Annotated in this window: 66 protein-coding genes (2 of these 66 only partly in view); 43 read left to right on the top strand and 23 right to left on the bottom strand. The window is 59.0% G+C overall.

Annotated features, from left to right (window positions below):
• Window positions 1-402, bottom strand: the 5' end (the start) of a protein-coding gene (locus tag QYQ99_RS27375; protein ID WP_302090852.1) for a hypothetical protein. Its footprint begins 861 nt before the window's first position; only the first 402 of its 1263 coding nucleotides appear in the window; its start codon is at window positions 400-402; its stop codon lies beyond the left edge, outside the window.
• 123 nt (window positions 403-525) lie between these two features.
• Here QYQ99_RS27375 and msrA point away from each other — a divergent pair, with 123 nt between their 5' ends.
• The 3 genes from msrA (at window position 526) to QYQ99_RS27360 (ending at window position 3982) form a co-directional block, all read left to right on the top strand.
• Complete coding sequence (gene msrA / locus QYQ99_RS27370) at window positions 526-1089, top strand: peptide-methionine (S)-S-oxide reductase MsrA (protein WP_302090851.1); 564 nt, start codon at window positions 526-528, stop codon at window positions 1087-1089.
• Window positions 1090-1180: 91 nt separating this feature from the next.
• Window positions 1181-1687, top strand: a complete 507-nt coding sequence (locus tag QYQ99_RS27365; protein WP_302090850.1) for a hypothetical protein — start codon at window positions 1181-1183, stop codon at window positions 1685-1687.
• Between the two features lie 159 nt (window positions 1688-1846).
• The gene (locus QYQ99_RS27360; protein ID WP_302090849.1) at window positions 1847-3982 is read left to right on the top strand and encodes a TonB-dependent receptor domain-containing protein; all 2136 of its coding nucleotides are present in this window, start codon (window positions 1847-1849) and stop codon (window positions 3980-3982) included.
• Between the two features lie 64 nt (window positions 3983-4046).
• Here the strand turns inward: QYQ99_RS27360 and QYQ99_RS27355 are convergent, their stop codons facing one another.
• Entirely contained in the window at window positions 4047-5126 is a 1080-nt protein-coding gene (locus tag QYQ99_RS27355) for a tyrosine-type recombinase/integrase (RefSeq protein WP_302090848.1), read from the bottom strand.
• A 144-nt stretch (window positions 5127-5270) separates the two neighbouring features.
• Complete coding sequence (gene pdxH, locus QYQ99_RS27350; RefSeq protein ID WP_302090847.1) at window positions 5271-5918, bottom strand: pyridoxamine 5'-phosphate oxidase; 648 nt, start codon at window positions 5916-5918, stop codon at window positions 5271-5273.
• Window positions 5919-5952: 34 nt separating this feature from the next.
• On the opposite strand from pdxH, the gene QYQ99_RS27345 reads away from it, so the two are divergent.
• Window positions 5953-6567: a nucleotidyltransferase family protein gene (locus tag QYQ99_RS27345; protein ID WP_302093289.1), complete on the top strand. Its 615-nt coding sequence runs from the start codon at window positions 5953-5955 to the stop codon at window positions 6565-6567.
• 134 nt (window positions 6568-6701) lie between these two features.
• Here the strand turns inward: QYQ99_RS27345 and QYQ99_RS27340 are convergent, their stop codons facing one another.
• Together QYQ99_RS27340 and QYQ99_RS27335 are read right to left on the bottom strand one after the other, a co-directional pair.
• A complete protein-coding gene (locus QYQ99_RS27340; RefSeq protein WP_302090846.1) occupies window positions 6702-7313 on the bottom strand; it encodes a superoxide dismutase family protein in 612 nt (203 codons plus the stop codon).
• Window positions 7314-7415: 102 nt separating this feature from the next.
• Window positions 7416-8045 (bottom strand): gamma-glutamylcyclotransferase, encoded by a 630-nt coding sequence (locus tag QYQ99_RS27335; RefSeq protein ID WP_302090845.1) that lies wholly within the window; start codon window positions 8043-8045, stop codon window positions 7416-7418.
• Window positions 8046-8346: 301 nt separating this feature from the next.
• Between QYQ99_RS27335 and QYQ99_RS27330 the strand changes: the two genes are divergently transcribed.
• Window positions 8347-8871, top strand: coding sequence for an OmpA family protein (locus tag QYQ99_RS27330; protein ID WP_302090844.1), 525 nt, complete (start codon window positions 8347-8349; stop codon window positions 8869-8871).
• A 78-nt stretch (window positions 8872-8949) separates the two neighbouring features.
• On the opposite strand, the gene QYQ99_RS27325 is transcribed toward QYQ99_RS27330, so the two are convergent.
• Window positions 8950-9477: a nuclear transport factor 2 family protein gene (locus QYQ99_RS27325; protein WP_302090843.1), complete on the bottom strand. Its 528-nt coding sequence runs from the start codon at window positions 9475-9477 to the stop codon at window positions 8950-8952.
• 390 nt (window positions 9478-9867) lie between these two features.
• Between QYQ99_RS27325 and QYQ99_RS27320 the strand changes: the two genes are divergently transcribed.
• Window positions 9868-11079: a tyrosine-type recombinase/integrase gene (locus tag QYQ99_RS27320; protein WP_302090842.1), complete on the top strand. Its 1212-nt coding sequence runs from the start codon at window positions 9868-9870 to the stop codon at window positions 11077-11079.
• Here QYQ99_RS27320 and QYQ99_RS28445 read toward each other — a convergent pair.
• The 4 genes from QYQ99_RS28445 to QYQ99_RS27305 all read right to left on the bottom strand — a co-directional run bounded on the left by QYQ99_RS28445 (window position 11027) and on the right by QYQ99_RS27305 (window position 13700).
• On the bottom strand, window positions 11027-11242 hold the full coding sequence (locus QYQ99_RS28445) for a helix-turn-helix domain-containing protein (protein ID WP_367882863.1): 216 nt from the start codon (window positions 11240-11242) through the stop codon (window positions 11027-11029). The two genes, QYQ99_RS27320 and QYQ99_RS28445, sit on opposite strands and share 53 nt — an antisense overlap.
• Window positions 11243-11410: 168 nt before the next feature.
• Window positions 11411-11695: an ASCH domain-containing protein gene (locus tag QYQ99_RS27315; RefSeq protein ID WP_302093288.1), complete on the bottom strand. Its 285-nt coding sequence runs from the start codon at window positions 11693-11695 to the stop codon at window positions 11411-11413.
• Window positions 11692-11916 (bottom strand): hypothetical protein, encoded by a 225-nt coding sequence (locus QYQ99_RS27310; protein ID WP_302090841.1) that lies wholly within the window; start codon window positions 11914-11916, stop codon window positions 11692-11694. The genes QYQ99_RS27315 and QYQ99_RS27310 overlap by 4 nt, the downstream gene beginning before the upstream one ends.
• The gene (locus QYQ99_RS27305) at window positions 11913-13700 is read right to left on the bottom strand and encodes a DNA cytosine methyltransferase (protein ID WP_302090840.1); all 1788 of its coding nucleotides are present in this window, start codon (window positions 13698-13700) and stop codon (window positions 11913-11915) included. Before QYQ99_RS27305 ends, QYQ99_RS27310 begins: the two co-directional genes overlap by 4 nt.
• 75 nt (window positions 13701-13775) lie before the next feature.
• Here QYQ99_RS27305 and QYQ99_RS27300 point away from each other — a divergent pair, with 75 nt between their 5' ends.
• Window positions 13776-14033: a hypothetical protein gene (locus QYQ99_RS27300; RefSeq protein ID WP_302090839.1), complete on the top strand. Its 258-nt coding sequence runs from the start codon at window positions 13776-13778 to the stop codon at window positions 14031-14033.
• Window positions 14034-14094: 61 nt separating this feature from the next.
• On the opposite strand, the gene QYQ99_RS27295 is transcribed toward QYQ99_RS27300, so the two are convergent.
• The 8 genes from QYQ99_RS27295 to QYQ99_RS27260 all read right to left on the bottom strand — a co-directional run bounded on the left by QYQ99_RS27295 (window position 14095) and on the right by QYQ99_RS27260 (window position 19482).
• A complete protein-coding gene (locus QYQ99_RS27295) occupies window positions 14095-14778 on the bottom strand; it encodes a hypothetical protein (RefSeq protein WP_302090838.1) in 684 nt (227 codons plus the stop codon).
• Window positions 14779-14840: 62 nt separating this feature from the next.
• Window positions 14841-15137, bottom strand: a complete 297-nt coding sequence (locus QYQ99_RS27290; protein ID WP_302090837.1) for a KTSC domain-containing protein — start codon at window positions 15135-15137, stop codon at window positions 14841-14843.
• An 87-nt stretch (window positions 15138-15224) separates the two neighbouring features.
• Complete coding sequence (locus tag QYQ99_RS27285; protein ID WP_302090836.1) at window positions 15225-15497, bottom strand: HU family DNA-binding protein; 273 nt, start codon at window positions 15495-15497, stop codon at window positions 15225-15227.
• Between the two features lie 47 nt (window positions 15498-15544).
• Complete coding sequence (locus tag QYQ99_RS27280; protein ID WP_302090835.1) at window positions 15545-17446, bottom strand: YqaJ viral recombinase family protein; 1902 nt, start codon at window positions 17444-17446, stop codon at window positions 15545-15547.
• Entirely contained in the window at window positions 17443-18510 is a 1068-nt protein-coding gene (locus QYQ99_RS27275) for a RecT family recombinase (RefSeq protein ID WP_302090834.1), read from the bottom strand. Before QYQ99_RS27275 ends, QYQ99_RS27280 begins: the two co-directional genes overlap by 4 nt.
• A 7-nt stretch (window positions 18511-18517) precedes the next feature.
• On the bottom strand, window positions 18518-18709 hold the full coding sequence (locus tag QYQ99_RS27270) for a hypothetical protein (protein WP_302090833.1): 192 nt from the start codon (window positions 18707-18709) through the stop codon (window positions 18518-18520).
• A gap of 162 nt (window positions 18710-18871) precedes the next feature.
• A complete protein-coding gene (locus tag QYQ99_RS27265) occupies window positions 18872-19129 on the bottom strand; it encodes a hypothetical protein (protein WP_302090832.1) in 258 nt (85 codons plus the stop codon).
• Window positions 19126-19482 carry a hypothetical protein gene (locus QYQ99_RS27260; protein WP_302090831.1) on the bottom strand — a complete coding sequence of 119 codons (357 nt, stop codon included), beginning with the start codon at window positions 19480-19482 and terminating at the stop codon, window positions 19126-19128. Before QYQ99_RS27260 ends, QYQ99_RS27265 begins: the two co-directional genes overlap by 4 nt.
• A gap of 237 nt (window positions 19483-19719) precedes the next feature.
• Between QYQ99_RS27260 and QYQ99_RS27255 the strand changes: the two genes are divergently transcribed.
• The 3 genes from QYQ99_RS27255 (at window position 19720) to QYQ99_RS27245 (ending at window position 21064) form a co-directional block, all read left to right on the top strand.
• Window positions 19720-20004 carry a type II toxin-antitoxin system HicB family antitoxin gene (locus QYQ99_RS27255; RefSeq protein WP_302090830.1) on the top strand — a complete coding sequence of 95 codons (285 nt, stop codon included), beginning with the start codon at window positions 19720-19722 and terminating at the stop codon, window positions 20002-20004.
• Window positions 20001-20189, top strand: coding sequence for a type II toxin-antitoxin system HicA family toxin (locus QYQ99_RS27250; protein ID WP_302090829.1), 189 nt, complete (start codon window positions 20001-20003; stop codon window positions 20187-20189). Before QYQ99_RS27255 ends, QYQ99_RS27250 begins: the two co-directional genes overlap by 4 nt.
• A 458-nt stretch (window positions 20190-20647) precedes the next feature.
• Complete coding sequence (locus QYQ99_RS27245; RefSeq protein WP_302090828.1) at window positions 20648-21064, top strand: hypothetical protein; 417 nt, start codon at window positions 20648-20650, stop codon at window positions 21062-21064.
• Between the two features lie 514 nt (window positions 21065-21578).
• Here the strand turns inward: QYQ99_RS27245 and QYQ99_RS27240 are convergent.
• Entirely contained in the window at window positions 21579-22190 is a 612-nt protein-coding gene (locus QYQ99_RS27240) for a hypothetical protein (RefSeq protein WP_302090827.1), read from the bottom strand.
• 44 nt (window positions 22191-22234) lie between these two features.
• Complete coding sequence (locus tag QYQ99_RS27235; RefSeq protein WP_302090826.1) at window positions 22235-22963, bottom strand: S24 family peptidase; 729 nt, start codon at window positions 22961-22963, stop codon at window positions 22235-22237.
• A gap of 83 nt (window positions 22964-23046) precedes the next feature.
• On the opposite strand from QYQ99_RS27235, the gene QYQ99_RS27230 reads away from it, so the two are divergent.
• Window positions 23047-23319 (top strand): transcriptional regulator, encoded by a 273-nt coding sequence (locus QYQ99_RS27230; protein WP_302090825.1) that lies wholly within the window; start codon window positions 23047-23049, stop codon window positions 23317-23319.
• Window positions 23320-23429: 110 nt separating this feature from the next.
• Here QYQ99_RS27230 and QYQ99_RS27225 read toward each other — a convergent pair whose 3' ends face one another.
• Window positions 23430-23615: a hypothetical protein gene (locus QYQ99_RS27225; RefSeq protein WP_302090824.1), complete on the bottom strand. Its 186-nt coding sequence runs from the start codon at window positions 23613-23615 to the stop codon at window positions 23430-23432.
• Between the two features lie 156 nt (window positions 23616-23771).
• Between QYQ99_RS27225 and QYQ99_RS27220 the strand changes: the two genes are divergently transcribed.
• The 13 genes from QYQ99_RS27220 to QYQ99_RS27160 all read left to right on the top strand — a co-directional run bounded on the left by QYQ99_RS27220 (window position 23772) and on the right by QYQ99_RS27160 (window position 34152).
• Entirely contained in the window at window positions 23772-24281 is a 510-nt protein-coding gene (locus QYQ99_RS27220) for a phage regulatory CII family protein (RefSeq protein ID WP_302090823.1), read from the top strand.
• A complete protein-coding gene (locus QYQ99_RS27215; protein ID WP_302090822.1) occupies window positions 24274-25212 on the top strand; it encodes a hypothetical protein in 939 nt (312 codons plus the stop codon). Before QYQ99_RS27220 ends, QYQ99_RS27215 begins: the two co-directional genes overlap by 8 nt.
• A complete protein-coding gene (locus QYQ99_RS27210; RefSeq protein WP_302090821.1) occupies window positions 25199-26581 on the top strand; it encodes a replicative DNA helicase in 1383 nt (460 codons plus the stop codon). The genes QYQ99_RS27215 and QYQ99_RS27210 overlap by 14 nt, the downstream gene beginning before the upstream one ends.
• Before the next feature lie 17 nt (window positions 26582-26598).
• Window positions 26599-27192: a hypothetical protein gene (locus tag QYQ99_RS27205; protein WP_302090820.1), complete on the top strand. Its 594-nt coding sequence runs from the start codon at window positions 26599-26601 to the stop codon at window positions 27190-27192.
• Entirely contained in the window at window positions 27189-27668 is a 480-nt protein-coding gene (locus QYQ99_RS27200; RefSeq protein ID WP_302090819.1) for a RusA family crossover junction endodeoxyribonuclease, read from the top strand. The genes QYQ99_RS27205 and QYQ99_RS27200 overlap by 4 nt, the downstream gene beginning before the upstream one ends.
• Complete coding sequence (locus tag QYQ99_RS27195) at window positions 27665-28138, top strand: DUF1367 family protein (RefSeq protein WP_302090818.1); 474 nt, start codon at window positions 27665-27667, stop codon at window positions 28136-28138. Before QYQ99_RS27200 ends, QYQ99_RS27195 begins: the two co-directional genes overlap by 4 nt.
• Before the next feature lie 45 nt (window positions 28139-28183).
• On the top strand, window positions 28184-28588 hold the full coding sequence (locus QYQ99_RS27190) for a hypothetical protein (RefSeq protein WP_302090817.1): 405 nt from the start codon (window positions 28184-28186) through the stop codon (window positions 28586-28588).
• A complete protein-coding gene (locus QYQ99_RS27185) occupies window positions 28567-29220 on the top strand; it encodes a putative metallopeptidase (protein WP_437439055.1) in 654 nt (217 codons plus the stop codon). The genes QYQ99_RS27190 and QYQ99_RS27185 overlap by 22 nt, the downstream gene beginning before the upstream one ends.
• 20 nt (window positions 29221-29240) lie before the next feature.
• The gene (locus tag QYQ99_RS27180; RefSeq protein WP_302090816.1) at window positions 29241-29699 is read left to right on the top strand and encodes a DUF2280 domain-containing protein; all 459 of its coding nucleotides are present in this window, start codon (window positions 29241-29243) and stop codon (window positions 29697-29699) included.
• A gap of 94 nt (window positions 29700-29793) precedes the next feature.
• Complete coding sequence (locus tag QYQ99_RS27175) at window positions 29794-30918, top strand: PBSX family phage terminase large subunit (protein WP_302090815.1); 1125 nt, start codon at window positions 29794-29796, stop codon at window positions 30916-30918.
• 9 nt (window positions 30919-30927) lie between these two features.
• Entirely contained in the window at window positions 30928-31845 is a 918-nt protein-coding gene (locus tag QYQ99_RS27170; protein ID WP_302090814.1) for a hypothetical protein, read from the top strand.
• A 17-nt stretch (window positions 31846-31862) separates the two neighbouring features.
• Window positions 31863-33245, top strand: coding sequence for an anti-CBASS protein Acb1 family protein (locus tag QYQ99_RS27165; protein WP_302090813.1), 1383 nt, complete (start codon window positions 31863-31865; stop codon window positions 33243-33245).
• Entirely contained in the window at window positions 33211-34152 is a 942-nt protein-coding gene (locus tag QYQ99_RS27160; RefSeq protein ID WP_302090812.1) for a phage minor head protein, read from the top strand. The genes QYQ99_RS27165 and QYQ99_RS27160 overlap by 35 nt, the downstream gene beginning before the upstream one ends.
• On the opposite strand, the gene QYQ99_RS27155 is transcribed toward QYQ99_RS27160, so the two are convergent.
• The gene (locus tag QYQ99_RS27155) at window positions 34132-34806 is read right to left on the bottom strand and encodes a hypothetical protein (protein ID WP_302090811.1); all 675 of its coding nucleotides are present in this window, start codon (window positions 34804-34806) and stop codon (window positions 34132-34134) included. The two genes, QYQ99_RS27160 and QYQ99_RS27155, sit on opposite strands and share 21 nt — an antisense overlap.
• A 77-nt stretch (window positions 34807-34883) precedes the next feature.
• On the opposite strand from QYQ99_RS27155, the gene QYQ99_RS27150 reads away from it, so the two are divergent.
• From QYQ99_RS27150 to QYQ99_RS27085, 14 genes are all read left to right on the top strand, one after another.
• Window positions 34884-36179 (top strand): hypothetical protein, encoded by a 1296-nt coding sequence (locus tag QYQ99_RS27150; protein ID WP_302090810.1) that lies wholly within the window; start codon window positions 34884-34886, stop codon window positions 36177-36179.
• Between the two features lie 3 nt (window positions 36180-36182).
• Window positions 36183-36647, top strand: a complete 465-nt coding sequence (locus QYQ99_RS27145) for a hypothetical protein (RefSeq protein WP_302090809.1) — start codon at window positions 36183-36185, stop codon at window positions 36645-36647.
• Between the two features lie 28 nt (window positions 36648-36675).
• Window positions 36676-37692 carry a major capsid protein gene (locus tag QYQ99_RS27140; protein ID WP_302090808.1) on the top strand — a complete coding sequence of 339 codons (1017 nt, stop codon included), beginning with the start codon at window positions 36676-36678 and terminating at the stop codon, window positions 37690-37692.
• Between the two features lie 6 nt (window positions 37693-37698).
• Complete coding sequence (locus QYQ99_RS27135) at window positions 37699-38172, top strand: hypothetical protein (protein WP_302090807.1); 474 nt, start codon at window positions 37699-37701, stop codon at window positions 38170-38172.
• Window positions 38169-38540, top strand: coding sequence for a DUF7370 family protein (locus QYQ99_RS27130; protein WP_302090806.1), 372 nt, complete (start codon window positions 38169-38171; stop codon window positions 38538-38540). The genes QYQ99_RS27135 and QYQ99_RS27130 overlap by 4 nt, the downstream gene beginning before the upstream one ends.
• A gap of 39 nt (window positions 38541-38579) precedes the next feature.
• Window positions 38580-38939, top strand: a complete 360-nt coding sequence (locus tag QYQ99_RS27125; RefSeq protein WP_302090805.1) for a hypothetical protein — start codon at window positions 38580-38582, stop codon at window positions 38937-38939.
• Window positions 38890-39447, top strand: coding sequence for an HNH endonuclease signature motif containing protein (locus QYQ99_RS27120; RefSeq protein WP_367882834.1), 558 nt, complete (start codon window positions 38890-38892; stop codon window positions 39445-39447). Before QYQ99_RS27125 ends, QYQ99_RS27120 begins: the two co-directional genes overlap by 50 nt.
• Window positions 39444-39794 (top strand): hypothetical protein, encoded by a 351-nt coding sequence (locus tag QYQ99_RS27115; RefSeq protein ID WP_302090804.1) that lies wholly within the window; start codon window positions 39444-39446, stop codon window positions 39792-39794. The genes QYQ99_RS27120 and QYQ99_RS27115 overlap by 4 nt, the downstream gene beginning before the upstream one ends.
• Window positions 39791-40141, top strand: a complete 351-nt coding sequence (locus tag QYQ99_RS27110) for a phage tail termination protein (RefSeq protein ID WP_302090803.1) — start codon at window positions 39791-39793, stop codon at window positions 40139-40141. Before QYQ99_RS27115 ends, QYQ99_RS27110 begins: the two co-directional genes overlap by 4 nt.
• A 12-nt stretch (window positions 40142-40153) precedes the next feature.
• Window positions 40154-40621, top strand: a complete 468-nt coding sequence (locus QYQ99_RS27105; RefSeq protein WP_302090802.1) for a phage tail tube protein — start codon at window positions 40154-40156, stop codon at window positions 40619-40621.
• Complete coding sequence (locus tag QYQ99_RS27100; RefSeq protein ID WP_302090801.1) at window positions 40621-41154, top strand: DUF6246 family protein; 534 nt, start codon at window positions 40621-40623, stop codon at window positions 41152-41154. The genes QYQ99_RS27105 and QYQ99_RS27100 overlap by 1 nt, the downstream gene beginning before the upstream one ends.
• Before the next feature lie 73 nt (window positions 41155-41227).
• Window positions 41228-41782, top strand: coding sequence for a UDP-N-acetylglucosamine acyltransferase (locus QYQ99_RS27095; protein ID WP_302090800.1), 555 nt, complete (start codon window positions 41228-41230; stop codon window positions 41780-41782).
• Between the two features lie 140 nt (window positions 41783-41922).
• A complete protein-coding gene (locus QYQ99_RS27090) occupies window positions 41923-42234 on the top strand; it encodes a hypothetical protein (protein WP_302090799.1) in 312 nt (103 codons plus the stop codon).
• Window positions 42235-42314: 80 nt separating this feature from the next.
• On the top strand, window positions 42315-45200 hold the full coding sequence (locus QYQ99_RS27085; RefSeq protein WP_302090798.1) for a tape measure protein: 2886 nt from the start codon (window positions 42315-42317) through the stop codon (window positions 45198-45200).
• Here the strand turns inward: QYQ99_RS27085 and QYQ99_RS27080 are convergent.
• Window positions 45197-45493, bottom strand: coding sequence for a hypothetical protein (locus QYQ99_RS27080; RefSeq protein WP_302090797.1), 297 nt, complete (start codon window positions 45491-45493; stop codon window positions 45197-45199). The genes QYQ99_RS27085 and QYQ99_RS27080 overlap by 4 nt on opposite strands.
• Window positions 45494-45555: 62 nt before the next feature.
• Between QYQ99_RS27080 and QYQ99_RS27075 the strand changes: the two genes are divergently transcribed.
• The 5 genes in view from QYQ99_RS27075 to QYQ99_RS27055 are tightly spaced (at most 17 nt apart) and all read left to right on the top strand, a layout consistent with a single transcriptional unit that may run on beyond the window.
• Window positions 45556-45909 carry a hypothetical protein gene (locus QYQ99_RS27075; protein ID WP_302090796.1) on the top strand — a complete coding sequence of 118 codons (354 nt, stop codon included), beginning with the start codon at window positions 45556-45558 and terminating at the stop codon, window positions 45907-45909.
• The gene (locus tag QYQ99_RS27070) at window positions 45906-46367 is read left to right on the top strand and encodes a DUF1833 family protein (RefSeq protein ID WP_302090795.1); all 462 of its coding nucleotides are present in this window, start codon (window positions 45906-45908) and stop codon (window positions 46365-46367) included. The genes QYQ99_RS27075 and QYQ99_RS27070 overlap by 4 nt, the downstream gene beginning before the upstream one ends.
• Window positions 46367-46771, top strand: coding sequence for a hypothetical protein (locus tag QYQ99_RS27065; RefSeq protein WP_302090794.1), 405 nt, complete (start codon window positions 46367-46369; stop codon window positions 46769-46771). Before QYQ99_RS27070 ends, QYQ99_RS27065 begins: the two co-directional genes overlap by 1 nt.
• A complete protein-coding gene (locus QYQ99_RS27060; protein WP_302090793.1) occupies window positions 46762-52446 on the top strand; it encodes a host specificity factor TipJ family phage tail protein in 5685 nt (1894 codons plus the stop codon). The genes QYQ99_RS27065 and QYQ99_RS27060 overlap by 10 nt, the downstream gene beginning before the upstream one ends.
• A 17-nt stretch (window positions 52447-52463) precedes the next feature.
• Window positions 52464-53633, top strand: partial view of a hypothetical protein gene (locus QYQ99_RS27055; protein ID WP_302090792.1) — the 5' portion only. It continues 162 nt past the right edge of the window; 1170 of the gene's 1332 nt are visible here — the first part of the coding sequence; it begins with the start codon at window positions 52464-52466; the stop codon falls past the right edge of the window.

Below are 53633 nucleotides of genomic sequence, written 5' to 3'. Positions count from 1 at the left end.
TTTATGTTTAAATTTTGTATTGATACAGTTTGTCAAAATTGAGATATGGCTTTTTTTCTGTCTCAATTTATAACGGTCTTTTGCTATTCTTTCATCTAATTTTTCGTATTTGTTGTCTATGTAAAGTTCTACATATCTTTTTAAATACTCGCTTATAGGTGGGTTTTTGATGTAGTTGGAAATAATTTGTTTTACATTGTCTTCTACTTCCAAAAAGGTTTTTACTTGCTTTTTACCTATCTTGTTTTTACAAGCATTTAAAAACTCTACTGCCTCTTCGTATTCGGTAAAAGTCTTGTCAATTTTTAAGCCCTGTTTGGCTTTGTTCATCTTCACCCGAAAGTAAGTTTTACCGTCTTGCTCTACTATGTATAGGTTCTTGGTCGGGGGGTAAGTGTTCATAGGGTTCTCCGTCCGTTTGGTCTGGGAAAAATTAGGAAAATTTCTGGTCAAATTTTACCCGTTTTCAGGCTGTTTTCATAGAAACAGTATTGCTTAAAATTTCAGCAAAAGGAGAAAAAGACAATGGAAAACAACAACTTACAAGACAAGAAAAATTTAGAAACCATCGTGCTGGCTGGTGGATGTTTTTGGTGCACTGAAGCCGTATTCGACCGTGTGCGCGGCATTGTCGATGTGCAGAGCGGCTATGCCAATGGCCACCTGGATCATCCCGGCTACGACGATATCTGTACCGGACAAACCGGCCATGCCGAGGTGGTGAAGCTTGAGTTCGACCCTGCGGTCATCAGCCTGCGCGATGTGCTGCTGATCTTCTTCGGCACGCATGATCCGACCACGCTGAACCGCCAGGGCAATGACGTGGGCACGCAGTACCGCAGCGCGATCTTCACCACCAATGCGCAGCAAACGGCCGAGGCTCAGGCATTGCTGCAGGAAATGCAGAACGAAAAAGCGTTCGATGCGCCCATGGTCACCCAGATCGAGCCCCTGACCAACTACTGGCCCGCCGAAGACTATCACCAGGACTATTTCCTGCAGCACCCGGGCCAGGGGTATTGCGCTTTTGTGGTGGGCCCCAAGGTGCAGAAATTCCAGAAAGCGTTCTCGCGCTGGCTCAAGGATTAAGCTGCGCTTTCAGCGTATGGCCTGGAGTGCAGATACACTCTGCAACCCTTGGCTGCTTTCGTGCCGCCCGAGATCGTTTTAGTCCCTTAACGTGTCACTTCACTCCCATCTGCGCCGACCCAGTCGTTCAGCCCCTGCTGACGGCCGCCTGTGCCTGCGCGAAATCTGGGTGATGCGCTGGTTGATGGGCCTGCTCGCCCTGGCCATGGTTCTGGGGCCGATGCTGGGCCAGATGCACCGTGCCGTTCACCAGGGCAGCGCCCCCGGGGGCAAGGTCTATGCGGTGCACAGCCATGCGGCACCGGCCCTATCGGCAGCCTCTGCTGAAGCGGCGGGAGACTGCCTGGTCGACCGCAGCAGCTGCGCCCCGGACCTGTCCTGGGTGCATGCGCTGTTTGCCGGTCACGGACCGGCAGAATGCCAGCTGCTGGACCAGGCCAATCATGGCTATGCCGGGCCTGTGGCCGTACTCGCTTTCAGTGCGCCGCCACCTGACAGCTTCATCCCCCGGCCTTTTGCTCCTGCGCCCAGAGCCGTCTTTATTGCAGCGCCGCTGGCTGCACGCGCCCCCCCTCTGTCTCTCAGCTCCCTGGCCTAGGTTGAAGCCATGCTGCGGCATGATTTGTTACCTACACCAGAAACTTCAGAATTGATAGCTGTAACCGCTTTATACATAAGCGATTAAGGCTGTTTTATTGAATTTCCGTGCGTACTTTCTTTGATGGTCTGCGTGCGCACGGTTGTTTGTGGAACTGAGATGTCTCATCGTTTTTCGAATTCTTCTGCCCATTCCTTGCGCCGCTCTCCCAAGTCGGCGCTGGCCCGCGCCATCGAGGCGCTGCAGCCAGCAAGGCGCGGGCTGGCCCTGGGCACAGGCCTGGGCCTGCTGGCCTGTTCACCCCTGGCCTTTGCGCAGTCCGATGCGGCCAAGCAGGAGTCCAGCCTGGCCGAGGTGACCGTGTCGGCGACCGGCATGGCCGCCGGCGATATGGCCACGCCCGTCCAGGTGCTCGGCGAAGAGGAACTGCGCCTGCGCCGCGCGGCAACCCTGGGCGAGACCCTGGCGGCCGAGCCTGGCATCAATGCCAGCCATTTCGGCGCGGGAGCCAGCCGCCCGGTGATTCGCGGCATGGATGGTGCGCGGGTCTCCGTGCTCAGCGATGGCTCGGAGTTGCTCGATGCATCGACCGTCAGCCCCGACCATGCGGTGACCACCGAGCCTTTGCTGGCCAGGCAGATCGAAGTGCTGCGCGGCCCTTCGGCCTTGCTCTACAGCCCCGGCGCCATGGGGGGCGTGGTGAATGTGCTGGATGGCAAAGTGCCCACCAGCGTTCCTGAAAAAGGGATTGAAGGCTCCGCAGAGGTGCAGGCCGGCACGGCTGCAGGCATGTCGGCAGGCGCGTTCTCCCTGACCACGGCCACACCGCTGAAGAACGATAACGGCCAACTGGTGCTGCATGCCGAAGGCGTGGCACGCAACGCGGGAGACTATCGCGTGGGCAGCGGCTGGGGCCAGAGCAAGGTTCCAGGCAGCTTCAGCCGCGGCAACACGGGCAGCGTGGGTCTGTCCTGGGTTGGCAATCAGGGCTATCTGGGCCTGGCCTACACGCGCCAGCAGGCCAGATACGGCTTGCCCGGCCATCAGCACAGCTTCGAAGGCTGCCACGCACATGGCGATCATCTGCACTGCGGCTCCCATGACGGGCACGACCATGACCATGATCATGAGGAAAGTGGCAGCGTGCCCGTGGTCGATCTGACCAGCGAGCGCTGGGATCTGCGTGGCGAATGGCGCAAGCCCACCGCCGGCATTGCCGCGCTGCGTCTGCGCGGTGGCCTGACCAATTACCGTCACGACGAGATCGAGGACGGCAGCGTGGCCACCCAGTTCAGAAACAAGGCCCATGATCTGCGTCTGGAAATGGAGCATGAGCCCATCGCGGGATGGCGTGGCACGCTGGGTCTTCAGACCCTCAAGCGCCGCTTCAGCGCCACGGGCCAGGAGGCTTATGTGCAGCCCACGGATACCCAGCGCCACAGCCTGTATCTGCTTGAGGAATACCGTTGGCAGGACTGGAGTTTCCAGGGCGCTTTGCGCCACGACCGCCAGCGTGTGGAGGCCGAACTGAGCAACGAGCGGCGCAGCCATAGTGCCACTTCGGCGTCGCTGGGCACGGTCTGGAAGTTCCAGCCCGGCTATAGCGCATCGGCCTCATTCACCAGCGGCAGCCGCATGCCCACGGCCGAAGAGCTGTTTGCCAACGGCTTGCACATGGCCACGGCAACCTACGAGATCGGCAATCCCAATCTGTCGCGTGAGCGCTCGCAGGCGCTGGATCTGGGGCTGGCCAAGACGGCCGGTGATACGACCTGGAAGTTCAATGCCTATCACTACCGCATCAAGGGCTATATCTACGGGGCCACGCTGGATGCCCATGAAGGGCTGCAACTGCTGCAATACACCCAGGGCAATGCGCGCTTTACGGGCTGGGAGGCTCAGCTGAGCCAGCGCCTGAGTCGCGAGTTGAGCCTGAGTGTGTTTGGCGACGGCGTGCGTGCGCGTCTGGAAGACGGCTCTGCGCTGCCACGCATTCCGGCATTGCGTGCCGGCTTGCGTGTGAATGCGCGTCTGGCCGGCTGGGACACCATGGCTGAATGGACCCAGGTGCTGCGCCAGAATCGCACGGCCCAGTACGAAACCCAGACGCCGGGCTACGGCATGCTGAACCTGGGCGCCAGCTACCTCTGGAAGAGTGGTGGCAACCAGTGGCAGTTCTATGTCAAGGGCCAGAACTTGACCAACCGTCTGGCCTACGCTGCAACCTCGTTCATCAAGAGTGCTGCACCTTTGACGGGTCGTAATCTGGTGGTCGGTCTGAGAATGGACTTCTGATCCGGCTCTAGGTGAGCCAAGCCACACCCGACCCAGGTTTGGGCCTGGGCCGGGTGTGGCTCGGCTATAGATAGTGCTGCAGATGGCGCAGGGAACGAGTGCTGTCCACGCCGATCCTGGAAACAACTTCCGATTCGGGTACGCCGGCGCGCAGCCATTGCACGATGGCCGTGTTGCGCAAGACCTGCGGCCCCACGCGCTGCAGCGGAAATTTCTGGCTGTCCTCGGGCTGGGCATTGTGAGCGCGCTGAATGATCTGCGAGGCCACATGGAACAGCATGCGTACCGAGAGTTCGCCGCCACGGCGCGAATAGAAGACGATGTGGTTGCCGTCAATCACCGACGGCCCGCGCTGTGCGGCGCTGAATCTTCTCCAGCTTTGCAGGGCCTGGGCCACGGAGTCGGGCAGCTCAAGCATGCGTTGCTGTGCATTTCTGCCGCCTTCTATCTGCAGATAGCGGGGCAGGGGAGACTCTCCGCTCGCAATGCTTTCCGAGCTGCCAATCCAGACCTGGTCGGCGCCTGAAAGCAGATTCTTCCACAGCAGGCAGCGAACCTCTTCGGGGGCCAGAGCCATCTCGTAAAGCAGCAGCACGATGGCGCGATCGCGTGCGTCCTGATAACCGTCGGCGCTGGGGAAGTGTCTTGGCAGTGACTGCCAGAGCAGGGGAGGCAGGCAGTGGCCTTTACCGTCTTCGGAGGGCGGGCGTTCGGCTGGCTCAAGACCGGTTGCCGGGTTGGCGCGGATCCAGCCGTGCTCCATCGCATGGTCGTAGATGCGCTCCAGCAGCCGCCAGTAGCGGCGGCGGGTGACCGGACTGATCTTGCGCTCCGGGTGGTGGTGCGCACGTTGGCCATCGCGTATCTGCAAGAAGCTCTGCACATCCAGCTCGGTTGCCTGATGCCAGGACTTTGAAGAACGCGGCCTGTGCGCAGGGCGCTCCTTGTCGGCGATAGCGGCCTGTCCGGACAGATGCATCAACCAGGCCTGCCAGACCTTTTCATAATTGCCGTCTGGAGAGGTGTCCAGCGCATCCCAGCTCTTGCTGCCCTCATGCTCGAGCCAGTCGCGAAACAGCTGGCTTCCAGTTGGCAGTTTGGATGGATCTGGAGACTGGTGATCCGGAATGTTTTTGTCTTGCATATGAGGAGTTTAATGTAACTTACATGAATTAGTTGTCACTACCCACAAAAATATATTCACTTAACCACTAAGCCTGAAGTAAACAACGAAGAGGGCGCTTTCTGTCGCAGCGCCCTCGCATTTTCATGACAGATCCATCAAAACTCAGGGCGCCAGTCGCTCACGAATCCAGTGTGGACCTTCCTGGCGGTAGCTCAGGCGGTCATGCAGCCGGCTCTTGCGCCCCTGCCAGAACTCCCAACGCTCGGGCACAAGACGGAAACCGCCCCAATGAGGAGGCCGGGGAGGATTGAGTAGAAACTGCGCGCTGTATTTGGCGGCATTGGCTACCAGCACGCTGCGGCCACTGATGACTTGGCTTTGCGGACTGGCCCAGGCCCCGATTCTTGAATCAAGCGGGCGGCTTGCAAAGTAGGCATCGCTTTCCTCGGCGCTGACTTTTTCCACACAGCCTTCGATGCGCACCACGCGCTCCAGCTCCACCCAGTGAAATTGCAGGGCAGCGAATGGATTACCCGCCAGTTGCTGGCCCTTTCGGCTGTCGTAATTGGTGTACCAGACAATGCCACGCTCGTCATAGCCTTTGATAAGCACGATGCGCGTGCTGGGTCGCAGGTCGCCGCTCACGGTCGCCACAGTCATGGCATTGGGCTCGGGTACCTGGGCTCTCACGGCTTCCTGCAGCCATTGGTCGAACTGCTGCAGGGGATTATGGTTGGAAGCGGATTCGCTCAGCTCTGCGCGTTCATAGCTTTTGCGCAGATCGGCAATGGATGAAGATAGGCTGCTCATGTTCACATTGTGCCGCGCAGCCAAAGCCGGCGTTATGCTCGACAGCAATATGAATCAAGAAGTTTTGCCCGCTCCCATGGTTGATCCGGATCGGCCTTGTGTGCTGGTTCTCGCTGCGGGCAGGGGAGAGCGCTTTCTCGCATCGGGCGGCTCCAGCCACAAGCTCCAGGCCATGCTGGGCCTGCAAACCGTTCTGCAAACTACTCTGGCTGCAGTGCAGGCCTCTGGCCTTCCCTGGCATCTGGAATGCGGGCCGCATCCCGGCATGGGCGACAGCATTGCGGCGGCCGTCAAGGCCACAGCAGGTGCCAAAGGCTGGCTGATCCTGCCAGCAGATTTGCCTTTGGTTCAGGCCGCTACGCTACACGAGTTGGCCTTGCAGCTAACGCGGCTGGATAGCCGTGAGCTGCATGTGATTCAACCCTTCTACCAGGGACGGAAGGGTCATCCCGTGGCTTTTAGCCGAGCAGCAGCTCCGGCACTCGCCCTGCTGAGCGGCGATCAGGGCGCGGCCTCCATCGTGCGCAATGCGGCGGAGAATCAGCGTCTGCAACGCTGGGACTGCGATGACATAGGCTGCGTGCTTGATGTGGACACAGTGCAGGCCTTGGAGGAAGCGCGCAGGATCTGGCGAGAACGCAATTCTTGATCGTCAACAAGCCCTGAGAGAGGGCCTGACTCGATTTGTCGAGGTGTATCAGCCAAGGCACGGTTCCGACAGTCAGGCCTTGCCCTTCAAATGCGCGTCGGTGCTCTTTCCAGTTCAGGCGAGAGCGGCAAGCTTCAGGCGCCGCGCTCAATCACGGCACAAGCCAGGCGCGCGCCTGAATTGCCGGTGGGCTGGGTTGTGTAGTCATCCGGATCATTGTGCACGATCAGCGATCGTCCCAGAATGCCGTTGCCGCCCCTGTCCAGTTTGAACTCCTTGCTCACAAAATCGATAGTTGCTACGCCCTGGGTATCAGCGTCCAGGCTGGGCAGGTCACCGATGTGATGGGCCTTGCTGTCGCCGAATTTGCCATGCGCCTGCTGTCCAGGGTTGAAGTGGCCACCCGCGCTCAAGCCGTCGCCGCTGGAGCAGTCGCCTTTTTCGTGGACGTGAAAGCCGTGCTCGGTATTCGGCGCCAGCCCTTCCACGCGGCCTTGTACTCGAACGCTGCCATCGGGCTGCGGGAAGAACTGTACCGTACCCGTTACCTGGCTGCCCTTGGTGGCTTCCAGGCGTGCAATCGACTGCACGCCTTTGCCAGGAGTTGCTGCAGGAGCCGTTTCAGACGATGAAGGCCCTGCCGTGTTGCTGGTCGTGGAGCATGCCGCCATGGTCAAGCCTGCGACAAGCGCCAGACCTGTCCAAGCAGGGCGCGAAAAGAGGGGGGCAACACGGTTTTTGGACATGGCATTCTTTCCGAATTCAAAAGGGCATTGTGCCCCGGATCGCCGAAATTTCAAGTGCTTTTGCCCTGTAACCCAATACAGCAAAGCGCTGTTAGCTATGTTTCAAATAGCAGCAAAAGACGCGCAATCGGCTTGCTCGAAGTCTGCATAGGCCAACAGGCGCTTGAGCGCCTTGTCGTCGATGCCCAGCCGCTGCAGCTCCTCAAAAGTGGCCTGGGCATAGTCCAGCGTTGTGCCATATATGCCCTGAGCCTGAGAGAAAATGCGCCGGTATTCATCCGGCGCCAGCTCGCCGGTGTGGTGAGGGCTTTGGCGTGAGAGCGTGAATGCCAGGGCCTTCACCGCACCATGTGGCGTGCGGCAAGGCAGCCAGCGCGGGTCATAGACGGCATTGGGCATCTCACGCAACCAGAGCTTGCGCATCACGGTGTCGCCTTGGTTTCGCGGAATACGGAAGGCCATGCCCTGGCAACTGCCGCCCGAGAGCATGCCAAACACCAGGCCTGGCATCTGGGGCGTGCCACGGTTGATGGTGCTCCACATTTTCAGAGCACGATGCCAGCCATGTACATGGGCCGAACGGCGTTCGCTGAATTCAAATTCGGGGCGCCAGATCAGTGAGCCATAACCAAAAATCCACAGATCCTCGTCACCTCCCCACTGCACCAGAGCCCGCTCCAGCATCTGGTCAGCATCACGCATGGAATGATTCAACAAAGGCAGGGCGGACATGGAAACTCCTCAAACCGGATTCAGAGCTGAATTGACTTTGATATATAACGCGCGAGGGCGCCGTCGGTGCACCTGAGCGCGCACGAAGGCGTAAAAGCAACGCTTTCCCGGTGTGAAGCGGCTGAAATTTGGATCTTTTTTGCGATTGCCGTGAAGGAAGTCGTTAGGGCGTTTCACGGCAAACCCCTAGAATGCGTGGTTTTGTCGCTTTGTCAGCCTGAAGCATGTAGCCGGGCCGCAAAGTGTCATGAATACAGGTTTCGTACTTTCATAATCACCCGCAAATACGGAGATTTCATTCATGTCCTTCAACAGCTCTGACGACGATAGCCAACAACGCTTTGCCTTGGGTTTTCTGTTTGCCCTGATCGCTCTGGTTGTCTCCACCGTCGTCGGCACCGTCGTCTACAAGCGCGGCATTTCCCATGCTCCCAAGGCTGAAGCCGCCGTGTCCGCACCCAGCGCGACCAACGTGCCTGTGGTGGTGGTTGAAGAGGCTGCCCGCGTGATCGTGGAAAACGGTGTGGTCAAGTTCTACTTTGTCTCGGGCAAGGCGGAAGTGGCCGCTGGCGCCAACGAAGCGTTGAGCAACGTGGTCAAGGGCGTGGCTGAAGGCAAGCGCGCCGTGATTTCCGGCTTCCATGATGCAACTGGTAGTGCTGAAATCAACGCGGAGCTGGCCAAGCAACGTGCGCAAGCCGTCCAGGCCGCTCTGGTGGCACTGGGCGTGGCAGAAGACAAGGTCGAGCTGAAGAAGCCCGAGCAATCTCAGGCCGACGGCTCCAATGCCGAAGCTCGCCGTGTGGAAGTGATTCTGGCCGACTGATAAACCCAGTTCTCTTGCCCAAAGCCCGATATGGCATTCGCTGTATCGGGCTTTTTGCTGTTTGCAGCAGAGCCAGGATCAGTTGTGTTCAATGAATCCAGCTGCCGGAGGCTCGCCCAGGGCAATGACTCTTTCAATACCTGCCGCATCGACCTGGCGCATGACAAACGATCCCCGCGCAAAGCGCATGGAACGGATCTGCCACCACCCGTTGATGCGCTCGTACTCATCGCTGTACTGACCTGAGAGATTGACGATGGTGCGTTCCTTGACATTGATCTGGCAGAACTCCAGATCCCACAAGCCTTTTGCACTATCAGCTCCCGTAAAGCTGATCTGAGGGTTGTGGCCGTGGTGCATGTCCTGGATGGACGGGTTGGCAACTGCCAGTCTGGTGAAGGTTTCAACCCATTCTTCGCGATCCGTAAAAGACGGAAAGCCATCGGCTTCGATGACTGCACCATGCTCCACAAAGCACTCACGCATGGCGTTCGGCTGCTTCTGATCACAGGCTCGCAAGTACCGGGCCTTCAAAGCCTGTATCGACTGAATATCCTCAAGATGCTGCAAACGCTGCTGGAGTTGCTCCAGAACCGAGTCACTCATTGCCTGTCTCCTGATTGGTGTTGGAGTACCGAGTCTGGAATGCCGGCCAATGCCTGCAAACCCATGTTTGGACGATAGGTAGGCCGTTCAGGCAAAAAAAAGCGGCACTCATGTGCCGCTCGGTCCAGGAATCTGAAGAAAAAGAATCACCGCAGACCGGTGCCGGTGCCCAGGTCGTCTTTGCGTTGAATCAGTTCAATCTTGTAGCCACTGTGCTTTTGGGTGTGATTTATTTAAATCCATATAAATCAGTGAGTTGCGTAGCCGTCAAAAGGCTTAAGTCTGCTCAGATACGTTGAAAACCTGCTCCAGCCGCCACAAAATGGCGGCCAAGACTCCATCTGACGCACGCAGATATTAGATGGAACGAGAACTTAGGAGCAGGGGTTTATGGCCAAGCCAAGACAGAAAGCATCAGGGAAGTGGGAGATAGGTTTGCGGCATCCGTCGCTTCCCCACGGCCGTAAATATTTCACCTTCGACACCGAGGCTGAGGCTATTGCCTATTCACAGCAGTGGAAGCTCATGAAGGACGCAGGCCTCCCGCCACCCCGCGAGCTGCTGGATGCCGACAACGGCTACGGAAACATCAGGCTGTCTCGTGTGCTCGGGGAGTGGGAGCAAAGCGGCTATGCGGCCCCAACCCAGATCCTCACCATCTCGACGGTGAACCGAGAGGTAGGCACGATTAAGCTGACAGAGGCGTCATACAAATGGCTGCAGGGCTATATCCAGTGGCTGAAAGTCGAGAAACAGCTCACCCCACAATCTATTCGTCACCGGGTCCAGTGCTTGGGCCGGGCCATTGATGAATACCTACGCAACCATCCGGCCATGGTCATGCAGAACCCGACGCGGCTATTGCCTAAGGGCTACTCCACTTATAGCGACATCGACACAAAGCTGTCCGTTGCCAAGGGCGGAGAGGCAAAGACCAATGTGCAGCGCGATCGACGTCTCCGTCCCGGGGAGGAAGAGAAGATCATCCAGGTGCTGTCCGGCTACGAGCGGCCAGATAAGCCACGCGGCCTGCAGCTCCAAGGCGGCAATGCGCTGTTGACCCTGTTTAAGCTGATCTTGGGCACCGGCTTACGCCTGAAGGAAGCATCCACGCTCAAGCGCTCTCAGGTGGACATGGATACGAAGGTCATCCGGGCCCAGAGCTCCAAGCAATGGCGGGGCAAGGTGACGTTTCGGGAAGTTCCCATATCACCTGCCGTGCACAAGGCGCTGGCTGACTACCTGGAAACCCGTGCCATGCTGCCAGGGGCATGGCTATTCCCATTTATGGAAGAAGAGGGGGTAAAGGAATACAAGACCGTCAGCAGCAGGCTGTCGGCTCGATTCCGTTTGGCGTTCGAGTACATGGAGATCATGGACCTCCACGAACACGACTTGAGACACGAAGCCACCTGTCGATGGCTTGAGATGAGAGACGCAAGCGGAAGTTTCCTGTTCCGCCTGGAGGAAGTGAACCGGATCATGGGCTGGGCGCCAGGCTCAGCCATGGCCCACCGGTATGCAAGCTTCAGAGCTGAAGACATGGCCGCTAAGCTGTGGCCGACCTCGGCAGGGCCGGCGGCGGCTGCCGGCGGGGCTTAATAGGGCGAACATTGGGGGCGGCATGGTCACTCTTGCCCCGTTCCATTCGCCGCTTATCTGCTTCGTTGCGTGCGCGCTCTGAAAGATAGGCCAAGAGATCGGCACGGATGAAAACCCAGCCTCTCCCGATTTTGAGGCCTGGCAGCTCTCCATTGCGAGCCATTTCCTCAACCTTGGCGGCCGTGCAATCCAGCATCTTGGCGCAGTCTTCGGCATTGATGGTGTCTGTCATAGTCAGTCCAAAAAAAGAACCCCGCTCAATGGCGGGGCTCGGGAGAATCAAAATCAGGGATAGGCGCGCGCTTGTCGCGGCGTTGGCGGGCTCGGCGGCTCATGCTTCCATTCCTCCGACATCAATCGCATAGACCTGCACAGGCTGAGGTCCGAAGTGCGGGTGCGTGATGGTCTTGATCGTGTAGCCGCGCCAAGGGCGGATCAGCCGGCGCGACTGGTCGCCGAGTGGTGGGTAGCCCTTTGCCAACTCGATACGGTCATAGTCACGTCCCTGCAGGCGCTTGCACCAGTAGGGTGTGACGAGGCGGTATTCCTCGGTCTTGGTGCCTGCGCGGATGGCGTCGAAGTACTCGCCTTTGAGTGAGAGGTGCAGGGTGGTCATTGCATGCTCCATGAAATGCAGGATCCGGATGTGCAGCGGCCGGAGGTCGCGCCGCTGGTCAGGACGGTGAAATTCAGCCGGCTTTTACAGCGCGGGCATTCGAGGTGCCCGGTCACTTTCTCTGCCGGAGCGAAGGAGGGCGGGGCGCAATAGGTGCGCTTCACTTGGGTCAGGGCGGCGCGGATGTGCGGCGCCTGGGCGCTGAATGCGGTGGTGGTCACTGGGCAGCCCCCGGCATAGTCAGTGCGATGGCCATGGGCCTGACCCAGATCGGCTGCGCCGAAAGCAGAAAGGTTTCCCCGGCCCAGGCCAGCAGCAGCGTCTCGCCCATGACGTGGGCAATGGCTTCACCGGCGGCGCTGGGCACAGCGTTGCCAATGCGCTCGCGCCAGGCCTGATCACTCAAGCCGTCGAGCTCCAGCATCTCTTCTGGGTCGACCAGACTCTGCAAGGCAGCAAGTTCCAGGGTGGTGAAGGGTCGGTGCCAGGTGCCGTCCTCGGCCACGATCCGGCATACAAGTTTTTCGGCGGGTGCTGGCATGGCCCGTGGGTCAGCCACCGTCCATCGGCCGTTGTCGTGGCAGGCAGCTGCGCTGACCGCCCCGGCAGAAGATTCCCAGGGCACAACCCCGTAATGGCCACCTGTCAGGTAGTGGTCGCCGGCCTCGCGGCGCATGCCTGGGCGTGGATCGGCCACTGCAAAGGCGCCCTGGCCAGTCGTGCTGCCACTGATCACCGTGCCGGCTGCCTTCTGGAAGTGCGTCACGGCGTACTTGCCGAAACTGGGCCCTTCGCGTCGAGGATCCGCTACCGCCTGGCCCGTGCCGTGGGCGCTGGTGACAGCCATGGATGCGCGGTCCCAGCGCACGATGCGGAATTCGTTGCTGTGCTTGGCGGGGCCGTGATGGCGCGGATCCGCCACGCTGTAAGCACCTTGGCCAGGACCTTGCTGCCCGGCCACTGTGCCGGTGCTGCCATCCCAGCGGCGCACCCCGTAGGCCTGGCCATCTTTCCAAAGTGCTGACTGCTCAAAGCGAGGGTCCGCCACGGCGAAGTTGCCGCAGGCGGGGCGCCCTTTGCCGGTGATGGTGGTGCTGGTTCGCCCCCAATCCTGAACTCCCAGGACACCTGCATGCATCTCGGGAACGATCAGATAGTCCCGCAGCTGGCCGTCCTCGATCGCCAGACGGTTTAGGCTACGCCAATCAGAGCCAGCCTCCACGAATGCCAGTCGAACCCAGGTCTTCCACTGCAGGCTCGGCACACGGTGCATGGGCCCGGCGCGCAGGTCGCCCGGCAGCAGCATGCGGCCCAGCACGTCGCCAACAGCGCGCAGCGGCTTCGCATCAGGCTGGTACAAGAACGGCGGGACCTTCTCGATATGGCGGGCAACCAGCAGGAAGCGCTTGCGGCTCTGCGCTAGGCCGCCGATCTCGCCGCAGTCGTGGGTGGTTTCGGCCACCGCGTAACCGTAGGAGCGCAGTAAGCCCACGATCTGGTCCAGCAGGTGCCGGCCGCGCGTGGCGATCCTGGGCACGTTCTCGAAGATTATCAGCTCGGGCGGGTCGTCGTGCCAGGCCTCCAGCATCAGGAACACCCCGCGCAGAGTCAGGCGGTTCAGTGCCTGGTACTTGTCGGTCTTGCTCTTGCCCTCAGACAGCAGGCCGCTGAAGCCCTTGCAGGGCGCCGAGAGGAACACGATGTGCGGCCGCTCGCCGCCGGCCGCGCGCTGGATGTCGGCGGCCGTGGCCTCCTGCCAGTCCGCCGGCGGCTCACTGCCGTGGAAGGTGCGGTACTGCTCGCGGTCGAACAGGTCAAGAACGGTGCCGGGCACACCGGTCAGGCGCCCGAAGTCTCGGATGCTGGCCTCGTCAACGTCGATGCCGCCGATGCATCGGAAACGCGCCTGCAGGTTACCCACGCGCGGGCTGGCCCGATTGAAGCCTCGGGCACCGCCGCCGAGACCACAGAAGAGGTGGAAGTGTTTGATTTCTTTGGTGATCATCGTTGTGCTCATGAAAAAAGCCCGCGCGGGGCGGGCAATCGATAAACTCCTGCAGTTCTATGCGAGGAGATATGAATGGATGAGATGGATGCCGGAGCGGCGTATGAAATGAACCCGCGCCAAGTAGTGTTCGAATACAGGGTGAATGGGGAACCTCGCTCAGCTGCCATCCAAGGCGATGCACTTGCGCGAATTGCTGGGGTCGGTGAGCTTTATGAAACGCCACAACACTTGGCTGCTTATCAAGCTCATTGGATGGTGATCCACAGAGTGGCGGCCGAACTTCACGATCAAGGTCGGCGCCCAGTCACAGTTCGAGCGAACGACTTGTAAGGCACTCCAGGGGGATCAGGACAAGGCGCGGTGCGCCCTGTGCTCATGCCTCTGAGATGGCTTATTGCTGGCTGTCCAGCACTGAGTCGGTGAAGGCGGATTCGGGCGTTTGCTCCTCTGGACCATCGTTCTCGTCATCACCGTCAAGGTCGAGCTTTCCGCTGCCACTGTCTGCGGGAGGTGGTGGCGTATCGGGCTTGCCAGCTCGGTAGCCCTTCTTGGCCTGGACGAGCTCGGCCGGGGCCAGCAGCTTGATGGAGATCTCGCCTTCGGCGGCCAGGCCGGAGAGTTCGCCGAACAGGTCGTTGTTCTCCAGCTCCTCCCCGTTGTACGAGATCGTGCCCTTCACCGTGACACTGCCGCCCTCCGAGAGCTCGTATTGCAGGTTGGACAGCACAGCGTCCGTGAAGTCGACATGCTCCTCGTTCAGGCCCCAGTCCCAGATGAAGCGGTAGCCGCGCCATTTCTGGCCCTTACCGTAGTGGTAGGCCAGCGGCAGCTGGGGGTGGCGAAGGTTGGGCAGCGGTATATCCACGCCCGGCAGCGCCTCCTGGCCGTCCTTGAGCGCCTTGTTGCAGTAGTGGTGCTCGCGCAGTCCTTTCTCGATCAGGTCAAGCAGAGTGTTTTCGCCGGTGAGGACGAATGCCAGATCGATGGCGCGCACCTTATCTTCACCGTGCAGCTCGCGCCGTGGATTGGCGTTGGTGATGACGACGGTGGTCGGTTCAGTCAGTTCAAAGGCCATGAGCCCTCCTGAGAAGCAAAGTGGCCCGCGTGGTGCGGACCTTCTTGTGGTTTCGAAAAGAATCAGGCCTGAGTGGCGCTTGCTTGCTGAGCAGATAACTTGTCGAACGGCAGTTCCTTGATGTTCTTGCCGAAGAACGTGCCCTTGGACTCGGCCTGCATGAAGTTGACATGCAGCTCAGGTTCTACGTTGGGATAGTGGTAGACGCTGCCGGGACCGCGGGTGAACGTGACGGCCAGCGTCTTCGTGGTCGGGTCATAGCCGATGGCTTTGACCTGGTTGGATTCAACAGGCTCCATGGGGATGGCCACATAGGGCTTGTCGGTGAAGGGGGCAGGTGCTTTGAACTTGGTGCTCATGGTGTGCTTTCTGAAAATTCAACGAAAAAGCCCGCTGTGTTAGAGCGGGCTTGTGGTGGGTGCTATTTATTTAAGTGATCTACAGGCTCAGCTCACAGCATCCTTGAGGTGCTTGCCGGGTTTGAACTTCACCACGCGGGTGGCGCTGATGGTCACGCTCTCGCCAGTGCGAGGGTTACGGCCAGTGCGGCCAGCGCGGCGGCCCACGCTGAAGGAGCCGAAGCCCAGCACCTGAATGGTGTTGCCCTTCTTGAGAGTGCGGCGGATGCCGTCCAGGGCGGCGGTCAGTGCGCGTTCGGCATCGGCTTTGGAGATCGCAGCCTGCGCTGCAATATGGTCGATCAGGTCGGACTTGTTCACGAGGATACTCCTTGGGGTGGATGCCCAGTTGGTGGCTGGGCAAGGGGTTAAACGGTGGCGGCCTGCAACTCGTCGGCCAGCTTGCGAAAGCCAAGGGACAGCAGCAGCGCAAGGCGCTTGACGTTGGCCTCGGTGATCTGCACAGCGGCGCGCTCCTTGGTGAAAGGGATGCCGTGGTGCTCCAAAGTTGCTGCACTGATCTTGCCTAGACCGGCGGCCTCCAGTCGCGTGTTGACCTGGCCCATCGTCATGACCGTGCTGGTGTCAGCTGCTGCTGCGCTGGCCTGAGCAGTGCTGATCGCCTGCTGAGCGTCGATGCCGGCAACGCTTTCTGCAGCCTGCTCTGTGACAAGGCCAGACAGGTCGGAGGCCAGTGAGGCTGCAAGGGCGCCGTCCTGCGCTGCCTGCGAGATCTCCGCCTGTACATCCTGGGCCTGTTGCAGTACCTCCTGGCGGTGCTTGGCGGCTTCAGCCTGCGCCTTTTGCTGCTCCTCTGCCCGGATACGAGCGCGATCAGCTTCAAGCTGGCGGGCCTGCTCAGCGGCTTCTGCTGCAGCTTTCGCATCGGCTTCGCGCTTGGCCTTGGCTTCCTCTTCTGCGCGGATCCGAGCACGCTCGGCTTCCAGGCGCTGGGCCTCGGCCTGTTTGAAGTCGTTGATGCGCATGGTGGCCATGGCTTTGAAAACTTCGGGCTCCTTCACTCCCATTGCTGGAAAGTCGGGAAACAGCGTGATCCAGTCCTGTCCAGTGCCATCCCCACGGAGGAAGTCTCGGTTCAGCAGCAGGGTGTTGGCAGTGGTCTGTGCCTGCAGCTTGGCATTGGTCAGAACTACGGCCACTTTGTCGCGCATGCTGTCCAACGACTTCAGGCCCTTGATCGTTTCCGCAAAGCCGCCCGCAATCCGAGGGAGCCAGTTGGCACCAAGCTGCTTGTTCAGGCTGGCAACGTGCTCGTCCAGCGCCTGCTGAGCTTCCTGGATGATGACCTGCTTGCGGACATCCTTCTCGGACTTGACACGCTTTTCCAGGTCGATGGCCTTACGGGTGGCGATCTGGTCCAGCTGCTCGAGCACGTTGAGCACGTCATCCACCGACTGCATATCGGAGCGCACCTTTTTGCCGGCCTGCTTCATCGCGCTGGAGACATCTCGCAGCCATTTCGCATCTGCGTCGGCGTCTGCGAACTGCTGGTCTGTCTCCAGCACCGCGTTGACGCTGTTGATGCGCTCCAGGACCTCGACCCTGAAGCTGTCCAAGGTGCTGGTGGTGATCTCGCCGCGGGCTTCGATGCGCAGCACCGGCAGGGCGTCGCGGATTTTGGCCTCTGGCTGGGGCTTGGGCTCTGCGGCCTGGGGCTGGTAGGCCGCCACATCCTTCTCGATCTGCTCCCAGCCGGCGATGATCTGGGCGCGCAGCTCGGCGTCGGGCTCGTACCAGCAGTGCAGGGCTTCCACGGGAAGGCCTTCGCTGGTCCATTTGCTGGCCATGAACAGGATGCGCTCGGATCCCGAGACCATGGCCTGCTGCTCCATCTGCACGCGATACTGCAGCGGCAGGTCGGCACCGGTGCAGCCGTGTGCCATGATTTCGCGCAGAGTGCTGTTGAGCGTCTTGTGCTCGAAAGCCACGTCGTTCATGAAAGTCAGGCCATCGAAGCTGGCGGAGTATTTGCCGCGGGTGCCGACACAAGGCGACAAGGGCTCACCGATGATGTCTTCTGCCAACGGGCGGGCCCAGGCTTCGAACTTGTGCCCATCATCAAAGCGGCGCTGTGTTGCCACGTCGACTTCCTCCGTGATGCCCGTAGCGAGCTCCTTGATCAGGTCTGAGCGCTTCTTGTATGAACTGCAGCCCATCATCGCCGGCGCATCACTCGCGTTGAAGTGGTTACGGCGGTGGGCATGCCATTTGGGGCTGCCCTGCACGAGGTTCACGATTTGCATGGTCATGGCTTTTCCAGTTCTGCCGCACGGGCATCAAAATGGTCGGTGAGGGTTGCTTGCAGCGAGGGTTCGGCCACAGCCTCAATCAGGCTGCCGAGCTCGTAGAGCTTTTCCAGGTCGGAACAGGCCTTGATGTCGGCTTCCAGCTTCACAGGGTCAACGACGGGTGCACCTTCTTGGGGATCTGAAGCGGGTGTTGCAGCGGCTTGAGTCCGCGCTTTGGCCTTGGTGCGCAGCTCCTTTTCCTGTTCGGCTGTGACTATGCCTTTTGCACCAAGCCAAGCCAGTGCATCTGCGACCGTCTTGCCGCCCTGGATACCAGTCAGGATGCTGGGCAGTTGTTTGGCCCACTTGTCATTGGGCCAGACTGGTAACGTGGCACGCTCAGGCTCAACCACCACGGCATCGCCCATGTGGATCTCTTGCGGTTCCTGCAGCTCGTCCGCTGAATAGACACCCAGGATCACGTCTGGAGCGAAAAGGCGTGCCCAGCGCTTTTGTGCGAGGTATGCCAATTGCTGCTTCGGGTCATCGGCCCACAGAGTGGAGTTGCGAGTGCGGGCCTGGGCCAGAAGCAGCTCAAGAGTGCGTGGGTTTTCTTCCCCCTTGAGGGTCGCCCATACACGGACCCCGCAGCCTTCCTCGTCGGCGAAGGTCCAGCCGGGCACTCGGTATTCGCCTTTTTCGCCACGCTTGACGGCGAACTTGCCGATTACCTTGTCCCAAGGGCCGTACCAGTCGAACTGGAATCGGCTTGTGACGAGGCCGCTGTTGTTGATGACGGCGGCCACCAGCTGTGCCTCATAGCCCAAGGTGCCGTTCACGAGGTGAGTCTTCTGGGCCACCGCGAAGGGGTTCATTCCCCATTGCATGGACTGCAGCGAGATGGCGAAGCAATCACCTTTGCTGCCGCGCAGGTGCTGGGGGACCGTAGTTTTGCCGCTGGCCATGATGTCGGCGATGCGCTCCAAGCGGTCCATGGCGTCCATGTCCATAAGCAGGGCGCCAGCGCTTGCTGTAGAAACGGCAGGCGCGCTGCCGGTGCTGGTTTGAGTAGTTACTGCATTCATCTGGTCCTCACTTCTTTTGAGCCTGGAACTGATCACGGGTCAGCTGCTGCACAGCAGCCTGTCCGCCTGCCTTCGCGACGTCATCGCGGCGCGCGGCCATGAATCGGTCGGCGTCCCAGACGCGGTGCTCTTGCACATAGGAAGATCCGTCTTTGCTGGTGTGACGGACGTAAATTTCATGGGGAGCAGACATGCTCATGAAAACCTCACTTGGGTGATAAAGGCGAGAAGGGCGGCAGCGCTGCTGGCCACCCACAAAAGAAAAGCCCGGGCGGTGCCGGGCTCGTGATCAGGTTTGTTCATGGTTTCCAGGCCAGGGCGGCAAAGGTGGGAACGATGAGCAGGAGAGCAAACGCTTCGTTCATGGGCGCTCCTTCAAACATTGAACGGTCTGCGCATCGAGCCATTCGGCGTGCATGCCTGGGCAGAGCCACGCGCCGGCAGCGGCACGCTTGAGGTCGGCGGCTGTAGTGGTGATCGGTGCATCGGCCGCCTGGGCGCTGCACCCGGCCAGCCCGGTACACAGCACGATCAGCAGCAGGGCCAGAAACAGCAAAGCCCGCGTTGGTGCGGGCTTCTTGCGGCGGGGGATACGCTGGAGTTGAATCGGTGGGCTCATTGCAGCGACTCCATGTGTTCGTGGTAAATGTCACGGGCCAGCTTGTTGCCGAACCATGTCGCCATGCACTGGCGCAGCTTCAGCGCATGCGGGCCGGTCAGCAGCTCAACATAGGCGTTGAGCGTGTCGTCATCCGTAGCCACGGCGTCTTGCAGCACCTCGTCTGGGGCCCATCCGCGGCCGGCGGACAGCAGATTCGAGTTGAACCAGTCGCCGGGCTTGGTGATCTTCTGGAGTGCAGCAAGGATGATCAGCGGCGCCTGGCGCTCTGCTTCCTGTTGCAGCTCATCAGCCGCCTCTTGCTCATTTGCGTGCCGTTCGGCATCGGCATGGGGGTTGACGCTCATCAGCATGATGGCCTCCGTAATAAAAAAGCCAGCACGAGGCTGGCGAACTCACGGCGAAGTGAGGGGCGTAGGTAGATGGCATTGCTAAGGCCATATGTGAAAGGCGCACATGCGCTGCGTGCGGGGGAACTCGTTACATTTCTAAATCTCTGAAAATGGCTGCAATCCCTACAGCCGTAACGCTTTGCTTGGGGTTAGGATTTGCAAATCTGATACAGTTCGGCCGATAAAAAGGAGTTCTGCATGTTCATGAAAGGCTACCGCGTAGGCTGGCCGCTTTGGAAGGTGCTGGCCAAACAGGGCGTACTTCTACGCTTCAAGGTCAACGTACATTTCGATGAAGAATCGAAAACATTCTGGGCAAACAGCCCAGACATCGATGGTTTGACGGTCGCAGCCGACAACCTCGAAGAGCTTCGCAATGAGGCTTTTACTGCCGCGAAGGATCTACTTGATCTGGAGCTGAATGCCCACAACGTCCATGTGCGCCCACAGATGCGCATTGAGGATACTCACGCCTGCGCATGAACGGTTTTTACAAGCTGGTCATCGCTCAGCTAAAAGCCAATGGATACTACTTTCTTAGGCAGGGCAGCGGATCACACGAGATCTGGACCAATGGTGTGCGCAATCAGACCGTGTCAAAAAACATGCCAGCGAAGCCAATGGCTAACGAAATCATGAAGCAAGCAGGCATTAACCACCGCTTCTAAAGCGCCTCATCCAGCCAAAGCCCGCCCTGTGCGGGCTTTTTGTTGTTCTGCTCAAGCTGTGGCTCGTTGGATAAAGGCGCAAGGTCGGGATAACGAGGCAAAAAAAGCGACCCTTCCAGAATTGCTTGCTTATCATGAGTTACTTATTTCAGGAGCGCCCCATGAGCAAAGAGCCATGCAGCCAATGCGAGGCAATTGAGCAGAGTCCCACTCAGGATTGGGAGTCTGTGATGCTTGGTGGCAGGATAACGCGCGAGCCTATCGGGCAGCGGCACCAAGTTTGGGAGTGCCCGGTGTGTGGAGAGCCGTGGACGAGCATTACAAATACGGGTACAGGTGCTGTGCAATGGCGGCGATCCACAGGCTCTTAAATCGCATGTTGAAACCAATGCACCAAAGACTCGGGGGCTACAGGTTACGTTACGATTGATTACATCAACAGCAACACCCAATGAAAAATGACCCCGACGGAAATCGCTATAGCAGCTATCAATCCCACAGGCTTCCTAGTGCAAAAGTTGGCAGAAAGGATCTGGACAGAGGATTCACCTGAGAAGAAGGTTCACGATCTCTCAATAGAGAAGCTTGCGGAGGAGGCGCGTCGTCAAGAGATTGCTATGGAAATGGAGGCGGCACGCGCAAAGGTTGCGCAAGAGCTTGCCATCGCCAGGCGCATCGAGCTCGCTGAGGAGGTCGAGATCGAGGAGTTTTATGACGTGTCTGGAGAAGGTGCAGCTGGGCTGAAAGCAGATACAGTGGCTAAAACTATTGCTGTGGGGCTTTCTGGCTCTGGGAAGCGAGTAACGAAGCGCATCTATAAATTTCGTGGATTCGGTGCACTGCAGGAAGCCTCTGTGGAAACTGATCCTCAGTGAATTGATCTTCATCACCACAAATACAGCCCGCCGAAAGCGGGCTTTTTGTTGTCAGTTCCAAACCGAAGCACTCTCATCGAAAGCGCTCTGGTTTTCGTCCTGGCTCTTCCCGGTCTCCCGGCTCCAGGACTCACATGCCCGTTCCTTGTCGGTGCAGAGGGGCAGCACCTTCATGGCTCCACAGCAGCGGGCATTCGCCTTCTTCTGCCTTCCCATCTTTCGACGCCGGTTGACCATCTGGCCGGTGTCTCTGCTTCGCCTTGCAGCTTGGCTTCGATGAGTCAATATTACCCATGGGTAATCATAAATGCAATACCTCTGGGTAATTTATTTGTGGATTGTTAGGTAATGATCAGTGCTGACCAGGCAGCACAGTTGCAAAAAAGCCCGCCAAAGCGGGCCGATCAGAGTGGCAAGTCAGATGTTGTTACGTGTCACTGTCAATGCGAAAGTGACAGTGGTGAGGCTGTTGTTTGATAGATGCTTCGATCTTGGTAAGGCTAACCATGCCCTTCTAGTACCCTCCAAATACGAAGACGCTCACTGTGGGGGTGGTAGAGGAGGGGTATTCTTTTCTCCACTTATTGTCGTGATACAGACTGTATTCCCAGACCTCTGAAACTCTCCAGCCATCTTGGCCACGCTCAAGAACGTAGCGGAAGCGGTTCCCTTGCTCCCTACGATCTCTGTCACTCTTCGTCACCTCAGCACCTTCGGGGATCGGCGTAGAGTTTTTAATGACTGCGTGGATGACTGCTCTTGTCTCGGTCTCAACCTTTGCCTCGGCAATTTCCCTATCAAACGTCTGTACTTCGTGGTTTCTCTGCCGGCTTGAAATCTCAGGTGAAGTCACTTTTGAGTAGGTTTCATCCATCAGCTTGGTTTGCTTGGATTGCAGGATGTCCTTGTGCTGCCTGGCCGTGAGTTGCCTCTTCCAATCCACCACAGCCCAATAGGATTTCAGTGCTTTGTCGGGTGAGCTGATGTCGATCACTGGTGGGGCCTCAGACATCGACTCCTTCGATGCAGCATTTGCACCTATCTGTTCGTTCTTTTGCGGGCCGTCTTCGCTGATGCAAGCCGATAAAGAAACGCAGGCTGCCAAAAGCGCAAAATATCTCTTCATCCCTCTCTCCCTTTATTTAGCTCGTACGTTCTTCTTACTGGTGATCACGCGAAGCTGCGCAGTGACCATGCTCCTAACACCCTGCCTTGAATGTGCAGCCTGTCAGGCACCTCTCGTAGGGGAAGTTCCTCGGACTTGCGGCCATCGTTGCTTTCTATGAGCACATTGCCCGTTGCGATGGATACACTCAAACGTTTGACTCGTACTAAGTCATCGAGAGTGAGTATGTAAATCCCATCGTCTGTGAACTCTGTCGTGGGTTCTACAAACATGATGTCGCCATCTTCAATCAGGCCTGTCATGCTCCCGCCACGAGCAGTTAGCACCTTGAGATTGCGTGGGTTGGCGTTGAGCTTCAAGCGAATGTAGCTCTCAAGTACGTCCACTGGTTGGACCGCTTCAAGAAGAGGAATTCGACCTGGGCCAGCCGAAGCCTCGGCCATTACAGGCAGCCGAACATAGCCCTCCGGCGGAACATCTCGAGGAGATACAGGCACACCAACAGGGGCAGCTCCAACTTCTGTGTTGGGTTTGGGTGGAACGGTGACTAACAATTCCCGGCCATCGCCAAAAAATGACGGAAATGCTTTTGCAAGCAAGATCGCCGTATCTTCCCCGATCCGCTTAGCGCCGTTCTTGTCAGCAGGATAGAGCATCCTGGAAACATAACTGGCGTCTTTGCCGATTTGCTGAGCAATGCTTGCGATACCCCCGCGCCCCAGGCTTTCGACAAGGTTCTGAAGAGCGTTTCGGCGTTGTTCGTACATATCCATCCTTGGATTCCAGCAAACCATTACCTGTAAGTAAATGACCTGTGGGTATTGCTTCAATGGTTACCTGTAGGTAATATTGATGCATGGAAAAACTACTCGCCTTCCTCAACAGCCTGCCGAAGGCTGAGCGTCTCGAACTGGTGACGCGCTGCGAAACCTCTGAGGGATATCTCCGCAAGGCAATTAGCAAGCGCCAGAAGCTGGGAGAGAGCCTGTGCATCAACCTCGATCGTGAGTCCCGTGGCGCTGTCCGCTGCGAGGACCTGCGGCCAGATGTCGACTGGGCTTACCTCAGGTCGACGCAGGCCCCGGCTCCGGCGCAAGCACCAGCAGCGGGGGAGGTGGACCATGGCTGAGCCAAACTACCGCTGGGGAGATCCTCCTCCTGCTGCCGTTAAGTACCGCCGCCAATTGGCGCAAGAACGCCAACACAAAGCGACGGCGAATTGGCACCGGAGTCAGCGTGCTAAACAAAAACTCCAGCAGGTGGGTTACGAGATCTCCACTCGTGCTCAGCATCCTGAATTGCCTGATAGGCAGACAGCAGAGCCGACTTCATGTGCGCCTCTGTGATGTCTTCGTTTGCTTGCACGCACTTTTGCAGCGCGACGGCTGCCAGCGTGGCTGCAGCTTGTACCAGTTCTGGTTTCATGTCTGCCCCTCCTGGGGATGGTTGTGTAGGAGCTTCCATTCTGCCCCGGGAGGCGGCGGGCACCTTTTCCTCTCTTCTGGCACGTGTCTTTTTGCATGAGGCCAGTGTCTCCGGCCAACTGCAGCCGAGCAACGTCCAATTTCCGGGAGCCCGGACATGAATTCCCTTGATGCACTCAGGCGCATGGTCGCCAGTTACCCCGGCGGCCGTTCGGCGTTGGCCGCACGGATGGGTAAATCCGATGAAGTTTTGCGCAAGGAGCTGAGCGGCACTTCAGTTCATCACAAGATGGGCTTGGCCGACGCGGAAGAGATCGCGTCCATGTGCCAGGAGGTTGGTAGCCCCGAGGCGCATGCCCTGGGCACTGTCTTCTCTTTTAAGGCAGGGATGCTGGTTCTTCCAGTCATGGAGCTGGGATCTGATCGACTCTGTCTCTCTGCCACAACCGCTGATGCCGTGCGGGAAGCCGCTGATGTGCTGTTGGCTGTCACGCACTCGAAGGCGGATGGCAATGTGAGCGACAACGACAAGCGCTACGTCCTGCGCGAGCTTGGCGAAGCTCTGGTCGCGCTGCAAAAGGTTGCTGTTGCGTTGGTGGTGGAACATGCGGCCGACAACAAGGGCCGTCAGGAGCAGCAGGCCGCGGGAGGTATGCCCAATGCGTGATTACGCCAAGGTCGCTCCCAAGATGTGGCATGGCAAGACCATGAAGGCCCTTCGAAAGCATCCGGAGGGGCTTGTTGTGGCCCTGTACCTGATGACCTCCCCGAGCTCCAACATGCTCGGCCTCTTCGCGCAGCCTGTCCTGTATATGGCCTACGAAACAGGCTTGGGCGAAGAAGGGGCTAGGAAGGGGCTTCAATGCTGCATCGAAGCCGGTTATTGCTCCTATGACGAGGAGTCTGAATTCGTCTGGGTGCACGAGATGGCGAGTTACCAAATCGCCAAGGAACTCAAGGCTACAGATCTACGTTGCAAGGGCATTCAGAAGGACTACGAGACGCTTCCTGAGAACCCGTTCCTCGGTGCTTTCTTCGAACGCTATTCAGCAGCTTTCCATCTGACAAACGCAAGGGGCATAGAAGGGGCTTCACAAGGCCCTTCCAAGCCCCATCGAAGCCAAGAACAGGAGCAGGAACAGGAGAAGGAACAAGAACAGGATTCCTCCTCTTCACTTCGTTCCGAGGAGGGGGCGGCGAAATCGCCTTCTCGCTCCTCTGGCCGCAAAAAATCAGAGCAGACCACCTTGGCGACCTACCTGGCGACTTGCCGGGAGGCTGGGGTGAAGCCGTTGCCCAAGGACCATGCGATCCGAAGGTGGGCCGAAGACGCGGGAATCGGCGAAGAGATGCTGCAGGTGGCCTGGGTGTCCTTCCGTGAGCGCTACACCGAGGAAACGCAGTACCTCGCCAAGCGCTACAAGGACTGGCCTGCGACCTTTGCCAACTCGGTCAAGGACCGCTGGTTCTCGCTGTGGTTCACAAATGACGCCGGTGAGGTGCAGTGGACGTCGACCGGCTTGCAGCGCAAGGCAGTGCTCGATGCGCGCCATGCCGAGCAGCTGGCGCAGAAGGAGGTGGCCGATGCAACCGCATGACGACCACGATATCCCTGTGCTGCCTTGGTCTCCCGAGGCGGAGGCCGGTGTCCTTGGCGCCGTGATGCTCAACAACGACCTGTTCGACCAGGTCGGCGACATCCTGCTGCCCACGCACTTTTTCGACAAACGGCACGCCCGGGTCTTCGAAACGATCTCGAAGCTGTCCACGGCCTGCAAGCCTTCCGACGTGGTCAGCGTGCTGCTGGCTCTGCAGGCTGCTGGCCACGGCGATATCGACATGACGCTGCTCAACGAGCTGGCCCAGGTCCCGTATGGGCCCAGCAGCGTGCGGCGCTACGCGGAGGTTATTGCCGAGCGCTCCATGATGCGCGGGCTGATTGCAGCCGCCGGAGACGTGCGCGAGATCGCTGTGCTGCCGGGCATGGACGCCTCTGAACGATTGGACAAGGCCCAGGCTCGACTTGAATCGCTGACGGTCAGCCGTGGTGGCAAGGAGCCGGTGGCGGTGGGGTCGTTGGCGCTGTCCATGCTGGAACGGCTTCAGGCGCTGTCCGATGGCAGCATCAAGCCGGGCATCAGCACGGGCATTCCTGGTCTGGACAAACGTCTCAACGGCGGGCTGCGCGGCGGGAAGCTGATCATCGTGGCCGCACGTCCTGCAGTGGGGAAGTCATCGCTAACGCAGCAGGTCAGTATCAACCTGGCCAAGAGCGGGGTTCCTGCCGCAGTGCTGTCCCTTGAGATGCCCCAGGCGGATCTTTTAGACCGCACCACCAGCAACCTGGGCCGAGTCTTCTTGGACAACATCATCACAGGTCGACTGCACGACTCCGAGTGGGCGCGAGTCACTGAGGCCATCGAGCTGATGAACTCCTTGCCTCTGTACCTGGACGATGAGTCTGGCCTGACCCTGGCCGACATTCGCTCCAAGGCTCGCAAGCTGGTACGCCAGCACAAGATCAAGCTGCTGGTGCTGGACTACATCCAGCTGTGCGGCTCGCGTAAGGCGGACGACAAGCGTCACCACCAGATCGAGGAACTCACCCGCGGCTTGAAGTCGCTGGCCAAGGAGCTCGACATCACCATCATCGCGCTCAGCCAGCTCAACCGCCTCGTGGAAGGGCGCATCGGCGGCAAGCCCCAGCTCTCCGACCTGAAGGAATCCGGCGCGATCGAGGAAGACGCTGACGTCGTGATCCTGCTGAGCCTCAACCACATCGCGGGCCATGGCGGGAAGGTCATCGAGGCCGACTTTGCCAAGAACCGCCAGGGCCGTGTCGGGAGCGTTCCGCTGTCCTTCGACGGCGGCTATCAGCGCTGGACCGACAGCAGCGAACCCTTGTCAACGCCGAACCCTGGGCCCGGCCGCAGCCGTCGCGCCGTTCCTTACACCGAAGAAATCTGATTCAGGAGCACCAAACCATGATCACGCTCACTCTCCCGTACCCCATCAGCGCCAAATTCGGGCTGCTCACTGTTGTTTCGCGAGCCGAAAACGACCGATTTGGCCGAAGTCAGTGGAACTGCCGTTGCGAGTGCGGCAAAGAGCATGTTGCAGCTCTATTTCGAATGAAGAGTGGTCACACGAAATCCTGCGGCTGCCTGAAGGGAGCAGACGCAAAACATGGAATGCGGCATACCGCGACCTACAACACCTGGTGCGCGATGAAGCAGCGCTGCAATTACCCAGGAAGCGACGAATACTCGAACTACGGCGGGCGCGGGATCAAGGTCTGCGAACGCTGGAACGACTTCGCCACATTCTTAGCGGACATGGGTGAGAGGCCTGAAGGCCACACTATCGAACGCAAAGACACGGACGGCGACTACGAGCCAGATAACTGTGTCTGGGCAACGATGGCGCAACAGCAGCGCAATCGCCGGTCCACGATCTTGGTGGAACGCAATGGCGTGACCAAATGCGTGAAAGACTGGTGCGCAGAGTTGGGGCTGAATCCCGATGTCGTTTATGGACGCATCCGGCGCGGTGCCGCTCCTGAGGAGGCGCTGCAATGACCAACGCGGTGACCATTACGCTTCCATATCCAGTGTCGGCGAACAGGTACTGGCAAACCCGCGTCATCAGGGTGGGCCAGCAGACCCGTGCCATGACCTACGTGAGCGCCGAAGCGAAGGCCTTCAAGGATCAGGTGGGATGGCTGGCCAAGGCCGCCGGAGTCCTCAAGCCAATCCTCGGCCGCGTGGCGATCTCGTACACGCTGCACCCTCATTGCCCGCAGGACGCGCACCGCCGCATGAAGCGCGACCCCTTCACCTGGGATGACACCGTGCAGTGCATCGACCTGGACAACGCGCAGAAGGTGCTGCTGGATGCATTGAAGGGCGTAGCAATCGAGGACGACAAGTGGGTGCGCCGCATCACTGCCGAGCGCGGCATGCCGGTCGACGGCGGCAAGTTGGTGGTGACGATCACTCCGCTGCAGGCAGCGCCAGCTCAAGTGCAGGGGGACTTGCTGGGGGCGTTGGCATGAGCCGCCTCGTCATCACCAAGGGCCAGGACGGCAAGCTCTGCGGGTTGGACGCTGCTGGCCAACGGGCCTACGCCAAATGGCGCCGCACTGTCACCGAGCTGGCCCCGGGCCAGACCTTGGGCTTTTCCTTCTGGCTGCCAAGGTGCCCCGAGCATCACCGGTTTTTCTTCTTGCGCATCAACCGCCTGCTCGAGCGCACCGAGGCATTTGACGACGCCACCAAGCTGCGCCACTGGCTCCTGATCGGTGCCGGTCACTGTGACTTCGTGCCCGGAATCGACGGCCAGCCCAACGCGATCCCCAAGAGCATTGACTTTGAATCCATGGACGAAGCGGACTTCTGTGAGCTGCAGCGCTCGATTGACGCCTTCCTCTGGACTTTGCGCGCCCAGGCCATCTTGTGGCCAGCACTCGACGCGAACCAGCGCTGGGGCTGCATGGAGTCATTCATGGAGGGCTTCCAGCGTTGAGCCTGCCCATCACGCATTGCTTTCACCACCGCAGAGGGGGGACCCATGGGACGAGATGACCTGCAGTTTGACCTTTTCGACAGCAGCTCAGCCCTGGAGGAGATGCGCGCGGACGTGGCGGAGTGGGAGCTGGATCCGCCCATCGTCCATAGCATCGTCCGTGCCGGAGAGACGAGCGCACCAGAGGTGATCGGCCCTACGTCAGTGTTCGATCTAGCCACACGGCAGCTCAGGCTGCGCGCCGAGCTGTCCACGCCCGAAAAGAGCCGCAATGTGAAGGTGGTGACCCGCGCCGATGGCGTTGTGCGCTGCCAGGTGCTCAGGTTTGCGGAGACGGAAGAGGGCCAGGAGAAGGAGCGCCAGCGCAGGGCGCGGCAGATCGTACCCCGGGCGCGCAGACAGACATTCAGGATGAAGAACAGCAGGATATGGGACGACAAGCAGACATGAAGCGCCGCCGACCTATGCCGCCCCAGGGGCTGGGCGATCTCTCCGGGGAGGCTCCCCACACCTCGATCGTGCCCGCCGAAGGTCTGGGCCTGTGGGTGCAGGAAACCTTCATACGGGAGGGCGGGGCCCTTTTCAACCCCGAGCACCAGCACCTGGCCACGGCCGATCTGGAGTTTCTGTGGGCGGGCAGTGCCTTTGTGAAGCAGGGGCGCACTGTCATCGGTCAGGCCGAAGAGGTCATGTTTCGCGCGGGAGGCTGGCAGAAAGAGCGCCAGGAGCAGCAGATGCTGGAGTGGTTCGGGCACATCCCCAAGTTCCTGATCACGCTGGCGGCCGACTACTGCGCCCAGGCCAGTGATGCGGATTTCTGCGCCCTTGTGGAGCATGAGCTCTACCACGTGGGCCAGAAGAAAGACGACTTTGGCGCGCCTGCATTCACCCGGGACGGCCTGCCCAAGCTGGGAATCCGTGGGCACGACGTGGAGGAGTTCCTGGGCGTGGTGAAGCGCTACGGCGTGGGAGACCCAGGTGGCGCTCTCGCCCAGTTGGCCGGCTTGGCGCGCGGCACACCTGAGGTCAGCCGGTCAGCGGTCGCTGGCGCATGTGGAACCTGCCTGCTCAAGGCAGCTTAGAAAGACTGGCGGCATACGAAATGGCAGTTCTCAAGGACCCCGTAAAACTATCTATCGTGCAGGCGCTGGCTTGCTTCGACACTCCCACGCAGGTGGCCGACCACGTAAAACAAGAGTTCGGCCTTGTGATCACACGCCAGCAGGTGGCGATGTACGACCCTACCAAGGCCTCGGGCCATAACCTGAGCAAGAAGTTGCGCGAGATCTTCGAAGCTACGCGCGCGAAGTTTCTCGAGGACATCTCGACCATTCCTATTGCCCAGCAGGCCTACCGTCTGCGGGTGCTGCAGCGAAATCTCGAACGGGCCGACAGCCGCGGCAACGCGGCCATGGTCTCGACCTTGCTGGAACAGGCCGCCAAGGAGCTGGGCGGAGCCTTTACGAACAAGCGGGAAGTGACCGGTAAGGACGGCGAGCCATTGCAGGCAATGCCTACGACGATTCAACTGGTGGCGCCGGATGTCGACAGCACAAATTGAACTTCCTCCGAAGCTAATCCCTGTGTTCAGCGGCCCAGCCCGATACCGAGGCGCCCATGGCGGGCGAGGTTCGGGCAAGACGCGCAGCTTTGCAATGATGACTGCCGTGCGGGCGTACATGTTTGCGGAGGCTGGTGTGTCGGGCGTGATCCTGAGCGCCCGGGAATACATGAACAGCCTAGAAGAGTCATCGATGGAGGAGATCAAGCAGGCAATCCGCTCGGTGCCATGGCTTAACTCCTACTTCGATATCGGCGAGAAGTACATCCGCACCAAGAATAGGCGGGTGTCCTATGTCTTCGCCGGTCTACGGCACAACCTGGACAGCATTAAGTCCAAGGCTCGGATCCTGATTGCCTGGGTTGATGAGGCCGAGAGCGTCAGCGAGGTGGCTTGGCAGAAGCTGACACCGACAGTGCGCGAAGCCAACTCGGAGATTTGGGTGACGTGGAATCCGGAGAAGGATGGGAGCCCCACGGATAAGCGCTATCGGAAATCACCCCCGCCAGAATCCAAGATCGTTGAACTGAACTACACCGATAACCCGTGGTTCCCTGAGGTGCTGGAACAGGAGAGGCTGACCGACAGAAGCCGCCTTGATGATCAGACCTATGCGTGGATGTGGGAAGGCGCATATCGCGAGAATAGCGAGGCACAGATACTCTCCGGCAAATATCGTGTTGCTGAGTTTGAACTGGCGGACATGTTCGATGGACCCTATTATGGGCTCGACTGGGGATTTTCTCAGGATCCTACGGCTGGTGTGCGCCTGGGCATCTATGAGCACCGCCTCTATATCGAGCACGAGGCCGGCAAGGTAGGTCTGGAAAATGACGATATTGCCAAATTCATGATTGAGCGCCTGCCGGGCATCGAGCGCAACGTCGTGCGTGCTGATTCTGCTCGTCCTGAGACCATCAGCCACGTCAAGGGCAATGGCAACGGAACCAGGTCGTGTTTGCCGCGCATTATTGCCGCACAGAAATGGCCAGGTAGCGTCGAGGACGGAATCGCTCACCTTCGCAGCTACAAGGAAATCATCATCCATCCACGCTGCGTGAAGACCCTGCAGGAAGCCCGCACGTACAGCTACAAAGTAGACAGACTGACCAAAGATGTTCTCAGCGACATCGTGGATGCAAATAACCACTATATTGATGCCACACGTTATGCGTTGGGGCCACTGATCAAGCGGGTCAGGGTTGGGTTGTTTACTTGAAAGATAGAGATGACAGGACTTGTGCTGGAATTGCAAAGGGATGCGCTGAACAAATCAGTGCACGCAGGTGATCTTTTAAGAAAGGCTTTGGTCTTATCAAGAAAGCTCAATCAAACGGACATCAGAAAATGGATTGAGTTGGAATTAAATGGATATCAGCAGCTGACTTTGGATGATATGAATGTCTATGCGCCTTATAGAGTCGTTAAAGGCGAACTTAAGTGCTTCAATCCATATCACGGCTGGATTCCAATGGATGTCACTGATCCGGACATCGCAGAGGCGATGATGACTAAATCAATTGGCCAGTCTGTTGCACAACTTGAGGATCTGCTTGCAACGACTAGCGATAGCCTTCTGATGAAATTTCCTGAGAGTGTTAAGGCAAGAATCATGAGTGGAATGAGTATTCCTTTTGAGCCTGCTGTATCGCTCCAGCGACAAACTTTGGTTGGAATTCTTGATGCTGTACGCAATAAGCTCCTGGAGTGGGCCTTGTTACTCGAAGATAGAGGAATACATGGAGAAAATATGTCGTTCTCAATAGACGAAAAGGTTGCGGCGAGCTCTATAACACATACAACTATAAATAATATAGGGACAATGAACAACTCACAGCTTCAGCAGCATTCATCTGGGACGCAGAATTTAGTAAATAAAGATGGTGTAGAGGAAGCAAAAAAAATAATTGAGGCGATATCTTCGGTGATCGAGCAGCTTGGGCTTTCGAGTGATGCAGGAAGCGAGCTACATGCAGAAATAGAAACAATCAAGAGCCAGCTCGCTTCGCCAAAGCCAAAGCAGTCCATTATCAAGGAGTGTTTGTTGAGTACTAAAACAATACTGGAAGGTGCAGCAGGAAACATTCTTGCTACTGGTATCGCAGCTCAAATTCCGGCTGCCATCGCTGCATTGGCAGCAAGCTAGCTCCCTAGCATGGGGGCATGTCAGAAATCATCACCAACTCCCTTGAGCTCTCCCGCGCTCGGCAAGAGTTCCTCGGCTCGCTGGGCCTGGATGCCAAGCGTCCCACCGCCTGGACACAATACGGTTACAGCGAGCACATCTCTTTTGAAATGCTCTATGCCGCTTACGAGCGGGGCGGCTCTGGACATGGCGCAGTCCACCGCCTGCTCGATAAGTGCTGGGAGAAGCTGCCGCGCATCAAGAAGCCCGAAAGCGACAGCGAGACGTCTTGGGAGAAGAAGGTCAAGACGCTGCTGCGCAAAGTGCGGGCCATGGCCAAGCTCAAGGACCTGGACCGGCGCAACCTGATCGGGCGCTATGCCGCTGTGATTTACCGGGTGGCAGACAGTAAGCCCTTGGAGGAGCCGTTGCAGAGAGCCACCAGCTTGGTGGATCTGATCCCGCTTTTCGAGAATCAGCTCAAGGTGACGAAGTGGCACGCCGATGAGAACGACGAGAACTTCGGCAAGCCCGCCATGTTCCAGTACCGGAAACTCTCGCCACCTGGCACGGACACTCAAGGCCGCCCAGAAGAGTGGGCAGATGTGCACCCCAGCCGAGTGCAGATCCTTGCCGAGGGCTCAGTGGGGGACTTCTTTGATGGTGTCCCCTTGCTGCGCGCCGGCTTCAATCGTTTGGTGGACTTGGACAAGATCTCCGGTGGATCTGGCGAGTCGTTTTTGAAGAATAGTGCTCGTACTTTAGTTTTTCGGTATGACACGGATGCGGGGTCTCCCCAGGCCATGTCTGGAGAAGACGGCGAGGCTACGCCATCAGTTCGTGAGGCCCACGAAGCCCAGGCACGTGCACTAAATCGAAGCGCCGATGCGGCAGTCGTCATCCAGGGAGGGGATGCAACCACCTTGCAAACTCAGATCAGCGATCCCACCGGTCCGTGGACCGTGGCCGCCAATGAGTTTGCCGCTTCGGTGCGCCTCCCATTCACCATCCTCTTCGGCCAGCAGACCGGGAGGCTGGCCAGCGATGAAGACAAGCAGGACTATGCCAACCGCTGCGCGAGCCGGCAGGAGTTCGAACTCACGCCGATGCTGGAGGAGTTCATTACTCGCATGCAGGCGGCAGGCATCATCGAGGCTGGAGATTTCGAAATCCAATGGCCGCCGGTCAATGCGCCAACGGAGAAGGACAAGGCAGAACTGCTGGGCAAGATGACGGCTGCCATGCAGCAGGCATACCAGGCGGGCTTGACCGAGCCGCTTTTCGACACGAACGAGCTGCGCGCCGTGGTGGACTATGAACAGCGCAAGGATGACGGCATGCCGACCGAGGGCGATCCTGCTCGCACTGGTGATGTAGACCCAACAGATGACCCAATCGAAAATGCGCCGGCGAGCTCCTAACCCGGCTATCCCTGGCACGCGACGGGATCGCACAGGCTCCACGCTGCTGCTCCGCAAGGCGCATGCCGCAATCAATGAGCGCTGGAAAAGGCTCACCATGGATGTGCTGGCCGCATTCGATCGCATTCCGGTCTACGCCCTGAACGATACGGGCCCGCAGGTGGCCTATGGCATCACACCAGCCATCCTTGATATCGTCCTGCTGGAGATTGCGGCCGCGCTGGATCGCTGGGTGCAAAACGGCAAGGAGCCAAAAGAGCTGTTCTGGTGGAATCCATTCGTAGAGCAGACATCGCAGCTGGGTGCACTGCAAAGCGTGACCAACCTCACCAATTTGTCTGAGGCCTATGCTGCCTCACGTTCGTTTGAGCAGGTGGTCCGCAGCGAGCCATATCTCACCCGCGTGGCGCTGGCCCGCATGAAGAGCTATGAGCACTGGACTGGCTTGCGGGCCGAGGGGCAGAGTCGACTTGCCGGCATCATTGGCCGCGCCGTGGCTGATGGCCTGAATCCGAAGGCCGCGCGCACGCTGATCGTTGACGGCCTGGGCGTGACCAGGTCCAAGGCTGCTCAATATGCGCAGACCGATATCACCGACACGTTGCGGCAGGCCCGCTGGGCTGAGTCCGAAGCTGCGCAGGTGCAGTACGGTCTGAAAATTGGGATGCTCTGGACCTCGGCACTGTTGCCTACCACCCGGGCCACGCATGCGGCGCGCAATGGGCGCGTGTACTCGACCGAAGATGTGCGCGCCTTTTACGGCAGGGATGGCAACAGATACCAGTGCCACTGCGGGCAGACGGAGTGCCTATTGGACGCAAGCGGTAAGCCTATCCTGACGGATGGGCTTAAGCGGGCAATGGAGGCTGAGCGGGTGAGTTGGGAGTCAAGCAGAGCTTCTGGCTAATACTTGTCGCAAAGCCAGTTCATGGAGCTCCTTTAATCCTTTTTCAGTTAGCGATCCGTCGCTGTTGATCATTTTCAGGTGTTCGTTGATTACGAATAACCGGGGCATTTTTCCAAAGTAACGCTCGGCAGTGAGAATTTTTGTACGGAATGCGGCCTGTGCGCGTGCGATCAAAACATCCTTATCACCAGCGTCCCACAGGGTGACAATTTGCTTGGCTCCAAGTTCTCTAACAAGGCCCATCAGCAGTTTGTGTTTGTAGCTGTGGCTTGTTGCCGGTGAATACAGGGCTTCGGACTTAGATTCACTTCCGCTTACCAGTGCATCAACCGCGGTCCGTAGGTTGGCAGCTTCTTCTACAGCAGATCGAAGTTCCTTAGCTAGTCGCTCTCGCTCATCAGGCGGAGTTTCTGGGTTGCTAAGCTCGACTTCTGCAATTGCAGCCTTCGTTTCATTAGCTTCGATTGCAGCATTGACCGATCGCATTGCAATTTCAATGTCGCCATATTTAAGTGTCTGCACTCTTCGGAGCATCCTGATTGCAATGATCAGAATTCGCAGAATGTGCTTACGATAAGCAAAAAAAAGGGTCCCAACGAGACCAGGCCATGCAAGAGCTTTCACCAGCTCTGCAATAAATGTTTTCCAATCCATAAATCCCTCCGGCGCGCATCATCGCATGGCAGCACGGCTTCCTAGCATGACTCATCAACTCAACCAGTTGATAAGCCATGTCCAAAAAGCGCATCCACATCATCAGTGCCGTCAATGCGGCCAACGTCAGCAAATCCGGCTCCACCTACACCATCCGCGACGTCTGCGGCGCTGTCGATGACATCGTCATGAACCGCCGGCTGTACCCGGCAGACCAACTGGCCGCCGGCGTAAAGAGCTTGAACGGCAAGCCAGCGCCCGCGGGCCATCCCAAAAACAGCAAGGGCCAGCACATCAGCGCTGCCAATGGTGAGGCCTTGGCCTCGGCCTGGATCGGTGCTTATTGCACCAACGCACGGCATGAGGGCGGCCGCACGCTGACCGATATCGTCGTCAATGGCGATATGGCCGGTGCAACGGAGCAGGGCAAGAAGCTGGTGGCGCGGCTTGATGCAGCCATTCAGGGCACCAATGCCGATCCCATCCATGTCAGCACGGGTCTGAACCTGATCGAAGTCGTGGCCAACGGCGAGAGCCACGGCAAGAAATACAACTCGATCGCCACGAACCTGCATTACGACCACCTTGCGATCCTGCTGGACGAGCCTGGCGCCGGCACGCCGGAGGAGGGCGTGGGCATGTTCCTCAACAGCGAGGGCGGCGAAGACGAGATCGAGACCATCAAAGTCAACCAGGACCCCGAAGACCGGCGCTATGAGGGTGCCATTGGCTGGCTGCGCAGTTTCTTCACCAACAAGGACATCAGCTTCGACCAGATCTATGACGGGCTGCGCGTTGGCCTTCCTCAAAACTCATGGATCCGCGAGGTGTTTTCCACCTATGCGGTCTGGTCGGACGAGGCCGGCAAGCTGTGGCGCCAGGACTATCACGTCGCGGAAAGTGGCTCCGTAGCATGGGTCGGACAGCCTGTTGAAGTCGTTCGGCAGGTTTCTTATGAACCGATCACGAACCATCAGGAGGTCGACATCGTGAAAGAGCAAATCATCGCCGCACTCAATGCTGCAGGCATCAAGACCGAGGGGCTGAGCGACACCCAAGTTCTCGTTGCCTACAACTCGCTGGTCAACAAGCCGGGGGAAGACAAGCTGGCCGCAGCCAACTCGCGCATTGCTGAGCTGGAGACCGCCCAGGCCGCAGCCGTGAACGCCGAGCGTTATGCCCTGGCCACCGAGCTGGCCGTCAACAGCTCCCTGACCGTCGACGACTTCAAGCTGATGCCTCTGGATCGCCTGAAGGAGCTCAAGGCCAAGGCCGCGCCCATCAGCGTGGGCAACAAGCAGACCCAGACGCAGCCCGGCGATGAGTTCAAGGACTACTCCATCAACAGCTTGATCGAAGAAGGAGCCAAGTAAGCCATGGCCAAAGCCAACCTCATTTACCGCGGCCCTCATGACCGCCACCCTCGCACGGTGTCGGACAAGCCTGTTGCGGCAGCTCTGTTGCCGGGCACCTTTGTCACCGAGGGCGCCGCCACCCTGGCCCAAGCCGTAGCTCCGGGCCCCATGGTGCGCTTGCTGGCCCACCGTGACTTCTACGCCCAGGCCGGCAGCTGGTTCAACGGTAGCGATCCGCTCAAGACCGCCTATGCCGTCAACGAGACCGGCGTGGCCTACATCTTGGAGCCGGGCCAGCAGTATCAGGCGGCTGTGGCCGCAGGCAACTACACCTTCGGCCAGCCGCTGACGGTCGGGGCCGCTGGACGCCTGACTGCCGCCGCCGCCGGCAACCTGGTTGTGGCCTTCGCTTCGGCCGCCGTCACAGGTGCCGCCGCCGGCGATCTGCTGGACATCGAGATCGCCAACTTCTACAACATGGCCTGACCGGTCAAGACTCAATAGGGAGAATCACATGCTTCGTTTGACCGATGAACAAAGCGCAGCCATCAACGGCAACCGTGCGGCGTTCAACATGCGCCAGACGGCCATGGCCGCAAACTCGGCTTTTGCCGATGGTTTCGGCGATACCATGACCGGAAACGCGGCCCAGGTGCCCCTGGATGCATGGCGCCGCATTGATAGCCGTTCCGTGCAGCTGCAGCGCGACATCCTGGTGATGTTCAACCGCTTGGCCCAGGCCAATTCCACGCCCGTGGCCATGGCTGATCTGGTTTCCTACTTCCCCAAGATCTCTGATTCGGGCGAGGTGCACGTCACCATGGACGGCCGCAGCGAAGGCCGTGCCGATCAGGCCCTGGTGCAGTACGAGGGCACACCGCTGCCCATCTTCGACAGCCAGGCCCGTTTCGGCTGGCGCCAGATGGAGGTGATGCGCCGCGGCCCTTCGGGCATCGACACGGCCACCATTTCCAACCACCAGCGCAAGGTCTCCGAGAAGCTGGAAGACGTGGTGCTCAATGGCTATGGCTCCATCAATGTGGCCGGCTCAACCATCTACGGCCTGCGCAACTTCCCGCAGCGTGCGAGCGATGTGCATGGCCTGGATCTGAAAGGAGCAACGGGTGCACAGTGGCTCAGCGTGATCGAGAAATTGGTGAATGCTCACCTGGGCGACAACGCCTACGGCCGCATCTCCATCTTCCTGAACTACAGCGACTACACCTACGCGGACATCAACGAGTTCACAGCTGGCTATCCCAAAACGATCCTGGCGCGCCTGCGTGAAGTCTCCCAGGTGGCCGAGATCGTGCCTGTGCCGCGCCTGGCTGCCAACGAGGTGATCAGCATCGCCAACATCAGCAACGGCGACTGGGGCACCATCCTGAACGGCATGCCCCTGGTCACTCGTCCCAAGGTGCGTCACAACCCCGAAGACGACTATGTGTTCGGCGTGCTGGCCGCGGCCGTCCCTCAGTTCCGCAGCGACTTCGAAGGTCGCTCGCAGATCGCCCACTTCACCAAGAGCTGATTGACCATGGCCCTCTACATCATCAAACATCTCAAGGCACCCTGGCCCAAAGGGGCCCAGGTAGGCGACATCATCGAATTCGATGAGCTGCCAGGCTGGGCTGCAGGCAAGTGCGAGCTGGGCGGCTCGCAGCCCACGGTCTTTGCCGATCAGGAAGTTTCGGACGAGGGATCTGGCGAAGCGTTGGCCCCGGCTGATCCGGAAGCGGCCAAGATTGCCGCTGCCCTTGCTGCTGCAGATGAGCAAGCTCGTCGTGAACTGAATGCCCGAGTACTCGCGGCTGAGCAGGCGCTGGCAGTGGCGAAGTCTGACCTGGAAGCCTCTCTGGCGCGTGAGGCAACGCTGCAAGGTCACCTCACGGACACGCAGAAGCTGAATGAAGCTGCTGCCGGCGAACTGGAAAAGGTGCGCGCGCAAGTCGACGACCTGCGGGCGCAGCTCACTGCAGCGAAGTCCGAAACGAAGGCAGCCAAGAAATGATCACAAGCACGCAAGCGCAGCAGTACCTGGATTCAGCCCTGGGCGTGAGCGTGCCCGTGTTTCTTTTGGAAGCTGCAGTAGCCCGTGTTGCCACAGCCGAGCAGGCGATGGTGGATGCGGGCTACGACAGCCACACTCAAATCTTGATCCAGTGCATGGCCGTGGCACTGGTGGCTTCCGCAGGCGATCCACGCCGCCTTTCTAGCCAAGGTGCTCCCTCTGGTGCTTCACGCGGCTTCAAATACAAGGATGGCGACCTCACAGCTTTGCGCCGTTCACTGGCCTCCCTGGACAAGGCTGGCACCGTGGCCGATATCGTCGGCCCAGATCCCGCAGCCTCGGCATTCATGTTAGTGGTCAACGGCTGACCAAACGCCGGCGGATCAGCGCTCCGTAGCATGGGGCGCATGTCTGCATCAGCCGCCTGGTCCTATACCGCAAAAGCCACTCATTGGGCGCTCCTTGGTCGTGACGACTGGAGCGGCCAGCTCTCTTTTTCTCCGCCTGTGCTCTTCGACTGTGACTACGAGTCGGAGGCGGTGCGTTCAGCAGACGCCGGTGGAACATCGCCCAACACAGGTGTTGAGCTGGCCCTGCGCCAGGTCATCTACACCGAACACAGCACCGTCAAGCAAGGCGATTACGTCCTGATCGGCGAGAGCACGCTGATGGACCCGCTTGCCGCTGGAGCTGCTGAGGTGCGAACGGTGGTGCGTGATGCCGACACATTTCAGAGGGAAGCAGATGACTACAGAATCCTCACGTAAACGTAAGCCACGTGTATCAATGCTCAATGCTCAGGCTCTTCGAGAGTTGTTGCGCTATGAGTCGGCAACTGGAATCTTCTATTGGAGGAATGCTGTTTGCAATAGGCCTGCAGGTGCCAAAGCCGGAACCACTGGGAAGATCGGATATGTCGATATTTGTGTGCTTAAAGAGCGACACGGCGCACACAGACTGGCTTGGCTTTACGTTTATGGCGAGTGGCCAAAACACGAGGTAGATCATGTAAATGGAGTTCGCTCAGACAACCGAATCGAGAATCTGCGCGATGTCACGCACGCGGTTAACACGCAGAACTTGCGCTCAGCACATCGGCGAAATACATCATCAGGACTTCTTGGCGTGAGGAAGGCCAAAGACAGTCATGGGTACCAAGCCAATATCCATGTAAATGGAAAAAACCATCGGATAGGGAGATTTGCGACTGCTGAAGAGGCGCATGCTGCGTACTTGGATGCAAAACGCAAACTTCATGCGGGGTGCTCATTGTGAAGAAACCTCGCATCACCAGCCGCCTGCCGCAATTTGCGGAGCAAGTCCAAGCCAAAGGGGCCCGTGGCATGACGCAGGCCTTGATCCTTGGGGCATCTGAAGCTTCTGTCCTCACCCCCATCGACACCTCAACGCTGCTCAATAGCCAATACCGCAGGGTTGAGACTGAAGCAACCAAGGTTGTCGGCCGTGTTGGCTACACGGCTGTCTACGCGGAACCAGTGCACGACCCAGATAACGTGCAGCGCTTTCGCCGCGCGTCTGCTGAGAAGGAATTCTTGGTCAAGGGATTTGAGCGAGCAGAGCCCAACATTCGTGCTGTGATTTCCGGAGCCATCAAGACATGACCGCCAGCGAATCCCTGCGGCAGATATTGCAACCGGTGCTTGCGGGCTGGCGCTTTCAGTTCGGGCGCTGGATCGATAGCGGCAAATCGGACCGCTATGCCGTTCTCAAGCCCATGGGTGGGCCTCTGGCTGGCCTGGTGCGCCAGCCTGCCTTCAGCTTGCTGTTGATCGGAGCCGGCACTGACGCGCTCACAGCGCCTGAAAGCAAAGCCCAGGATGTGATCGAGAAGCTACTTGATGAATCCGGCTCCCTAGTATTTGCACAACCGGGTGAGCCTATCTACTGGGCTACCGACGATGGCCGGCCAGTGGCCGAAATCACCATAAATACCATCATCAACCGATAGAAGGAGGTCGCCATGGGCGCTCACGTTGGACGCGACGTAAAGGTCGAATTTGCATTGAAGCCGGAGACGCTCCCCAAGCCTGCAGCCGGCGATTACGAGATCCTGGGCATGATGCGCGCCAAGAGCATCAACACCACCTGGGACACTGTGGACACCACGGCGGACAAGTCCCCCGACTTCACCAAGACCGGCTTGGTTACGTTTAAGAATGTGGAGTTCTCGGGCGACGGCGTCAGCTACGACGACGAAGTGCACAACCAAGAGCTGCTGGAAAAGCATGTCGTTTCGCCACCAGAAGAAACCGGCCGTCAGCCCAAGGTGTGGTTCAAGATCACTTACCCCAACGGCAAGGTGTACGAAGGCCCGTTCATTGTCACTTCGTGGTCGAACGATAGTCCCTATGCAAACGAAGCCACTTGGAGTATCGGCTCGCAAAGCAATGGCGAGGTGACTCTGACCCTCCCGCCTGTCGGTCCCTGATGCTGATTGAGCACGGTTACTCCAGAGTCGTGACTGCCAGCGGTCTGGAGTTCTCTTTCACACCGTCATTCGCCCAGATCGCCCAGCTCGGTCGCCCGGGCGAAATCGTTGATGCCTTTCGCGGTCTGTTCGGCGCCCGCGCACATCTCAACGCTCGTTATGTGCTCGCTGTGCTGTGTGACCAGGACGATGCAACAGCCCTGCTGGGATGGCTTGATGAGGATGGCGAGCACGAGGGGTGCATGCCTGTGCTCGAGCAGATAAGCTTGGCAGCTCATCTGATGCGCCATGGACTGGTGGGTACGGGTGGCAGTAAGGAACAGGGTTCTAGGCCTGTGACGGAATTCAACGTCGCTGAGTACGTTGCCGCCGCCCGCGTTCACCTGGGCATGGGCACTGCAGACGCCGAAGCGCTGAGCATGAGCGAGTTTCAGGCGTTGTTCGAAATGAAGTACCCGGATGCCAAGAAGAAAAAGCGGGATGTTCCCACCCGTGAGGAGTACCGGGCTGCCATGGCAGCATTTCAAAAATGAAACGTCAATGCCTTGACTCTGCATCGAGTGATTGAAACGATGAGATACTAATTGTTTCAAACAGGAGGGGCAGATGAAAAAACTACTGGCAATTATTTTTGTTGCGGCGTTGACAGGCTGTGCAGCACCACCACCACTCAATTTTTCAGTGCCAGAAGTTGGTGTCAGTAAAGCAAAAATTGATGCTGAAGTAAAAACCGTCACGGTCACACTTGCGCGCCCCGAAGAAGCAAAGGGCGAGATGCCAATGGGCATCGAGAGTGTTACAAATTTCTGGAAAGAGTCGTTGCAAGAGGCCATTGACCGTATGGCGATTTTTAAGGACGACTCCGCCAACAAGGTAAGCATTCAAGTCAAAATTTTGGCCTTCGAGACACCTGGTGCTGGTGCGTCGATGACTTCTAAGTCAATAGCACGCTATGAAATACTGAACCGTTCCAACGGTTCTATCATTTTCACACAAGATATTTCGGCCGAGGGCACTGTTCCATGGGATCATGCATTCTTGGGAATGACCAGAGCTCGAGAGTCTATTAATCGCGCAGCACAGAACAATATCAAATTGTTCTTGCAAGGGTTAGAGACGGTGGACGTCAATAAGCCGATGTTCCCTGTGGCATCAAAATGATCAGGACAGCGATAGCCGCAGTTGCGTGTACTTTCTTGCTGTTGGGCTGTGCCAACCGGATGGATCCAAGCACTTATTCAGTTGGATCCGTGGGTCAGGTGAATCGGAGCGTTGCTGGAAAAGTCATTAGTGCTAGGTCCGTGAGAATTGACGGAAATACAGGCACTGGTGGTGCTGTTGGCGGGGCGACTGGTGCTGTTGCTGGATCCGGTATCGGAGGCAGTGGAAGAGCAAATGCAGTTGGTGCAATTGGCGGAGCTGTTGTCGGGGCAATCATTGGTGCCGCAATCGAGCAAGGCTCTTCTCAACGTGATGGCATGGAGTATGTGATTGCCACTGAAAATGGCAGTTTGATGACCATTGCACAACAAGCAGATGTTCAGTTCTCGGAGGGTGACAAAGTGATCATCCTTTATGGGAGTCCATCACGTGTAATTCGTGATCCACGTTAGACAAAGCCCCTTCTATGGGGCTTTTTTATTACCCTTTGTCTGTCCCTAGCATTCTCGGTGAACTCTGGGAGATAGCGGTCGTGGCTGAAAAGGTTGGGGAAATTTACTATGACGTGACGCTTGAACTTGATCAGATGATTAAGGATCAGCGCCGCGCACAGCAGAGTCTGGATAAAACGGCATCCGGGCTTGAGCGGCTCACCCCCATCGCTGCGGCCGCAAAGGCTGCGCTCTCTGGTCTGGCAGTGATGAAGGTCATCGACATGGCCGACGAATGGGGGCAGTACGCCAGCCGCATCAAGATGGCCACCAAAAGCACAGAGGAGTACACCTATGTGCAGGAACGGATGCTGGCGTCGGCGAATGCGACGTTCCGCGGAATCAACGAAACGCGAGAAAGCTTCATTCAGCTTTCGCCAGTGTTGCGCGAGATGGGTCTTTCGCTCGGCCAGTCTGTCGATGTGATCGATACCTTCAGTGGTCTGTTGGTGGTCAATGCTGCAAGTGCAGAGAAGTCCAAGGGTGCGATGGATGCGTTGGCAAAGTCGCTGCAGAAAGGCAGCATCGACGCCGATGCTTGGATGACTATCTATTCGACCATTGATAGCGTTGTCGATTTGATTGCAGAGAGCAGTGGCAAGAGTGCGGCAGAGATCCGCCGCTTGGGCGCAGAAGGAAAGCTTGGGATCGACCTTCTTGTTAACGGCGTTTCGGATGGCTCCGAAAAGGTGGCGAAGCAAGTCAAGGAGATGCCCACCACTGTTCGGGATGCGATCAAGTCGATAACCAACGGATTGCAGGAGTACATTGGCTGGAGCAATGAAGCGCATGGCATCACTGCGACCATTTCCAAGGTTGTTCAAACACTTGGCGAGAACTTCAACTTCCTGGCCGATACGGCCCTGGTGGCGGTGACTGCAGGGCTGGCCCGCTATGCAGGTGGAATGGCGGTGGCCAGCGTGGCCACAGCAGCAAAGGCCGTAGCTGCTATGAGGGGCGCGGCTGCAGAGGTGGCCTTGGCGCAAGCGCAGGTTGCAGAGACGGCGGCTACGCTGGCGCAAACAAGGGCGTTGCAGGGTGCCGGAATTAGCCATGCACAGGTATCTGCTGCTGCACTGGCGCACGAGGCCGCCAACAAACGCCTTGCTGCCGCCCAGGCTTTCGCTACAGCCTCGTCCACCGCTTTGGGCGCAGCCTTGAAGGGCGTGCTGGGCTTCCTTGGTGGTCCTGTGGGGATCGCAGTTATTGCAGCTCTGGCTGCGGCCAGCATTTTCAAGTTCGGCGACAGTGCATCGAAGGCCGTACCAAAGGTGGACGAGTTAACAGCTTCGGTAGATAAGCTCACTGCTGCGCAGCTTGCGAATCAGCGTAACAAGGCTGCCGATGCTATTGGGCTGCTGACTTCCAAAGCTCGAGACGCGAATGCTGCCGTTAAGGCCTTGGAGCGTGATCAGGCGGCACTAAACAAGCAGCTTAAGGAAGGTCGGGGCGGGGTTGATGCCAAGGGCATGGAAAACGTGAACCGTTCCTTGATTGAAGCACAGGCCAATGCCGATGCAGCGACCAAAGAGCTGCAGGAAATGATCAATGCCGACTACAAATTGGCAGAAGCTCAGAAGCAGCGAGCGAATGCCCCGGCATCCAAGGCAAAGGTGACTCGCAGCGATCCTGAGGTTCAGAAGCGACTGGCTGGTATGCGCGATGAATTGGAGTTGGCCAAGCTTTCGGGGGCGGCCAAGGCCCGGCTGCAGGCCATTCAGAAGCTGGGAGCGAACGCTACCGCCGAAGAGCGTGCCGAGGCCGAGAAGCTGGCAACGACCATCTACGACCTCAATGAGGCCCAGAAGAAGCTCAGGGAGGGGGCGAACGGCGAGAAATTCGATAGCAAGGGTTACTTGCTGGGTCTGAGCGCCGATTCTGCTACCAGCGAGTGGGCCAAGATTGACGCGAAAGAGAAAGAAGAACTGAGCAAGCACAAGAGGCTGCTCGATGAACGCAAGCTGAGCCAGCAGATGTATGAGGAAGGGGTGCTGCTGATCCAGCAGAAATACGGGCTGGAGCGCGAAAAGCTGCAAGATGGACTGAACCAGTTGATTGCCGATAAAGACGCTGCGGCCAAAGAAAAGGCCAAGCAAGCCACCGACGACATGGAGCGGCAGGCCCAAGAACTGGGCAATGCGCTGAAAGAGTCCGTGATGACACCGCTGGAGCGTTTGAATGCGGAACTCGCCAAGTACGACAGCTTGCTGGCGTCCCTGGACATTTCACAGGAGACATATGCCCGTGCGGTGAAGAAGGCGAACAAGGAATATCAGGACAGCCTGAACCAGATGGATCAGTTCACGGTCCGCTTTGCGCAGAACGTCCAAGACCAGCTGGGCGATACCCTCTACAACAGCCTCACTGGCAACTTCAAAGACATCGGCACGGCCTGGGGGCAGATGCTGCTGAAGATGGGCAGCCAGGCCGTGGCCGCAAATTTGGCGCGATCACTGTTCGGCGGTGCAGTGGAGGGCGGCACGGGCTCTGGGATGTTTGGGTCGGCGCTGAGCGCGATAGGTAGCTTCTTCGGCCTCAGCGGCAAGCGTGAGAACGGTGGTGACGTGGGCGCCGGCAAGATGTACGAAGTCAATGAGCGCGGCGTTCCTGAACTGCTGACCGTGGGCAACAAGCAGTTGCTCATGATGGCCGGCCAGTCGGGCAACGTCACGCCGTTGGGCGGCATGGATGTGGCAAAGGTGCCGTCCCCAGAAGGGCGTGGCGGCTCCTGGGCGGCACCAGTGATCAATATGAAATTCATCAATGCACCGTCGCAGCCTGAAGTGACACAGCGGCAGGGGACTGCTGGTAGCTTTGATGTTGAGGTGATTTTTAAGCAGTTCGAAGATCGCATTGGCGACGGAATTGCGCGCGGCTCTGGAACACCATACAGAGCGCTCAAGGGCCGATTTGGCCTCAGCGACTAGTTTCTATCTCGATCTTCTTGGAGTGCTCCCGCTAAACCAATCGACATTCGCTTGATGTTGGCGGCATGCTCAACGCATTCGGCAAAAAGATGGTTACGCGAGCTCTCTGGAGCGCCAAACTGGTTGAAGGCTTTTTCGATTGCCATGCCTGCTTCTTTAGCGGTAGCGTCAATTAGGTTTACTAGGTATGGAATTTGATCATCCCTATCTTTGGTTGCTAATGCCAACGCGACTGCCAAGAGCTGCTGATTGATGATGTCTTTGGCATGTGCGGCGATCTCGGAATCGGTCATAGCTTCTCGTGAAATAGAACAGGTCGGACACATAGTAACTGCCCTCCCTAGCATGCCTTTGCATGGCATCGCTACCTTCATACGTCACTGTCCATTTTTCCCGCCCGGAGTCGTTTGACCCCGCGGTAGCTGCATCTGAGATGGAGCGCGGTCTTGCCAAGCTTCGGGTCACCAGTGCGCGTGTGGTCAAGGAGGTTGAGGTGACGCTGCAGTTCAAATCTGCAGCCGACACGGAGGCCTTCGAGGACTGGTACTTCAATACGGTCCGCCGCATTGGTTTCTTCAATTGGTACGACACAAGAGCCAGTGTTGTGCGCTCAGTTCGCTTCAAGGGTGGGGCGTTGGGTGAGCTGGTGCCATTGGCCCAAGGGTTTGCCGTTGCGCAACGCACAGCAACGCTGGAGTACCTGCGATGACCGACTTTCGCACGCGAAACCAGCGAGTGACCGACGACGTTGGGCATATCGAGCTGCTCGAGGTGTCCAACCCCAGCTTTTCGGAGTCCATGTTTATCTGCAATGACGGGCAGGACTTCGTGAGTCGCGGCATCAGCTATATCGGTCTGCCCTTTGGCTTCACGTTGCCTGATGACGTTTCCGGCCAGGCACCACGCATGCGCCTGACCATGGACAACGTGGGGCGCGGCGTCAGTGACGAGCTCGAGCGCCGCCAGCCGGGCACTACCACGATGGCCAAGCTGATCATCGTGCCGCGCGATCAGCCTGATGTGCACCAGCACGTTTACTGGCTGCCCATGACCAGCGTGAGCATCAGCGGGGCGTCCGCCCAAGCCACATGCAGTGTGGACGAGCTCATGCGACGCGCCGCATGCATGCAGATCGCCAACCCTCACACCTTGCCGGGGATCTCCTGATGCTGGAAGCCTTGCAACTAGACCCATTTATCGGGATTCCCTATTGCCCGCGCCACATGGACTGTGCCGACCTGGCCTTGCTGGTGCAGCGCGAGCTGTTCGATCGCCATGTGGTGCTGGCTGGCAAGCGCGCCAGGCCGCTCGAGCCGGATGCACAGGCGGCAGTCATAGCCAGCTATTGCTCGGAGCTGGGAACGGCTGTGGAGCGGCCCCAAGACGGCGATGCCGTGCTGATGCGCGACTTTGATGCCGCGCAGGCCGGCCATATCGGCATCTACGTGTTTACCAATTACGCACCGCATGTGCTGCACACCTCCCACAAGCTGGGGGCGTCTGTGCTGCACCGAGTGCAGGACTTGCAGGGCTACGGCCTGATTGTTGAGGGCTACTACCGATGGAAGTGAATCGCGCTGAATCTGCTGCTGTGGCTGCCGTTGGTGGGGTGCCTGCCGATGTGTTGGACACGGCGGGTCGCCTGGTCGTCACGCCTAATGCGTTGACGCTGGACGGTCAGCGCAATGTGCCGGCAGATCTGCAGCCCGGTGAGAGCCTGGCGTCTTTCCTCGAGCGTCATGTGCCTGGCATCGATTCGGGGGCCTGGACCGTAATGATCGGCGGGGCTGTGGTGCCACAAGCCATGTGGTCGCGCACCTTCCCCAAGCATGGGCAGTTGATTGCTTGCCGCGCCGTGCTGCGCCGCTCCGCCCTGCAGCTTGTGGCCCTTGCCGCACTGACCTACTTTTCCGGCGGGATAGCCTCTGCAATCTATGGCGCTGCAGGCGGCACCTATGTGGCAGCTGCTGCGGGCACCTGGATCTCTGCCATTCAGGCGGGCGTCTTTATTGCCGGCTCGGTGCTGATCAACAAGGTGCTGGGCCCCAAGATTCCCTCGGCCCAATCGCAGGCTCAAAAGCAGATCTACAGCCTGAGCGACCAGCGCAACACCGCACGGCCCTATGAGCCCATCCCTGTGCTCTGGGGTGAGATGCGTGTCACGCCCGACCTGGCCAGCAAGGCTTACGCCTGGTACGAGGGCGACGACCAATACCTCAGCACCATTTTGCTCGGCGGCATCAATGTGCACAGCGTCGCAGATCTCGCCATCGGAGAGACGCCCATCGGAAACTACTCCGATGTGAGCATCTACTACAACGGCTTCCCAGGCATTCCAAGCCAGGATGTGCCGCTGTACAGCAACGTGGATGCCGTCGCCGGCGCAGAGTTTGTCAACGGCGGCGACTGGATCACGCGCACGGGCTCGGCCGGCGCCGGCGTGCTGCAGCTGGACATCGAGGGACAGCTCTACGACGTAGACAACAAGAACAACATCAAGCCCAACTCGGTTGATCTGACGATTGAGGCCCGCCTAGTCGGCTCGTCTGCCTGGGCCACGCTGGCCAGCAGCACGATCACGAATGCCAGCACCGATGTGCTGCGCCGCACCCATTCGTTTGATGTGGCGCCTGGCCAATATGAGGTGCGGGCCAAGCTTGGCGTGCCGCGATGGAACGAGGGCGGATCTGCCGATGCCTGCAAGTTCTCCTGGGTGTCGCTCAAGAGTGTGCAGGCCGACACGACCGATTACAGCCAGTGGGGCAGGATCGGCATCAAGATCCGTGCCTCGGGCCAGCTCAGCGGCAGCCTGGATCAAGTGCGCGCCACCTATCGCGCCAAGCCTATGCCGTTCTGGACGGGCACCGAATGGGCCACGGCCACGACGCGCGCAGATGGTCTTTCCAACCCTGGCGCCATCCTGCTGCAGACGCTGCGCGGCGTGTGGGTGACGGACCGTCAGGGCCAGCGTGTCTTGCAGTTTGGCTTTGGCCTGTCTGATGAGCAGATCGACATCGAGGGCCTGAAGGCCTTCATGCTGCACTGCGCGGCTCGCGGCTACACCTATGACAAGTGGGTCACTTCCAGCGTGTCCCTTGGCGCCTTCTGTGAAGAGGTCGCGCTGGCCGGCATGGGTGAGTTCGCCTGGACCGACGGCAGCCGCCCCACGGCCGTCTTTGTGACCAACGGCCAGCCCAACAGCGCCGTGGTCAACATGGCCAACATGCTCAAGGGCGGTTTCAGTGTGGACTACGCGCTGAGCAATGCCGCCGATGGCATCGAGTACCAATGGCTGAACCGCGACACCTGGGAGATGACGACCCTGCGCGTGATGGCTCCGGGCGTGACAACCATGCTCAGCCCGGCCCGCGTGACGGGCGAGGGCATCACCAGCGAGGCCCATGCCGCCGTCATGGCGCGCTACCACCTGGCCCAGAGCCTGTACCAGTACAAGACCGTGCACTACACGGCCGACATTGAGCATCTGGACTATCGCCGGCTGTCGGTGCTGTCTGTCTCCCACGACCTGACGCAATGGGGTTTTGGCGGCCGGGTGATGGCTGCCAAGCGCATCGGCGCTCAGGTGCAGCTGACTCTGGATGAGTCGGTGCCGCCCCTGGCCTCTGCCTACATCGGCCTGCGTGTGCCTGGCGCGCGTGACTACCGCGTGTGGCCCGTGCAGCCGCTGGCGGTCGAGTCGGATGTTGTCACCCTGGTGGGCGAGTGGCCCGAGGATCTGGATTTCCCCGGTGAGGGTATCGGCAACCCTGCGCATGACACGCTGTGGTGCTACGACTTCAAGGCCACGCCCGGCTATCGCGTGCGCGTGACCGGCATTGATCCCGAGTCGGATCTCAAGGGCGCGCGCATCACGGCCGTGCCCGAAGGGCCCGAGTTCTGGGACTACGTGCTCAACGGCACCTATGTGCCCGCGCCCAACCAGAGCAGCATTCCCCAGCTGGGCCGGCCTGTTGTCAAGAATCTGCGCGTTTCCGAAAAGGTCAACCTGCAGGGGGATACAGAGTGGTATGAGCTGTCCTGCATCTGGGATGTGGAAGGCGACTATAACCACGCCCAGGTCTGGGCTGGCCGTGACGGCTCGGAGCTGCGCCTGGTCGATGGTAACGCTGTAGCCAACCGCAGCACATTCCGCATTGATGGCGCGGGGGAGTGGCTGATCATCGTGCGCCCGTTCAATGCCAGTGGCCAGGCCGGACAGTCGGCTGAGAAGCTCTACATCACCACGATGACGCAGGTGCCGCCTCGCAATCCAGGCAGCTTTGTGGTCCAGCAGGTCACTGGTGGTCTGCGTCGCTTTGCCTGGATGTACGCCGGCGACAAGCCCGCGGCATTGGCCGGTGTGCAGATCCGCTACCTGCCGGGCGATATCTCGCTGAGCGTGGACATGTGGGATGACATGCAGCCCCTTGGCGAGGCCGACGATATCTACACAGCTCAGTTTGAGGCGAGCAAGCCCCAGGCAGGCCTGTGGACCTTTGGCCTGCGCGCCATCGATACGGCTGGGCAACTGGCTAATGGCATTGTTCGCTTTTCGATCAACCTGGATCAGAGCTTTGACCAGATCCAGCAACCGGACCTGACGCCGCCACCACAGGTGACCGGGCTTGCCGCCGTGGGCATGTTCACCAGCGTGCAGGTCATCTGGGATACAGCCAACTACGTGCAGGGCCACGGCCACGCCAGAACCATCATCTATGCGGCCGAGGGAGCCGGAGCGCAGTTCTCTGCTGCGCGCCAGGTGGCAGAGGCCTTTGGTGGTCCTACTTCCTTTGCCAGCGAACCGGCCACTACCTGGAGCATCTGGGCAAAGCACCAGTCCGTTGATGGCGTGCTGTCCGATTTGCCGGCTGGTCCCGTGGTGGTTGAGACCGGCCAGGACCTGGACAAGGTGCAAGAGGCACTGGGCGGCCACATTTCTGAATCGTGGTTGGCCAACAGCCTGGGCCAGCGCATCGACCTGCTGGACAAAGAAGGTGGCCCCCTGGGTCGCAGCCTGGTTTCAGCGGCTCAGCAGCAGGATGCGCTCAATCAGTCCGTGCGCGGCAACATCAACCAGATGGCCGAGGGATTGCTGGAGGCGGCACTGGCCGCCGACAAGGCGCTCGAGCGCATCACCGATGCCGGCGTGTATGTCGATCCGGCCACGGGCCAGGTCAAGATTTATGGCCTGGAGCAGACCAACGAGCATGTGACCACGCTTCAGGTGCTGCTCGATGCGGTGCAGGGGCAGTTGGTGCTCAAGGCCACCACTGCCTATGTGGATGGTGCAATCGCCAATGCCACCCTGTCGCCTGCAGACTTGATTCTCTATGAGGGCCTGGATGCCCGCATTGTCGAAGTCACTCAACAGCTCGACAGCATCAACGGCCAGCTATCTCAGAAGGCCAGCGCCTTGGAGCTGCAGGGCGCCATGGTGCGCCTCACTGCCGCCGAGAGCAATCTGGATGCGCTCAATGGTCAGATCGCGCTGCGTGTCACGCGGGCTGAGTATGAAGCGGATCAGGGTTTGCTCAATGAGCGCATGAACAGCGCTGAGATTCAGCTGAGCGCCATCGATGCGCCGGCCATCACGGCGACGGTGATTGCCGTCAAGAAGGCCGAGCGCGATGCGCAGAAGTCCGCTGAGGCCTTGTTGCGCGACATCCTGAGTGGCGAGCAGACGCGCAATGTGGCCGACACTGCGCTGGCGTTTGCCCGTACAGAGCTCACAGCCAAGGTGGAGGAGGGGCTGTCTGCTGAAGCCGCGGCCCGCACCGAGCTTGCGGCCACGGTGGATGAGCAAGCTGCGGCGTTGTCCCAAGAGTCGAAGGTGCGGGCTACAGAGATCGCTGCTGAAGCCTCTGCGCGGGAGCAGTTGGCTGCGCGGATCGATGGTGATCTCGGGGAGGTGTCTGCGGCTATTGCCGAAGAAAAGTCCGTTCGCACGGACCAGACTGGATACCTTGGCGCCCTGTACTCGCTACGCATGCAGCTTTCGCAGGGCGGCCAGCTGGTGGTGGGCGGCGTTGCCATCTCGGGTACCTCCTCTGAGGAGTCCGGTCCACGCATCGACTATGGCGTGATGGCGAATTCGTTCTGGATCGCGGTGCCCAGCGGCTCGCCAGCGGGGGTGAGCAATGTCAAGCCTTTCTCGGTGCAGACCACGGCGCAGACCATCAATGGGGTGGTGGTTCCGGCCGGTGTCTATATGGATGCTGCCTACATCAACAACGTGACGGTGCTCTTCGGGCGCTTCGGCACCTTGCTGGCGGACAAGATTCAAGCCACGGCTATCAGTGCCAGTCAACTCGCGGCCGGGGATGGCGTGATCGGCGGCACCCTGAAGTCGAGCAACTACGTGGCAGGTTCCAGTGGCTGGATGCTGCGCCCGGACGGCATGGCCGAGTTCTCGGGCGTCATCGTGCGCGGCACTGTGTACGCATGGGCAGGGCAGGTGGGGGGTATCACGATTGCCAGCAATGAACTGCATTCCAGCAACTGGAACAACGTCTATGGGCCGGGCGGCTTGGGCTGGGCGATTCGTGCCAACGGGCAAGCGTACTTCAACGAGCTCAACATTAGAGGGCAGATCAACGGCGGCGCCTATACGGGCTATGCCTGGCCTGCAGCCGGGCAAAGTGGCTTCCACCTGGGGCCAAACGGGCTGCTGATCGGTAATGCCAACAACAGCAAATACTTTCAAGTTACCGCCGAAGGTGACATCTACACGCCAGCTTTCAGGGTCGTTGGCGGTGTGATGACGGTCCAGCAGGTTGATGTCATTGACACCTTGCAGATTAGGAGTGGAGCGATCACTGCGGTAGCTCCACGTTGGGTTGGAAGCGTTGCGTTTTTTGTCTCCACCAGCAGAACGCTCGATGACTTCGCAGTCTCTGCCGCGTATCAAAACATCATCTACCTGGAGTGGTTGAACAACATTGGCGGCGATGGCTTGTATCTCAATGCCTATAGGGGCAGCGGAGAAGACAGCCAGCTTGTGAACGTTGTTTATCCGGGGGCCTATGCCCGCGTAGAGCTGCTGTTTTACGCCAATGGCTCTTACATGGGGTCTACGTCCGTTGAGGTCTTTCAAGGGATAGGCAACTACGTCATCACCCCTCTGTACGCCGTACCCCTGGGGGCTACGCGCGTGCTCGTGAACATGCCACCGATTTCGCGCAACTCTCCGCAAGGACAGCGCTCCCTGAACAACATCAAGATCACCACCATCTCGATCAAGAGATAACCATGAAGGACTGCTAAATGGCATGGTACAGAACGGGCACCGTCACGGTGACCAACAACAGTAACGTTATCACCGGAACAGGCACCGCATGGATGGATGCTGTGTCTATTGGTGAGACCTTCCTGGGCCCGGATTCGCAGGTTTATGAAATCACGTCCATCGTGAGTGGCACCAGCCTGCGCGTCAGCCCCAACTACAAGGGGCCGACGGCCGCGAACCAGAGCTATGCGGTGATGCCCACGCAAAGCTATATCCGTGACCTGGCCGCTCAGGCGGCAGAGCTGGTCAATAGCTACGCGACGGTGCGCGATACGGCGGGTAAAGGGAAGTTTGCAGCTGGGACCGCGGCTGCACCTAGCCTGCGCGCGACTGCAGATGAAGACACAGGGGTCAATCTTCCGGGCAGCAATGTGCTCGAATTCATCACCGGCGGTACGGTCCGGGCGACACTTAATTCCGCAGGTGTGATGAATTTTTCTGTGTCGCCAACTGCACCGACGCCAGCGGCAGGGGCGAACAATACGGCCATACAAACCACCGCCGGATCGCTTTTACAGATGAAGCAGTACGGGCTGGGGCAGGAGCGATTTGGTGAAGTAGCCAGCGGATATCCGAAGGTGTTGCCCAGCAGTATCGGCAATGGCTCTCCGACCACATTCATTACGGCGGAAGCTGCCGACAGCCAGGCTTCTGGTAATGCGCCGGTGAGTGGCGAAGCGTTCTCGGGAGTCAGTGTCTCGCGCGGCTTGCGCCCAGTGCAGCTGGGTGTCAGCGGAGCTGGTGCGGGAGCATCTGCATGGTATCGGGGCTATTCAACTGCAGGGCCAGTGCTCGCAGACTGGAAGCGTCTGGCAGACCTTAACTCGCCGGCGTTCACGGGAGCACCCTCCGCCCCCAATCTGCGCCTCACCAATTCGCTCAGCTCCAACGCCAACACGCTCGATTATTACGAAGAGGGAGCATTTACCCCGACGCTTGTCGGAACCACTGCGGCCGGCACCAATACCTACGCGATCAATGCGGGTCGCTATACCAGGATTGGGGGCGTCGTTTTCTGGACGGCCGTTATTGAGCTCTCTTCGACATCTGGAATGACTGGACAGCTTCGCCTTAATGGTTTGCCTTTTTCCGTGGCAAACGCCAGGGTGGCGCGGGGCGCGGTGACTATCGGGTACTACAGCAATTTG

It is taken from the genome of Comamonas testosteroni, assembly GCF_030505195.1.
GTDB classification, from domain to species: domain Bacteria; phylum Pseudomonadota; class Gammaproteobacteria; order Burkholderiales; family Burkholderiaceae_C; genus Comamonas; species Comamonas testosteroni_G.
This window is presented reverse-complemented; position numbering and strand designations above follow the sequence as displayed.

Coding starts and splice junctions, on each gene's coding strand:
- msrA (WP_302090851.1), top strand. CDS start 526: ATGGAAAACAACAACTTACAAGACAAGAAAAATTTAGAAACCATCGTG.
- QYQ99_RS27360 (WP_302090849.1), top strand. CDS start 1,847: ATGTCTCATCGTTTTTCGAATTCTTCTGCCCATTCCTTGCGCCGCTCT.
- QYQ99_RS27355 (WP_302090848.1), bottom strand. CDS start 5,126: ATGCAAGACAAAAACATTCCGGATCACCAGTCTCCAGATCCATCCAAA.
- pdxH (WP_302090847.1), bottom strand. CDS start 5,918: ATGAGCAGCCTATCTTCATCCATTGCCGATCTGCGCAAAAGCTATGAA.
- QYQ99_RS27345 (WP_302093289.1), top strand. CDS start 5,953: ATGCTCGACAGCAATATGAATCAAGAAGTTTTGCCCGCTCCCATGGTT.
- QYQ99_RS27340 (WP_302090846.1), bottom strand. CDS start 7,313: ATGTCCAAAAACCGTGTTGCCCCCCTCTTTTCGCGCCCTGCTTGGACA.
- QYQ99_RS27335 (WP_302090845.1), bottom strand. CDS start 8,045: ATGTCCGCCCTGCCTTTGTTGAATCATTCCATGCGTGATGCTGACCAG.
- QYQ99_RS27330 (WP_302090844.1), top strand. CDS start 8,347: ATGTCCTTCAACAGCTCTGACGACGATAGCCAACAACGCTTTGCCTTG.
- QYQ99_RS27325 (WP_302090843.1), bottom strand. CDS start 9,477: ATGAGTGACTCGGTTCTGGAGCAACTCCAGCAGCGTTTGCAGCATCTT.
- QYQ99_RS27320 (WP_302090842.1), top strand. CDS start 9,868: ATGGCCAAGCCAAGACAGAAAGCATCAGGGAAGTGGGAGATAGGTTTG.
- QYQ99_RS28445 (WP_367882863.1), bottom strand. CDS start 11,242: ATGGCTCGCAATGGAGAGCTGCCAGGCCTCAAAATCGGGAGAGGCTGG.
- QYQ99_RS27315 (WP_302093288.1), bottom strand. CDS start 11,695: ATGACCACCCTGCACCTCTCACTCAAAGGCGAGTACTTCGACGCCATC.
- QYQ99_RS27305 (WP_302090840.1), bottom strand. CDS start 13,700: ATGATCACCAAAGAAATCAAACACTTCCACCTCTTCTGTGGTCTCGGC.
- QYQ99_RS27300 (WP_302090839.1), top strand. CDS start 13,776: ATGGATGAGATGGATGCCGGAGCGGCGTATGAAATGAACCCGCGCCAA.
- QYQ99_RS27295 (WP_302090838.1), bottom strand. CDS start 14,778: ATGGCCTTTGAACTGACTGAACCGACCACCGTCGTCATCACCAACGCC.
- QYQ99_RS27290 (WP_302090837.1), bottom strand. CDS start 15,137: ATGAGCACCAAGTTCAAAGCACCTGCCCCCTTCACCGACAAGCCCTAT.
- QYQ99_RS27280 (WP_302090835.1), bottom strand. CDS start 17,446: ATGACCATGCAAATCGTGAACCTCGTGCAGGGCAGCCCCAAATGGCAT.
- QYQ99_RS27275 (WP_302090834.1), bottom strand. CDS start 18,510: ATGAATGCAGTAACTACTCAAACCAGCACCGGCAGCGCGCCTGCCGTT.
- QYQ99_RS27270 (WP_302090833.1), bottom strand. CDS start 18,709: ATGAGCATGTCTGCTCCCCATGAAATTTACGTCCGTCACACCAGCAAA.
- QYQ99_RS27265 (WP_302090832.1), bottom strand. CDS start 19,129: ATGAGCCCACCGATTCAACTCCAGCGTATCCCCCGCCGCAAGAAGCCC.
- QYQ99_RS27260 (WP_302090831.1), bottom strand. CDS start 19,482: ATGCTGATGAGCGTCAACCCCCATGCCGATGCCGAACGGCACGCAAAT.
- QYQ99_RS27255 (WP_302090830.1), top strand. CDS start 19,720: ATGTTCATGAAAGGCTACCGCGTAGGCTGGCCGCTTTGGAAGGTGCTG.
- QYQ99_RS27250 (WP_302090829.1), top strand. CDS start 20,001: ATGAACGGTTTTTACAAGCTGGTCATCGCTCAGCTAAAAGCCAATGGA.
- QYQ99_RS27245 (WP_302090828.1), top strand. CDS start 20,648: ATGACCCCGACGGAAATCGCTATAGCAGCTATCAATCCCACAGGCTTC.
- QYQ99_RS27240 (WP_302090827.1), bottom strand. CDS start 22,190: ATGAAGAGATATTTTGCGCTTTTGGCAGCCTGCGTTTCTTTATCGGCT.
- QYQ99_RS27235 (WP_302090826.1), bottom strand. CDS start 22,963: ATGGATATGTACGAACAACGCCGAAACGCTCTTCAGAACCTTGTCGAA.
- QYQ99_RS27230 (WP_302090825.1), top strand. CDS start 23,047: ATGGAAAAACTACTCGCCTTCCTCAACAGCCTGCCGAAGGCTGAGCGT.
- QYQ99_RS27225 (WP_302090824.1), bottom strand. CDS start 23,615: ATGAAACCAGAACTGGTACAAGCTGCAGCCACGCTGGCAGCCGTCGCG.
- QYQ99_RS27220 (WP_302090823.1), top strand. CDS start 23,772: ATGAATTCCCTTGATGCACTCAGGCGCATGGTCGCCAGTTACCCCGGC.
- QYQ99_RS27215 (WP_302090822.1), top strand. CDS start 24,274: ATGCGTGATTACGCCAAGGTCGCTCCCAAGATGTGGCATGGCAAGACC.
- QYQ99_RS27210 (WP_302090821.1), top strand. CDS start 25,199: ATGCAACCGCATGACGACCACGATATCCCTGTGCTGCCTTGGTCTCCC.
- QYQ99_RS27205 (WP_302090820.1), top strand. CDS start 26,599: ATGATCACGCTCACTCTCCCGTACCCCATCAGCGCCAAATTCGGGCTG.
- QYQ99_RS27200 (WP_302090819.1), top strand. CDS start 27,189: ATGACCAACGCGGTGACCATTACGCTTCCATATCCAGTGTCGGCGAAC.
- QYQ99_RS27195 (WP_302090818.1), top strand. CDS start 27,665: ATGAGCCGCCTCGTCATCACCAAGGGCCAGGACGGCAAGCTCTGCGGG.
- QYQ99_RS27190 (WP_302090817.1), top strand. CDS start 28,184: ATGGGACGAGATGACCTGCAGTTTGACCTTTTCGACAGCAGCTCAGCC.
- QYQ99_RS27185 (WP_437439055.1), top strand. CDS start 28,567: ATGGGACGACAAGCAGACATGAAGCGCCGCCGACCTATGCCGCCCCAG.
- QYQ99_RS27180 (WP_302090816.1), top strand. CDS start 29,241: ATGGCAGTTCTCAAGGACCCCGTAAAACTATCTATCGTGCAGGCGCTG.
- QYQ99_RS27175 (WP_302090815.1), top strand. CDS start 29,794: ATGATGACTGCCGTGCGGGCGTACATGTTTGCGGAGGCTGGTGTGTCG.
- QYQ99_RS27170 (WP_302090814.1), top strand. CDS start 30,928: ATGACAGGACTTGTGCTGGAATTGCAAAGGGATGCGCTGAACAAATCA.
- QYQ99_RS27165 (WP_302090813.1), top strand. CDS start 31,863: ATGTCAGAAATCATCACCAACTCCCTTGAGCTCTCCCGCGCTCGGCAA.
- QYQ99_RS27160 (WP_302090812.1), top strand. CDS start 33,211: ATGACCCAATCGAAAATGCGCCGGCGAGCTCCTAACCCGGCTATCCCT.
- QYQ99_RS27155 (WP_302090811.1), bottom strand. CDS start 34,806: ATGGATTGGAAAACATTTATTGCAGAGCTGGTGAAAGCTCTTGCATGG.
- QYQ99_RS27150 (WP_302090810.1), top strand. CDS start 34,884: ATGTCCAAAAAGCGCATCCACATCATCAGTGCCGTCAATGCGGCCAAC.
- QYQ99_RS27145 (WP_302090809.1), top strand. CDS start 36,183: ATGGCCAAAGCCAACCTCATTTACCGCGGCCCTCATGACCGCCACCCT.
- QYQ99_RS27140 (WP_302090808.1), top strand. CDS start 36,676: ATGCTTCGTTTGACCGATGAACAAAGCGCAGCCATCAACGGCAACCGT.
- QYQ99_RS27135 (WP_302090807.1), top strand. CDS start 37,699: ATGGCCCTCTACATCATCAAACATCTCAAGGCACCCTGGCCCAAAGGG.
- QYQ99_RS27130 (WP_302090806.1), top strand. CDS start 38,169: ATGATCACAAGCACGCAAGCGCAGCAGTACCTGGATTCAGCCCTGGGC.
- QYQ99_RS27125 (WP_302090805.1), top strand. CDS start 38,580: ATGTCTGCATCAGCCGCCTGGTCCTATACCGCAAAAGCCACTCATTGG.
- QYQ99_RS27120 (WP_367882834.1), top strand. CDS start 38,890: ATGCCGACACATTTCAGAGGGAAGCAGATGACTACAGAATCCTCACGT.
- QYQ99_RS27110 (WP_302090803.1), top strand. CDS start 39,791: ATGACCGCCAGCGAATCCCTGCGGCAGATATTGCAACCGGTGCTTGCG.
- QYQ99_RS27105 (WP_302090802.1), top strand. CDS start 40,154: ATGGGCGCTCACGTTGGACGCGACGTAAAGGTCGAATTTGCATTGAAG.
- QYQ99_RS27100 (WP_302090801.1), top strand. CDS start 40,621: ATGCTGATTGAGCACGGTTACTCCAGAGTCGTGACTGCCAGCGGTCTG.
- QYQ99_RS27095 (WP_302090800.1), top strand. CDS start 41,228: ATGAAAAAACTACTGGCAATTATTTTTGTTGCGGCGTTGACAGGCTGT.
- QYQ99_RS27080 (WP_302090797.1), bottom strand. CDS start 45,493: ATGACCGATTCCGAGATCGCCGCACATGCCAAAGACATCATCAATCAG.
- QYQ99_RS27075 (WP_302090796.1), top strand. CDS start 45,556: ATGGCATCGCTACCTTCATACGTCACTGTCCATTTTTCCCGCCCGGAG.
- QYQ99_RS27070 (WP_302090795.1), top strand. CDS start 45,906: ATGACCGACTTTCGCACGCGAAACCAGCGAGTGACCGACGACGTTGGG.
- QYQ99_RS27065 (WP_302090794.1), top strand. CDS start 46,367: ATGCTGGAAGCCTTGCAACTAGACCCATTTATCGGGATTCCCTATTGC.
- QYQ99_RS27060 (WP_302090793.1), top strand. CDS start 46,762: ATGGAAGTGAATCGCGCTGAATCTGCTGCTGTGGCTGCCGTTGGTGGG.